The sequence below is a fragment of the Roseibium sp. R5 genome (genome assembly GCF_055755305.1).
This window is the reverse complement of record NZ_CM146910.1, coordinates 2,281,438-2,337,436: the sequence shown is the minus strand read 5'-3', so window position 1 is coordinate 2,337,436 and position 55,999 is coordinate 2,281,438. Positions and strand designations below refer to the sequence as shown.

Here is a 55,999-nt window from a genome sequence, read left to right as displayed (position 1 = left end):
CGAGACGGGCGTGGAATGCCTTGCGGCTCTCAATCACCTTCCGATCGGAAACACTATGGCCGATGAAGCCTGGAAGCGTGGCGGAACAGTCCCGTTGGAACGTGCCAATGACGCGTTCGACAGTTCCTTTTTGCTCGGGGCTGTAGGCTGCTGAAACATCAACCTCAATGCCGAGGTTGTCCAACAATCGCGTGGTGGCCCGCGCCTTGAAGTCGGACCCGTTATCGGTCTTTAGGATCTCCGGAACACCCCAAGCCAAAAGGCTCTTGCGGATCATCAAGCCAACAGCTGCTGCACGCGGTGTTTCGCTGACAAGGATCTTCACGCGCCGCGAATAAAGGTCAATGCATAGGTAGAGGTTGCGGCGACCATCTTTGGTCATAACGTCGGATGGCGAGGCGTCGATTTCCCAAACTTCGTTTAGTCGATCGACACGCTGTCCGCCTGTGGCCACCATGCGGACGGTAGACTTGTATTTGTCCGGATTGGTCATCCGCAACAGCTCGTTGCGGTGCTCATGTTTCCAGCCTTTAAGAGCGTTTTGAAACGTCCTTAAAGGGGGCATTGCTTTCCGGGTTTGCCCTTTGACCGTTGCGACCAGGACAGACGGTCCATACTTGGCGATCGCCGCATTGCGGATATGCTCGGCGCTCAAGAACCCATTCGGGGAGCGGCACCTTGCCGTCGTCAAACAGCTGGCAGAAGAGATGATCAGACCCCGACGCGCCGAGACCGCTGGTCTTGCAGAAACGGTCCGCAACCTTAAGCAGGATCAACCGGGCATCGCGGGTGCTGAGTTCGCGGCGGTTCAATTCGTTGGTGGTTTCAGTCTCGTAGTCTTCGCGCTCAACCCGAACGAAAGTCCCAGCATATTCCAGCCGCTGCGGGAGCGGGAGCAGGTCGATGTGGTATTCAAGCCCGCCGCCGCCTTCGCGGCCCTGCCGCTTGCGCGCAAGCGGGCTGTCGGCCCAGCACTCACGTTCGGCGGCCTTTTGAATGCCGCGTTTGGACGCCGGAAACCCGTCAAGCTTGAGGTCGGCGATCTCCTGCGCTGTCAGCCAGAGTTTCATCGGGACCCCCACGCTTTTGCCTGGAGGGTTCTCTTGAAATTGGAGACCTGTTTTTCGTGATCTTCGATCAGGGCGAGGGTAATGACATTTTCGTATTTCGCGGGAACGACCTTCAGATCGAAGTCATCGGCAAGAAAGCCCAGCAGCTCGGTCTTACCGGTCGCGCTTATGAGCGCAATGAACCGCTCCACTGTGATGTTGTTGTCGAGCTTGGCTTCGCTGGCATAGGCGTCCAGCGTTGCGACGGTGACCTTGTGACCCAGGCGATCGGTCATTGCGGCCGCGATCTCCTCCCGGCTTTTGTCACACTCCTTGAGGGCCTTCGAAACGGCGCGGCTGATCCGGGAGGCGAGCCGGGTGCCCGGGATGGCGTTCGGCTCAAACCCGACGGCTACCTTCGGCGGTGTCCAATCGAGGAACATGTCCGGGGTAAGGGTGTCTTTTGGGGGGCGGCCTCTACGCATCGAGCCAGCCCTCTTTTTTCACAAGAGTGATGATGTCTTTCTTGTGATTGCGGAAGACGGCGAACCGCGCGGCGCGGGGCAGGCTTGGCAGAATGTCACCCACCCGCTTGAGCAGTTTTTCGGTGTCTTTCTCCGGCGGTCTTCCCGACAAAAGCAGTTTTGCGTCGGCAATCGAGCCAGCCTTTGGAAGTTCACCCAGAACAAGGTCCAGGACCTTCGCTTGCGCGTCGTGGTCCAGTTCAGCCAGCGCTTTGAGGTCGGACTGTTTGTCTGCGAAGGCGGTTCCTTTCAACCGTTCGCGGGTGGCGGACGACAGACCCTTGTAGATCTGTACAGCGAGGGCAATTGAGCGCCATGAAAGGCCGGTGCTGTCTTCGGCATTCTGGCAAAATGCAAAAATTGCAACTTGCCTCTTTTCACCGCCCGTATGCTGATTTCCGCGCTTGCCGCCATGCTTTGTCTGCGGGTGCAGCGCCTCATAAATGCGTTTCAATTCAAAAAGAGCTTCACAGCGCTCCAGGGCGTTGAAATCCTTGCGGCCAAGGTTTTCCAGGATCTCATGCAACCGCAGCTCTTCTGCGGGCTGGTCGGTCGTTGGGGTAAGAACCCGGCAGGCGATCTCTTTACGCTTCAAAAGCTTGAACGCTTCGAGGCGGTGTTCACCAGCGACCAGCCGGAAGCGCTCCCCTTCAGAAACAACGTCGATTGGGGTTTTGTGCCCTGCCTCTCGGATCATGTCGGCGAGCGTTGCAGCCCAATCCGGATCCACCGGGCGCAGCCGGGTCTCTGGAACATCGATAAGTGAGATTTTGATTGTTGTGTCGGCCATCGAACATACCCCTTGAAAGCCGTTCAAAAAGACCGGGCGGCAGGAGCGACCTGGTGGTCCGCCCGGTAAGTTGGGGAGGAACGCAGCATCTTGGTCAGAGGCCACGCAAAGCGGCAGCGCCGCATCCCACCACTAAGCCGCAGGTGGCGCGGTTCCCCCGGCGCCCGGATGTGCGGTGGGCGCAAAGGGAATTTCAAAGGGCGTGGAAGCTGGAACAGCATGCCAGCGGGAGCCGACGCCAGCGCGATTGAACTGGTTTGCGATCCGCTGCGCGGTCAGTCGGTTTTCATAGACAAAGGCATCACCTGGAAAGAGGCCGGTTTCCCCAACGATGAGGTCTCCGGTCTCAGTCGTGACGAACGAAAACACGCCGGTGAAGAAATAGAAGATGCCGGATTTGGCAGTTTTCGCCAGGATGTAGCCAGACGCCGGTGTGTGGGCTGGTGTCTGGGCTGGCGGGCTTAGGTGCCAGGACGTGGCCATTTATGCCGCCTCCCTGTCCACGGACGCCGGCCGTTTTGGCCTAGCGGCATAAGTCGCATATTTGCTATCAAGGATTCGGGCGGTCGTCTTTGGATAGCGGCCTGGAAACAGTTTCTCTTTGGGTGTTTCGAGAAAGTCCGCAATGGCTTCCTCGGCCCAGGCAAGCGGGCGTTTCCAGACGTGGGACATGGACTTGGGATCCTTGCCGTTCGCCTCAGCGAGCTTGGCCATTGTCATGTGCTGGCGATGCAGCTCGGCTTTGATGGAAAACGGATCCCAGCCACCTTTGGGAACCTGTTTAGGCTTGGCCATAGCGGGTGCCTTTCGTGAAAACGGTTTGTTGCAGCAAGCCGTTTTCTTTGGGTTTTGTGTGTAACCAGTCGGGCCGATCAGTCGGGCCGATGAGAGAAGGTATATACCCGAATGGGTTTTTTGTAAACTCCCGTACGGGTGTTATTGGTGTTAATATTGGCGAGACCTGAGAAACGGCCTGAAACGCCATTGGCAGAGCGTCTTCGCGCTGTGCGGCGTGCTATTGGCGATCCTGATCGGGACGTGCTTGCTTCAAAGCTGGAGATAAGCCCTAACAGCATGTCCCGTTATGAGCGGGGCGAGCGGGAGCCAACCTTCTCGGTGTTTGAAGCTTTCAATAAGAAGCTTGGGGTAAACCTTAATTGGCTTCTAACCGGGGCTGGAGAGATGTTCGCAGATGCTTCGGCTATTCCGTCGGGGCCGAGGTTTTATACGATTAAGCCAGACGTGTTCCGCGCGGTCGGACGCTTGGTCACTAGCCTCCACAAAGCTGAAGGCATAACCCTCCCGCCAGATGCACTCTTCGACGAGCAGTCAAGCGCGTACAACACCTTAATTGGGAAGGCCGAGGATCCGTCAAACTCGGACGAACTGACCAGTCTGCTGCCCTGGCTGGAAGGTCAGCTTAAAAAGCAGCTGTCAGCTGCCCGAATAGAACCGGGGACCGGTAAACGCGAGGGTTGATAGTAATACAATTATCGATTGCATCATGTGCGCATTTACGTCAGTCAAGTGCAATGGTTAATTGATTTTTCGTGTTGCGCAGTCATGTAGGATAGTTCGATATCGTTTTAGTATTGGTAACAACTACTATGCGCCCTTGTTCGGTGAAAGACGCTAATAATGGCACCTCAGATGATAGCGTTACCAATCGAGTTTTGAGAAGTTAAACTATGCAAGCTATCACCCCACCATCCCATTCTCGCAAAACCATATTAACAGCAGCAGCTTTGCTCAAAGCCCTCGGGCACTCCGGGTTTGATCAATTTTTGATGGAGCTTGGTTTACCAGACAGAAATGTCGGCCTAGGGTCTGGATTAATGGCTAGGTCAAATTCGTTAGCAAAACACGCCCTTGAGCATCCGACAGCCCGAACAGCAGAAGGACAAATGCTCGAAGCCGCGATAGTGGAGAAAGCTTGGGAAATCTATCATTCTGGAGTTCTTCACAATATTAGACCTGAAGACCGGGATGCTTTCCATTTGGCAGCTTCCAGCAATGGTATCGTGGGCGCTGTTACCAATCCTAGTCGACCCGGAGCATCTCAATCAGCTGCGACTGTTAAACCTAAAACATCATCAAATGGATCCTCGGATTCTAAGGCAAATAAACGCGTCTTCATCGTTCATGGCCATGATATTGAAATGCAACAAACAGTAGCGCATTTCGTTACGAAAATTGGTTTGGAACCCGTTATCCTCGCAGACCAAGTGAACGGCGGAAAAACAATTATTGAGAAATTCGAGCACAATGCTGATGTAGGTTACGCAATAATCCTCCTATCGCCAGATGACCCTGTATCATCATCACATCGCGCTAGGCAGAATGTCATCCTTGAATGGGGGTACTTTATTGGTAGGCTTGGTCGCACTCATGTGTGCGCTCTTAAGCGTGGCGTAGTTGAACTACCGTCAGACATTATTGGAATTGTGTGGCAGGTATTTGATGATAACGGAGGATGGAAAAGGTCTCTTGCCAACGAATTGGATGCGGCAGGGCTAAAGATCGACAAAGATGCTGCATTAAAAGGATAGATAGGCTTACCTAAGTTCCCTTTCCCACCAGATCAGCAGGCGTGAACCACACAGATTTGCATAAAGAACCATACGGAACTCTAAAAAACATGCAAACATTGTTGAAGATCTAAATTAGAAATTGGGATTTTTTATGAATGTAGATTTGGAAGATATTGTTTCATCAAATCCGAAAACGATAAACAACTGGGCTGATTTGCTTTGGAAGGCCTTAACATTTCTTAAGCGCAAAGACCTCACTTCAAAGGAAAATAGGTTCAAAATAATATTAAAGATATACGACTGCATTCAGAACCAACATATTGAATATACAGAACTATTTTTAAGTCTTGCAAAGAATGTTGAAAAACATACAGCAAACGCCCAACGTCTCAAAAGGGTTATTGATGAACCTGACCAAGCACCCGCAACCTCGGACCAAATAACCACTGATATTGAAGCAGCAAAAAGGACGTTCTTTAAGAAACGGGAAGAGGGATGGATCGAAAGAAAGCTTATTAAGTTTGAAGTTAATGCGCAACTAGAAGCATGTCGGGATAAATGGGAGCAACAATTTCTGTATTTGTGCCTGTTATATTATGCAAATTTGGATGAGTACGAAATAGCTCAATTCGAAAATCAAATTGTTTTAGAAACTATGATTGAGAGTACGTTAGAGGATAGCGCAGTACACACTTGGAATTCTCCTTCTTATGCATTGGCAGATGAGATTGCAGAAAAAAACGACCCAGATGAAATACTTAAGTGCACCAAATCTGCGGTAGATCGGCTAAACAGGCGTTATTTTGGTATTGTGAAAAGTTACCAAAGGCTCAGATATGAATGGGCAACTTAACTGATTTCATCTGTTTATGGTTCATGCATGGAACCGCCAAAATCAGTATAGACCGTCAGAGTAAGCGGATGTGATTTTGCTCAGTCGACGGTCTTAAACGCATTAATTCGCATAATGTGTGTTGTGGAAAATTTAGTTCCTTGAGTTCCCACCTCTTGATGCTAGCTTGGGAACTCCGACAGCAAAACCAGCAGAAATCCGCTGAAAACACTGTGGTGCGAACTCTCACCAAAGTTTGCGAATTGGTTCCCATCTTGAATTTGCGCGGTCGCTGTTTTCACTAGGTAATTTCATGTGGCGCAAAATGGACCTCCGACCTCCCGTCGTTTTGTGCCAAATGAAGTTGCGCGGCCGTTTTCATGATTGTTCTGCCAAAATGGCTCAATTCCGCCAATTACCAGGTATTCCCACTTAATCCCGGATATTGCCTTAGTGCCAAGTGTTCTTGCGCGTTACACCATCTGTACTGCGTCGGATAAAAATTGCGCTGATGATCACCTCACCCCGTCCAGAAACTCGGCGATGTCTACCCGACCTTTATTTATGCATCTGAAAACCAACCTCGCCCAGATCGAAGCCAAGACAGGCCGCAGTGCAAAGATGATAGCGGTGCTGGGGGACGGGAGAAGGTCGAGGCCGGTTCGAGTGATGACCTGTTTCAGATACTCATATCGGCGCCGAAAACCTACCGAACGATAATCTCCGACAACTTCACCGCAGACGCCACACCGTCGATGACCGGAACTCTGAAGCGCTTCGACAGATCTTTGGCAAGGTCAGCCATTCCGGCGCACCCCAGTGCGATAGCGCCGATATCATCCTCTTCAAGTGCGATCTCTATCTCGCGCTCTATCCGATGACGGGCATCGCTAGCCGGGTCTTCCAGTGCCAGAACAGGCACCTCGGAAGCCCGGACTTTTGTACACCGATTGGCAAGTCCGAGGCGGCGGAGATTGTCCTCCAGGACGGGAACAGAAACGGAAAGAGTTGTTACAACGGAGAATTTCAGCACGCTGATGGAGGCGAGGTGATAAGCAGCCTCACCGATCCCAATCACCGGTACCGGTGATCGTTTTTTCAATTCAAACAAACCGGTGTCGTCAAAACAGGCGATCACAACGGCGGTAATCATCGGATTGGCTTGCAGTGTCCGGTCAAAGAGATCAAACAGTCCTGGCAGTGCAGCGGCGCCATCATCTGGCCCCTGGATGACCTTTGGGCCTTCCGCAGGGTTGACGGCCGTAATTCTGGTTGCCGGGGAAGCGGCCTGACGGGCGGCCACGGCAATCTTTTCCGTCATAGAAACCGTCGTGTTCGGATTGATGACGAGTATATGGTGATGTGTCATCGGGTCACTGCCACTAGACCATGCCCTTACCGGCATCCGATCCGTGCCTGGATCGCCGCCGGTTGATCAGCAACACGACTGTCAAAAAGATCCCGATGATTCCGAAGGAGAACAGCGTTGTCAGCGTTCCCAGCGCGAAGATGACCGGCGTCGTGACGTTCGTCGTCATGCCGTAGATTTCAAGGGGCAGCGTGTTGTAGCTGCCTGCGGTGAGTAGCGTGCGGGCAAATTCGTCATAGGACAGGGTGAAACCGAAAAGCGCCACGCCAATGAGCATCGGGGCGATGATCGGCAACACCACGTAGCGGATGGTCTGCCAGGCAGACGCACCTAGATCCCGCGCAGCTTCCTCATACGATTTGTCGAAGCGATTGAAGACCGCAAACATGATGAGCAGCCCGAACGGCAGGGTCCAGGTGAGTTGAGATCCATATCCGGAGGTCGACCAATGCACAGCCAACCCGGCTTGGGAGAAAATCAGACCAACGCCAAGAGAGATCAGAATGGATGGGATCACCAGGGACGTGATGATCAGATAAAAGAGAACGCCTGAGCCGGTAAAGCGTTTGCGGAATGCCAATCCGCCCATCACCGAGACAATCACCGTCGTCACCATCACCATCAGCCCAAGCGTGATGGACCGGAAGAAGCTGCCCCAGATGTCTCCAACAGCCTGCTGTTCAAACAGATCGCGGAACCAATGGATCGACACGCCGCGCATCGGGAATGTCAGTCCACCGCCAGGACCTTGAAAACTCAGAACACCGATGGTGAGCGTTGGACCATAAAGAAACACCAAGAACAGCGCAAAGAACGTGGCGAGCACATAAAAGGATCGGCTGCGTTTTTCCATGGATCACAGCTCCTTTCGAATATCGACGAAGCGCAGAAGAATGGAGATCACCAAAAGCACCGTGATGAGAAGGATTACTGCGGTTGCAGCGGCTGACGGATACTGCAAAAGCGCGATGTCATTGGAAATCAGACGGCCGACATTGGCCTTCTGGCTGCCGGACATGAACCGGACTGTGATGAAGTCTCCCATCACAAGCGTGATCACGAAAATAGACCCGATCATGATGCCGGGTTTGGTGAGCGGGATAATGACGTTCGTAAGGGTCTGATAACCCGACGCCCCGGCGTCCCGCGCCGCTTCGATCAGGGATATGTCGATCCGCATCATGGTGTTGAAGATCGGCACAACCATGAACAGCGTGTACAGGTGCACGAAGGCCAGGATCACCGAGAAATCTGAAAAAAGCAGCCACTCCAATGGCTCATCGATGACGCCCATAGACATCAAGGTGGAGTTGGCAATCCCGTTCCGCCCCAGAAAGGGGATCCAGGAAATCATGCGGATGATGTTGGACGTCCAAAACGGGATCGTGCATAGCAGAAACAGCACGATCTGCCACGTTAGTGAGCGCACATGAAATGCCAGGAAGTAGGCAACGGTGAAGCCGACTACCAATGTGAAAAACCAGGTAATCAAGGCATATTTGAGGGTGTTCCAGAACACTTGATAGGTGACCGGCGATGTCAGCAGGAACTCGTAATTGTCAAACTGGAACGCCGGATAGATCGAAAACTCGGTCGCCCCCCAAAAGCTGACGACAACAATCATGCAAATCGGAAGCACCAGGAAAAAAAACAAAACGACTGTGAGCGGTAAAGACAGCAGCCAACCAGTCAGATTGTTCGGCAAACGGCTCCACTGAAACGACGGCCTCGCCTGTTTGCCCGCGGCCGCCGCTGTCCGGGAATGAAGAAATAGATGGCTTTGGTCCGTCATGGAGCCTTTGTCCGTTAAACATCACAGGAAGTGCCCGGGGAACCCCGGGCACCGTTTTTGGAAACAGGCTTAGGACGCGATGAACTCGTTCCACTTGCGGACCATGTACTGGTTCTCGTCCATGACCGCATTCCAGCAGGCAACAGCCCCCATGCGGTCGTAGAACGACCCGCCATCGCGAACTGCGCCGGCCTTTTCCATGACCGTTCCAAACGGGTTGGTGATGTCGCCTTCGGCAGCCTTACCTTCAAACCAGAAGCCCCACTCGTCTTCGGACATGAAGTTCTTCGACGTTTCCGGAACTGCTGAGTAATAGCCTTGGCGCATGAGAAAGCCGCCGACCCAGCCATCGAGATACCAGTTGATGTATTCGTAGGCTGCATCGAGCTCGAGACCGCTGAGGCTCTTGGACAGACCGATGCCGCCGCCCCAGCTGCGGTAGCCTTCTTCAAGCGGCTGATAGACACAGGGAATACCCTGTGAGCGAACAGCGGTGATGGCCGGAGACCACATGGACTGGATGACGACTTCACCCGACGCCATAAGGTTGACGCTTTCGTCGAATGTCTTCCAGAAGGCCCGGAACTGACCATTTTTCTTGGCTTCGGTGAAGATACCAAGGGTCAGATCGATCTCTTCCTTGGTCATGTTGCCCTTGTCCGGGTATTTGTATTCCCCCATGGATTCCACAACCATTGCCATGTCCATGATGCCGATCGACGAGATATCGAGGATCGATGCCTTGCCTTTGAATTCCGGATTGAGCAGCTCAGACCAGTTTGAGATCGGCCGGCCAATCAGGTCAGGGCGAATGCCCAGGGTATCGGCGTTGTAGATGGTCGGGATCAGCGTCATCCAGCCGCTTTCGTTGTCGACGAACGTTTTGCCGTCAACACCTTCCACAAAACCGACCGTATGCGGCGCCGTGCCTTGCGCGATCGTGCTTTCGGGTGTCAGTTTCCCGTTTCGGAAAATACCGACAATCTTGTCATAGTTTTTGATTTTCGACGTATCCATCGCCTGGAGGTTGCCGGTCGGCCAGACCTTTTTGCAGATCCAGTATTCAATGTCGGCGATGTCGAAGCTGTCCGGCTGTGTGGCCGCGCGCTGGGTGACGGCATCACTGTCCAGCGCCGTCATTTCCAGAGTAAAACCGAGGTCTTCCTTAACTTTTGCAGCAACCTCGTTGAGGTTGGAAACGCCGGTTCCGAACTGGCGGAGCGTGACGTCCTTGATGTTCTGCGCCCAAATGGTTGGGAACCCTGTGATCGCTCCAGAGCCAAGCGCCGCGCCTGTTGCAGCTGCGCCCCCTTTGAGAATGCTCCGCCGGCTGATACCTTTTTTGTCCAGTCTGTCTGTCATGGTCCTACTCCTGTTACCCCTCTTGGAGTCGTGTTGGCCCTTTGCAAGAAGGGCGTGATCGGCAACCGTCAGGCGGCCAATTGGTGAACATCTTCCGGCTTCCATTTGAGGAAGACGGTTGTCCCGATTTCGATAGGGTCTTGAAAGAACGTTTCTTCGCTGAGAGCGGCCGTGAGATCTCCGGCACCGCCTGCATCGAGGGCCAGATTGACGGTTGATCCGAGATACTCGACATCCACCACGCTGGCTGTGAGGTGATCAGCTTCCTGTGGGGCCGATTTGAGAACCTGTAACCTGTCCACCCTCAGGGCGACGCGTGCATTCTGGTACCGAAGCACGTTGTGGCCACCGATAAACCTGGCGACAAATTCAGTGGTCGGCGTATTGAAGACGGCTCGTGGACTGCCTGCCTGTTCGACCCTGCCGTTGTTCATGACGATAATGTCATCGGCAAGCGCAAGGGCCTCGTCCTGACTGTGAGTGACATGAATAAAGGAAATTCCGAGCTCACGCTGCAGCCGTTTCAGCTCAAGCCGCATCTTGATCCTCAAAAACGGATCAAGCGCTGACAATGGCTCATCGAGCAGAAGAACCGAGGGTTCGGTGATGAGGGCCCGGGCAAGGGCAACCCGCTGCTGCTGACCGCCGGATAACTGAGCCGGCAGGCGCGCCGCATAACCGGCCATATCGACCAGTTCCAGCAACTGGAGGGCCTTCTTGTTGCGCTCTGCCAGACCTACGCCGCGCATCTTTTGGGAAAAACCGACATTGTCGAGGACCGACAAATGCGGGAAAAGCGCATAGTTCTGAAACATCATAGCCGTGCCCCGTTTTGCCGGAGGCAGGTCGGTGACATTCATACCACCAAAGATGATGTCGCCGGCTGAGACCCCTTCATGGCCGGCGATCATGCGCAGCGTTGAAGACTTTCCGCATCCAGAGGGGCCAAGCAGGCACGAGTAGGACCCCGCGGAAAACTTGTGATCGATGGCATCAACCGCAATCGTGGCACCATAGGCCTTGGTGACGGCGGCCAGTTCCAACTCCAGGGATTGTGCCATTTGAGAGAACCTCCTTCACACATTGCGATTGGAGACCTGTCTACGCAAACGGCGTGCCAAGGGTTGATATCAGCGGAATCCTGCGGTTTCTGTCATAGATTGACTGCGAGGGGTTAAAACGGCATCGAACATGTGCACAATTATCAGCCAAATAAAATACGTTATGATTAAATATTGTATACAGTCTGCGATTGCTGTGTCCGACCTGAACAGGTAAGGTCAACCAAATGCCGCACCGGGCAACATAAACATGACGATTTCTGTGACCGCTTCCGATCCATCCAAAACGACCTTGCATGAGGTATTTGCGCTGCCCCCCGGGCGGACACTGGAAATTTGCCTCAACATTCAGGCTGCGATTTTGGAGCACAAGCTGGCTCCTGGCGTAAAACTATCTGAAGATGAGGTCGGCGAAATCTACGGGGCAAGCCGCACTGTCGTCAGGGCGGCCCTGCAAGCCCTGGCGCATTCCGGTCTGATCAGCATGATCAAGAACCGGGGCGCTTACGTTGCTAAACCGACCATACGGGAAGCCCACGAAGTGTTTCAGGCCAGGGCCCTGATCGAGCCTGCAGTTGCGCGCCTTGCCGCCGATGCAATTACGGAAACACAGCTGGCAGATCTGAAAGCACATCTGGACGCGGAACACGCGGCCATCCACGCCGCGGATATGGGTCGTGCGCTGATGTTGTCCGGTTCGTTTCATACGGCAATCGCAGAAATCGCCGATCACCGGATATTCACTGGCATGGTTCGGTCACTGATTTCCCGGTCGTCACTTATCATTGCGCTTTATTGGAAGCGGTCAGACACCGCCTGTGAAAGCCATTCACATCATGCCCTCTTGGACGCATTTGAAAAACGGGACGGGGCCGAGGCCGAACAGGTCCAGAAGAGCCACATCATCGATTTGCACTCTGGTTTGGACCTGCGCGGAGAACAGGTCTTGAACCGATCCTTGCGCGATGCACTCGGGCCGCGCAGTTAGGGAGATGCTGGAGGACCGGTTCGTATATGGAACGCATATGAACTCCAGAGTACTGGCAGAGCGAGGTGAGCAGTCGAAGGAAACACGCGAAGCATATCGCAACCTCCCGCTTCTGGGAGTTCCAAACCGGCAAACATCGCTGAACGTTATGTTTAAGCGTACAGAATCGGGATCGTGTTTTGGGGACACCTCGATCTTTGGCTTGAACAGTCCACGGACAACGGGCAAGGTTTTGGAACGCTCAAGACACAGAATGCTGTGGTCCGTGACATGGATGCTTAGACCGACTGTCGACGAAATCGATGATTGACGGGTAATCTTTGCTCGAAAAGGCGATATCCGTGGACTGAATTCGGTTATTTGATGACTGTTTCAGCTTAGTCGGCTGACGGCATTCGCCAGAACCCGAAGACCGATGATCAGGTCTTCCGCATTGGTGTCTTCGGCAAAATCGTGGCTGATTCCGCCGATCGACGGGACAAACAACATGGCCGCCGGCATCAAGCTGGCCATGTTCGAGGCATCGTGTAAGGCGCCGGACGGCATCTCGCGCCATTTGCCCGAGGCCTGCGCCTCAGCTCCGGCACAAAGGGCCGCGCGTAAGGTCGAATCCATAGGTACCGGCTGCAGTGCCTTAATGGGCACGACCTCCGCCGCCATCCCATATTCTTCAGCGACCGCAGATACAAGATCCCGAATGAGGGCTTCCATCCGGGCAAGCCGATCGTCATCAACATCGCGCCATTGCACGTCAAACATGACTTCGCCTGGCACGATGGAGGGCGCGTTGGGCCGCAAGTTTACCCGTCCAAGCGTCCAGACTGTGCGAGGCGTTACAATGTTTCGAAGACGGTCGTTGAGCGCGGTGTTGAACGCCGACAGTGCTTGGAACGCGTCCTTTCGCTGGTGCATGAGTGTTGTTCCGGCATGGTTTTGCTGACCGGTCAGGGTCACTTGCAGCTGCCGGGACCCGACGATGTCCGTGACAACACCAATCGCCTCCCCTGCCTCGTCCAGCGTGCTGCCCTGTTCGATATGCAATTCGATGAACCCAGTGAATTGCGTGTACGGCACGATTCCGCCGCTAAGACCCGCGATGGCAGACCGTGCCTCGCGGAAGGAAACCCCGTTCACGTCCGTGAAGGTGTCAGCTTCGGCCAGCGGTGTCTTGCCTGAATAAATGCTGGATCCTGTCAGAGCCCCGAAGCGCCCTTCCTCGTCCTGAAAACTCACGACAGAAACGGAAGGACCGCCTGCTTCTTTTGCTGCCCGCGCGACCTCCAAAGCGGCAATGACACCCAAGGCCCCATCCAGCCAACCGCCTTCAGGTTGGGTATCGCTGTGAGACCCCAAAAGAATGGATGGTTCATCAGCCAGGCCAAAAACGTTGCCCGCCGGGTCCACATGCGGTGCAAGACCGGCCGCCGCCAACTGGTCGAACAGCCACGTCCGGGCCGCAACGTCTGGATCCGAAAAAGCCGGGCGCACCACGCCCTTGCCCACACCACTCGCGCCGAAGGATCGTAAGGTGTGAAGATCTTGCAAAAACCTATCTGGCTGAACCTGCATGCTGACCTTTCCAAACTCATAAAAACGAAAGCCTGAGACTTTCCGCATTTCAACAGTCTTTGTCGATGCTGCAACCCAATTGCGCGTCGTTCAAGGCATTTCATTTATGAGTTTGCCGGAAGGCCATACCGTCAAACGGATCCTGGCTTCTGTTTTCCAACTGGTCCATTCAGCTGCGCCGGCTGGTGCTCTCCTAAAGGCTACGGACAAAAGCTACCATTCGCCATAGCAGGGTCGAAACGCATTGCGATCGTTGTAGGGGCGATTACCAGATACTTCCCTCCAGTCTAAACTAACTTGCATAAAAGAACCGCTGTCCGGTGTAGGCCCCAAACCGGTTCTTCGCGTTGCCGAGCCGCAGGTTTTTTCCAGCCATAACGCCCTCGAGTTCATTCACCACGTCGAACATGAACACGGCGGAATAGAGATCGACGAGCATCTCAGCCGTTTTTGTCCTTACACCCTGCTCGAATGCAGGACCTATGGCAAAGGTACGGACAGAACTTCGCTGAAAAGCAGCGTGCAGGCGACAATGACAGCGGTCACGCTCAGGAGCAGAATTGCCCAGCTTTTCAATGAAAACTGGTCATGCTGAGCAACAATGGTCAATACGAGGCCCAGGAGAACCGCTGTTGCGCCAAACCCGAGAAGCGGAAATAAAAAGACGGCGCTCAGCATGACCAAAGGCAACGCTGTTATGCGGACCCATGATCCTTCCACCGCAAACTCGGTCACATGCCTGGTCACGACCAACCTCAAAAGGGCCAGGCCGACAATGACAGCCATTGCCATGGCGATCGTCCGGGGAAACACTGCAGCTTCAGGGTTCAGGCCAGCCGATTGCTGCAGAGCCAGCAGCGCAATACCACCGGCAATCAGAAGCCCAAGCAGATCTCTGAGGATAGCGGGTTTTGGCGCGCGTTCGCGTTCATCTGCCGGCGTCACGGTGCTTTTGGAAACGAGTTGTTTCAAACGCGGCAAGAACGGATAGAAGAAGGTCAGAAGTGTCAGTGCAATGATGGCCATTGACAGCGGCCGCCCAAAGAATTGTCCCCAAAGATTTCCAATCGCGTCGCCGATCGTCCAGCTTTGGACAAAGCCTTGTTCTGCAATCCGGCCAAGAATCAATCCAAGAACGATAGGTGAGACGGAAAACCCACGCTTGCCGGCAACCCAGCCGACAATGCCAAGCACAATCATAATCGCGATATCGGACAAGCTGTTGCGGATCGCGAACGTGCCAATCACCGTCATGAAGGCGACGATTGGAACGAGTGCGGCTTTCGGGGCCCGCACGATGGCACCGTAAGCGAAACGGCCGATCATCAGTCCGACGGGCAACATCAAGACAGTGGCAAGCAAAAGGCCGAAGATGAAGGTGTAAACGATATTGGCACCGTCAGCGAAAAGGCTTGGCCCCGTCCGCACACCTTGAACCAGCAGAGCCCCCAAGATAACCGCATCCGGCGGGGTTCCAGGGATGCCCAGGACCAAGGTCGGAATGAAGCCACCGCCAACAGTGGCATTGTTGGCCGATTCCGTCGCAACGATCCCGCCTGGGTTGCCTTCGCCATAGGGCGGTTTACCCTTGTTGGTGCGCCGTGCCTCTGAATACGCAACCAGGCCCGCGATCGAGCCACCTGCCCCTGGAAGCGCTCCAACCATCGTGCCAATGACCGAGCTGCGCATCACATTGATTTTGTTCTTCAAAAGAAGGCCAAATGCTTCTGGCAAACGGAAGCCACGTGTTTGCTCCGGCGCCTTGAGGTGCCGGTCCGGCGTTGCAACCAAATCGATGAGCACCGGTATGCAATAAAGACCAATCAGGGCCGATACTGTCTCAACTCCGCCCAGAAGCACATTTGACCCAAATGTGAAACGAACCTCAGCACTCGTTTCAGAAATCCCGATCATGGCGAGCAACAGTCCGAAGCAGGCACCGATCACGCCTTTCAGAAAATCCCCTGTCGACAGCGCTGCAATCAGCGACAGTCCAAAGACCGCCAGCCAGAAATACTCCACAGGACCAAATGCCAAGGCGGCTTCTGCCAACGGCGGCGCCAGAAACAAGAGCGCTAAAGCGCCGACGAGCCCGCCGATCACCGACGAGATACATGCGACTGACACGGCGAGATCGCCATCACCCCGTTTGGCCATTGGATAGCCGTCGAAGGTGGTCGCAATTGCCGACGGTGTTCCGGGCGTATTCAACAAGATGGCGGCATAAGCGCCGCCATAGATCGCCCCGGTATAAATCGCCCCCATGAGAATGAGAGCGCTGTCCGCAGACATTGTGAACGTCAGCGGCACAAGCACGGCGACTGCCATGGTTGCAGTCAATCCTGGAATGGAACCAATGATCGTTCCCGCTGCGACACCCAACAGGGCAAGCAGCAGGTTCAGCGGTGACAAAGCACCGACGATAAACTCGAGCATGAATTCCTCCCGGGAGAGACGCGGAACGTCACAGGTGTGAGGATGAAGGCGCAAACAGCGCCTTCATCAATATTATCAATCAATAATGCCAGCCGAACGCGCGGCGTTCAGATACCCTTCGGCTTTATCGGAGATAAAGGCGTCCATATCAGCCCCGTAGCCAACGTCCACGAGCGCAAAGCCGCCATCGAGCATCTGTTTTTGGAAGTCCGGATCTGCGTTGATGGCCTTGATTGCGTCAGACACCTGTGTCCGGACCTCTTCAGAAGCAGAGTTCGGCACGGCGATACCGCGATAGGCACCGGACACCATATCATAGCCCAGCTCGCGAAAGGTCGGCACATCAGGAAACGCCGGGTGGCGGTCTTCCATCGCAACAGCCAGCAAGCGGACCTTGTCCCCCTGCGCAGCACCAACGGTGGTGTACCCCCAAGCCGCCTTCACCTGCTTGCCAAGAAGGGCCGTTACAGAGGCCCCTGTGCCTTTAAACGAGACGTATGTACTCTCCATTCCTGCCATCTCATCAAACTGGACTTGCGCCAGGTGATTGGCTGTCCCTTTGCCTGAACCGGAAAAAATGACCTGCTTCGGGTTGGCCTTGGCATCATCAATCAGGTCCTGAAGCGTCATGTACGGGCTGTCTGCCGTAACCACAATGGCATCCGGCGTGTAGTGGAACATGTAAACTGCAGCCAGGTCTTCTGTTTGAAACCCGACGTCGCCTTGTTTTGGCTTGATGATGATATGGGGAAGGTTGATCCCCATAATGACGGATCCGTCGCCGGCCATGTTGTTCAGTTGCGACCAGCCAACGGCGCCACCGCCACCTGGCTGGTAATTGACAACCATTTGTTCGCCGTAAAGCTTCTCAAAGAAGGGTTGCTGGAAACGCGCGGTTATATCGGATTCTCCACCCGGGCCAAACGGAATGATGTAATCAACACTTCCGCTTGGGAATTCTTCCGCAGATGCAGCGCCGGCGAACACCGCCAGTGTCGCCGCCAATAAGGCAGACTTAAGTTTCATGCTTATTTCCTCCCTGTTGAAATGCATGTATTTTTGATCTTTTTTTTGATCTTAGGCATTCAACATCGCTCTCGTCACGTGTTTTTACGTAAGGAAGCCGGAAAAAATCATGCTCCTTCTTCGGTCAAACCTTTCAATACATTTTCTACAGTCACTTGGCTGACACGCACATTCGCCTGCCTCGTAACACCGGCAATATGCGGTGTCAGAATGAGATTTGGACAGTCCTTGAAGACGTCGGCTGCGGCACCGTCGAGGGGCTCCTGTGCAAATACATCTATTGCGGCACCGGCCAATCGACCGGATCTGATCGCGCTGACGAGCGCAGGCTCATCAACAATTTCACCTCGCGCCGTGTTGATGAGCAACGCACTGGACTTCATCTTTGAGAGCTCGCTCGCACCAATCAGCCCAGCCGTGGCAGGGGTCAACGGAACGTGCAAGGACACGACGTCTGCTCTTGCGAGAAGGTTCTCAAGATCGCAGGATTGGACGTGGGTCCACGCAGGGTCCGTATCGGCGAGGTAAGGATCGAAGGCGATGATGTTCATGCCGAATGCACGCCCAACCTGAGCGACTGCCTGAGCAATTTCACCAAACCCAACGAGGCCGAGCGTCAGCCCCTGGATTTCGCCGCCCGCACCAAGTGCAGTGCGAGGCCAAGTCCCCTCCAGCATTTGCTGATTTGAGGTGAAGGCACCGCGCCGCAAAAACAGCATAGCCCCAAAAACATACTCCACGACTGATTGCGTGTTGGCACCGGTCGCGGGTCTGACACTGACACCCCTTTTGGTGCACTCCTCAAGGTCGATGTTCTCCAGCCCCACGCCCAGCCGACCAATCACACGCAATTTTGGCGCGGCATCCAGGAGGCGAGCGCTGACCTGCGTCCGGTTCCGCACGATCAATGCATCTGCATCAGCAAGTTTCAGAAACAGCCTTTCTTCATCATCAACCAATGACGGATCATAGAACACCTGGAATGCAGGCCCGAATTTCTGAAGGGCGGCTTCATCCATGAACTCTGAAACAACAACTTTTTTTTCCAATTGCGCTTCCCTCCTCATCCCCCGCGTTGGCGACCGACCCATATAAGCCGATACATCCGAGGCGACCAAGGCCAGACCAGCCAGGTCACCCGCATATTCAAGAACAGGGAGATCTCAATTGCGCATCGTCGATATCCGGGAAGTGACCAAGCCAATCTCTTCGCCGATCAGAAATGCTTACATTGATTTCAGCAAAATGACCGCGAGCCTTGTAGCCGTCATCACAGATGTCGAACGGAATGGCAGGCGCGTCGTCGGATACGGTTTCAATTCAAATGGCCGCTATGGACAGGGCGGGCTTATCCGCGAGCGTTTCCGCAACCGCATTCTCGAGGCCGAGCCAAAACAACTCCTCAACCAAGACGGCACCAACTTCGATCCTCATGCCATCTGGGCAACGATGATGCAAAATGAAAAGCCTGGAGGCCATGGAGAACGATCTGTTGCTGTTGGCACGATCGACATGGCGGTTTGGGACGCGGTTGCAAAGATCGAGGAAAAGCCGCTTTTCCGCTTGCTTGCAGATCAAAACCGACATCAAGCCGATCCAAAGGTCTTCGTTTATGCAGCGGGTGGATACTACTACCCCGGAAAGGATGATGCTTCGTTGCGCGCGGAAATGCGCAGCTACGTTGATCGGGGTTATACCGTCGTAAAAATGAAGATCGGCGGTGCATCGATTGACGAAGACCAACGCCGGATCGAATCCGTACTCAACGAGGTTGAAGGCGATGCCAGACTCGCTGTGGACGCGAACGGCCGGTTCGATCTGGAAACGGCGATTACCTATGCCAAGATGCTGCGGCGTTATCCGCTGTTCTGGTTTGAGGAGATCGGCGATCCTTTGGACTACCAGCTTCAAGCGGCAATAGCGGAGTTTTATCCGGCACCGATGGCAACCGGAGAGAACCTGTTCTCCCACCAGGATGCTCGCAACCTGCTGCGGTATGGCGGCATGCGCCCCGATCGGGACTGGCTGCAATTCGATTGCGCGTTGTCCTATGGCCTCGTGGAATATCTTCGCACGCTCGACGTATTGCAGGAGCACGGCTGGTCGCCAGCACGATGCATCCCCCATGGCGGGCATCAGATGTCGCTAAACATCGCGGCAGGGCTGGGTCTTGGCGGCAACGAAAGTTACCCGGATCTCTTTCAACCCTACGGCGGATTTCCAGACGGAGTTGATGTGATTGATGGGCATATCATCATGCCTGAACTGCCCGGCATCGGATTTGAGGGCAAGTCAGATCTGATCACGGTTATGCGGGATCTCGCTGAATGAGCCCATTACCAAGACCCAGATCTTTAATCATTCAAGACAAGCGCTTAAAAAGGCCAAGTTGGGGTTTTGAGTGGGGATAGGGCAAAGTGGAAAAACGGAAACTGGGGGCCAATGGGCCGGAAATAGGCGCAATCGGTTTTGGAGCCATGTCGTTCTCCGACATGTACGGACCAACGAATGAAAGAGAAAGCCACGCCATTCTCGATGCCTGCCGTGACCTTGATGTAACTCACCTGGACACCGCAAATGTCTACGGCATGGGAAAATCGGAAACGGCGATTGGCACTTATCTGAAAGCCAATCCCGGCACGCGGGACGAATTTGTTATCGCAACAAAAGCCAGCATCACCCGCGATCCAGATGGGAACCGGAGTTTCGACAATTCGGCAGAGCACCTGGAAAGTGAACTGGACAAGTCTTTAAAGCGGCTCGGACTGGAGTACGTGGACCTGTTCTATGCCCATCGCCGTGATCCACGCTTCAGCCCGGAAGAAACGGCTGCCAATCTTGGCCGGCTGGTAGAAAAGGGCAAAGCCCGCGCAATCGGCTTGTCGGAAGTGGCACCATCGACCCTGCGGCGCGCGATGAAAGCCTTTCCAATTGCCGCCGTGCAATCGGAGTACTCCCTTTCGACCCGGTTTCCAGACCTTGGACTGGTTCAAACTTGCGCTGAACTCGGGGTGGGCATGGTCGCGTTTTCTCCGGTTGGCCGCTCGCTGTTGACGGACAACCCAATCCCAAGCGACCGCATTCCAGATCTGCCATTTCTCGCCGGAAACCCGCGTTTTATGGAGCCGAACCTTTCAGAAAATCTCAGGATCTTGGAGGGTTTTCAGAACCTCGCAGCTGAGATGGGCACCACAGCGGCGGGTCTAGCCAATGCTTGGCTTTTGACACGCGGACCGCATGTGATCCCGATCCCGGGCACACGATCAGTAGATCACTTGAAGGAATGTATAACCGGGGCATCCCTCGTCCTCTCCGCAGCTGATCTGGACCGTATCGAAACCGTTCTCCCAGTTGGATGGGCCCATGGCGATCGCTATTCAGATGCCCAATGGATCGGACCAGAACGATTTTGTTGAAGAAGGACAGCTTCGGCAAATGCCTGAGGATCTGATGGAGATCAGAGTTACAGCGGTATGGCAGTCGGAGCTTGCCGCCGTCGGCAAAAAAACAAGCTTAGAGTGCTGTTCTGTAGGTACCCTTCTTCGGATACTGTGAGACATGAGACGCCCTAAGAAGCCGCTGCCTTCCAGGTTCTGTAGACATAAGAAGTGGCTGCAAGAGGCCACTACATAAACGGATGTCGCGTCTCCAAAAAAGACCATATTGAGCGGGTCAGTCGATTGGTGTGCTTGTCATTCCGGAACAAAGTGATTTCCAATGGAACAGACCATTCAGGCCGCCCAGTCTGCACCAGTGCTCCGGACCGGATATCCTGTGCGACAAGGGTTTCAGGCAACCAGGCGACCCCCATCCCGTCGCGCGCGCGGATCCTTAATGCACCTGCCATGGCGTTTTCATAAACGACCCGCAAACGGTCCTGGATTTTTTCTTGCTGGAACAGAGACCCAAGATGCTGGCCGATTGGCGCCTCGTCACCAAAGCGTAGAAACGGCAATTCCAAAAGGCCGGAATTCAGATCGAAGAGCGGGGCACCGTCAGGCGTCGGTTTCGACACTGGGATCAACGTGTCCTGACCGATTTTCAGAGTCTCAAGCGGCAGTGCGTTGCTGCGTGCCATTCGGCGGCCAGTGTCACAATAGCGGACGCGCGCACTCTCATAAGCGATTACAAAATCGACATCGCCATTTTGCAGATCCCGCAGGCAGTTTGGCAAATCGTCCGCCCGAAGGCGTGACATGATAGGACCATAGGTTTCCTCAAAACTCTGCAGCCAGGTGGGATAAAACCGCCATCCGATGGAATGCTGGGCGCCGAAAGTCACCACATATTTGTCGGGCAAGGACTGGGCCTCAAGCAACTGACTCCGTTCGTGCTCGACCCGGTCCAGCGCCTGTGTGCCCGCTTCCAGCATCTGCAACCCGGCCGGTGTTAATCGCACGGGCTGTCGGGATCTATCGACCAATGTCACGCCGACCCAGGCTTCAAGCGAACGAATGCGTCGGCTGAATGCTGACTGACTCAGATTACACAGTTGCGCGGCCTGGGAGAAGTTACCGGTCTGGCTCAGTCGAAGAAGGTCCCGGAAAAGATAGAGATCCATACCGGGATCATGCAAAAATTGCATAATGTAATGCAACCATAAAATTGGACGACCACTTTTTATTGCCTCATTCTTGATCGTGAGGAAAAACTAAGCAGGTCGAGCCAATGTCCGTTGCAACAATAAATTTCAAGACCAAGCCACGTATTGATTTTGAGCCGTTTCCACGCATCAGCCTATGCCACCAACCAACGCCGATTGAGGAAATGCCACGCCTAACGGCTCATCTGAATGGGCCCAAACTGTTCATCAAACGAGATGATTGCACCGGACTTGCAACAGGGGGCAACAAAACCCGCAAGCTCGAGTTCTTGATGGGAGATGCTCTCCGTGTAGACGCCGATATGGTCGTTACTCAAGGTGCCGTCCAATCCAATCATGTCCGCCAAACCGCTGCCGCTGCGTGCCGATTGGGCCTGGATTGCCACGTTCTTTTGGAGCGCCGTGTTCCAGACCGGGACACCGCCTACGAGGAGACAGGCAATGTCTTTCTCGACAAGCTGTTTGGCGTCACCTACGAGTTTCGCCCTGACGGCCTTGACATGAACGCGGAAGCGGAGGCTGTCACGGAGCGTCTGCGTGCGGAAGGTCGGCGGCCTTACTTCATCCCCGGTGGAGGATCGAATGCAATCGGCGCTCTGGGTTATGCGAGCTGCGCCCAGGAAATCGCAGACCAGTGCGCTGAAACAGGCCAGACCTTCCAATGGCTGGTCATGGGCACGGGAAGCTCAGGCACACAAGCCGGCCTGGTCGCAGGATTTCACATTCTGGGATACGACCTCCCCGTTATGGGTGTCAGTGTTCGCCAGCCACACGAGCGGCAAGTCACTGCCGTGCATGCCACAACGGAAAAAACACTCGAAAAACTGGGCGGCACCTCCATCGAAAAAGAGAAAATCCTCGTCGACGATGGGTACGTCGGAGAAGGCTACGGCCTGCCAGCAGAAACCACCCTTGAGGCCATTCACCTGACCGCACGTCAGGAAGGAATCCTTCTGGACCCGGTCTATTCGGCCAAGGGCATGGCCGGCCTGATCGGCCTCATCAGACAGGGCTTCTTCTTACCTGATGACAATGTCCTTTTTTTGCACACAGGCGGCTCAACATCCCTGTTTGCCTATGAAGATCAGATACTTGGGAGCATGGGATAACCGGAAAAACCGGAGCCCGACGAACAAAAAGCCGCAATTACCGGCACCTTTCACCAGAGGAGTTGAACATGAACACGAGTTTGAAAAGCATAACGTTGGCCACGGCAATCAGCGTCATGACGCTGCCCGCATTTGCAACCGAGGAAGTAAAGATTGGTGTCCCGAGCTGGACCGGAGCTCAAGCGATCGCGCACCTTTTGGGCGCTGTGGTGGAGATGCGGATTGGCGGTAAGGCTGAAATGGTCCCAGGCAACAATGCGACCATTTTCCAGGCTATGGACCAGGGCAAGGGAGACATTGACGTTCACCCGGATGTCTGGCTGCCAAATCAGGAGAGCTTTACCAAGAAATATGTCGATGAAGCGGGAACGGTGACCCTGTCTTCAAACCCTTACGAAGGCAATCAGGGCTTCTGCGTTTCCAAGGATTTTGGTGAGGCAAACAACATCACGGATATTGCCGACCTTGGCCGCCCAGACGTTGCAGCAATGATGGACAGTGATGGCAACGGCAAGGGAGAAATGTGGATCGGCGCGCCCGGCTGGGCTTCTGCGAATGTGAATGAAGTCAAGGTGCGCGACTATGGCCTGATGGATTTCATCGAGCCAATCCGAGCAGAAGAGAGCGTCAAGACTGCACGGGTCAAGGACTCCATTGCAAAGGGCGAAGGCTATGCTTTCTATTGCTATAAGCCACACGCCATCTGGTACATGTTTGACGTCAAGATGCTGACAGAGCCGGCTTACGACCCGGCGAAATATGTCATGGTTCAACCCTCCGATGACGCGGACTGGTTCAGCAAGTCGAACGTGGCCACCAAAGATGCTTTGAAGAAGGTCCAAATTGCCTGGTCGAACTCCCTGGCGGACAGATCCCCGGCGATAGCCGAGTTTTTTGCAAACTTCTCCTTGAATGCCGACGATGTCAGCAATTTCGCATACGAGATCAGCGGCAAGGGCCGGGAGCCAGCAGAAGTTGCTAAGGAGTGGGTCGAGGCAAACCCGGACCGGGTTGATGAATGGCTGGGTCTTTGAACCGCTAAGCTTGATATTCATGGTGCCGGCTCAGCCGGCACCATCTGCTTTCTAGCATCGCAATTGGCGTCAACAAATCGGGACCTGACCAGATATGAACGGCGACACCGTCATTGAAATCTCCAATGTCTGGAAAATCTTCGGCGCGAACTCGGACGCCGCCCTGTCCGCGGTCCGCGATGAAGGATTATCCAAAGCCGAGGTTTTGGATCGGTGGAACGCGGTTGTGGGTGTCGCGGATGTCAGCCTGTCGGTCAATCGGGGTGAGATTTTCTGCATCATGGGTTTGTCAGGCAGCGGCAAGTCAACCCTGGTTCGGCACTTCAATCGCCTTCTGGAACCGACCGATGGGAAAATACTGATCGAGGGAACAGATGTCGTCGGGCTTGGACCGGCAGACCTGCAGTCGTTCCGTAACAGGAAGATCGGCATGGTTTTTCAAAACTTTGCCCTGATGCCGCACCGCTCGGTGCTCGATAATGTTGCCATGCCGCTTGAAATCCGTGGTGTTCCAAAGAACGAACGGATGCGCCAGGCAGCTTCCTTTCTTGATATCGTTGAGCTCGGCGCCTGGGGCGCAAAGTATGCCCACGAGCTCTCAGGAGGAATGCAACAGCGGGTAGGACTGGCGCGGGCCCTGGCGGCAAATCCCGATGTTCTTCTAATGGATGAGCCGTTCAGTGCTCTGGATCCACTTATCCGGCGGCAACTGCAAGACGAATTCATCCGGCTGAGTAAGATCTTGAAGAAAACGACGGTGTTCATCACCCATGACTTGGATGAAGCCGTGCGCATCGGGGACCGAATTGCGATCATGCGGGACGGCCGCGTCGTGCAAATGGGCACAGCCGAGGACATTGTGATGCATCCGGCCGATGATTATGTGGCCGACTTTGTCGCCGGCATTTCAAGGCTCAAGGTGGTCCGTGCGCACGCCGTAATGCGGCCAATTTCTGAATACGAAACCGACCATGGGCCGGTACCGGAAGGTGCGCCGCGCGTTGATGAGGGAGAAACTCTCAGTACGCTGATCAACATGGCTATCGATACGGGCGATACCATTCTGGTTGAGGACCAAGGCACAGTAGCTGGGGTAATCACACGAGCCGACATTTTGAGGACGGTGATCGAGGGGACGGAGGTATCATGATGGATCAGCTCAACACCTCGATAGAAGATGCCGAAGCCGAAGCGGCCCGGATCTATGATGAAGAACGGCGACAAAACATTGCCAAATTCGTCCGCACCAACCCTGACTATTACATAGAGAATTTCAACCGGATCGGCGCCCGATCCCGCTTCACCCCGACCCAGAACCTCATGGCGGGGCTGTTTGGCCCGGTCTGGTTTGGCGCTCGCGGGCTGTGGTCCTGGGCGCTGCCCTTCCTGATCCTTGAGACAGTGGCGATCGTTCAAATCGCGCGAGGACTGTTCGGAGACCTTGCCGCTGAGGCAATGGCACGGATCGCGTCTATCGAAGGCACGCTGGAACTGCGCCGCAAACAGCTTGCCGCGGCGATTGAAAGCGGATCTGACAAGGTGGAGGTCTATCAGCGCACGGTCGCGTCTCTGGAAGCCAATATCGGCGGCATTCGGGCAGAAGCCCAAGCACTCGCCGACCAGGGCATCTGGATCGCCCTTGCAGGCGTGGTACTTCTCATTCTGGTGAAGGCCGTCGAAGCCGTGGTCGCGAACTCGGCATTGGAGTCGAGATTTTCCGAATGGCTGTCTGACAGTACGATCCGGTCCGGGATGCCCGGCTCGCAGATCGCGTTCAGCGCTGTCTTCATGTTTGTCATAGTGCTGGCGTCTGTCCTGCACTACAGTTTTCCGGATCGCTTTTCACTTTTGTCCGCCTTCCCGACCGACCCGGATATTCGTCTTGTCAGCATTGATGCCGTGGAAAGGTTCTTTGCCTTTTGTGTTGCTAACGGGGAGGCCCTCTTCGACGCCATCACCTATGGAATTCGGTTGCTGCTCGACACCCTTGAACTTGTCTTTGTCAGCACTCCCTGGATTGTTGTTGCCAGCCTGATCATTCTCCTCACATGGCTGACGGCGGGCGTCCGCACAGCCATCTGGTCCGGCGCGTTCCTCGCCTACATGGGTCTCCTCGGATTTTGGGACAAAGCGATGACCACACTGGCCTTGCTCGGCACTGCGGCCTGCCTGTCGATTGCGATCGGTATCCCGCTCGGGATGTTTGCAGCGCGCCGGCCGCGGTTTTATGCCGTGATCCAGCCGATCATGGATTTCATGCAGACGATGCCAGCCTTTGTGTTCATGATCCCGGTAATCGCTTTCTTTGGAACAGGCAAACCGGCAGCCGTCGTCACCACCATGATCTTCGGCGGCACACCAGTTGTGCGTTTGACCGTACTGGGTCTGCGCGGCGTTCCGGAGAGTGTGCGAGAGGCGGCGATCGCCTTTGGCGCCAACAAGTGGTACTTGCTGACGAAAGTGGACCTTCCCTTGGCAAGCCCCTCGATCCGGGCCGGCATCAACCAGACGATCATGCTGTCCTTGGCCATGGTGGTGGTTGCGTCTCTAATCGGCGCCAAGGGTCTTGGTGAAGACGTTCTGGAAGCGTTGCAATACGCAAACGTCGGGCAAGGTATTTTGGCCGGTTTCTCCATCCTGTTTTGCGCCATGATCCTGGACCGCATTGTACAAGGGGCCCGCAAATGATCCCATTGGTTCTTGTCCATGGCTTCATGGGCGGGAGTGATCAATGGGAACCGCAGTCCCCGTTGAAGAACACGGTTCCGTTGATCGCAGTCGATCTTCCCGGTTTCGGCAAAAACGCGCACCGGACCCCAATAAACTCCATCGAGAAATTGGCGCGCTGGGTTCTGGACAAACTTACGGACCAGGGCGTTGAGCGATTTCTACTTCTTGGGCATTCCATGGGAGGCATGGTGGTTCAGGATATGATCCGGCAGGCACCAGATCGCGTGGCGCGGTTGGTGCTTTACAGCACCGGCGCCCTTGGTCTATTGCCGGGCCGGTTTGAGCCGATTGAAACGTCCATGCAACGGGCGAAAGACGACGGCGCCAAAGCAACGGCGCGCCGAATTGCTGCGACCTGGTTCCTGCACCGCGAAAATGCCAAAGCCTATCCCGCGTGCGCAGCAATCGCCGAATGCAGCAGCCCTGACGCAATCCAGGCAGGCCTTGAAGCCATGCGCGATTGGTCCGGAGAAGATTCCCTAAGCTCCATAAGCGCCCCGACATTGATCATCTGGGGTGATCAGGACCGTACCTATCCCTGGCCGCAAATACAGACCCTTTGGCAATCAGTCCCCGAAAGCAGTCTGGCTGTCATTCCCGGCTGCGCGCACGCTGTTCATCTTGAGGAACCCAAAATTTTCAATCACGTCCTGGAGCGTTTCATTTATGAGGGCGACCAAATTGATTGAAACATCGATTGGTTTTGAGCCTGAATTCTCCACTGCCTCGTAAAAAAGCGCCCGCCGCCGTCCGCAGCCCGTCCGATACTTCTTCTTATCATGAACTTGAATGATCAGAATGAACTCGAAGATTACGATCAACGGCACATGCGGAGCCTGGACAAGATACTGAAAACACGACGAGCTTGTGCCAGTTGCCTTTCACTCATATCTACAGGGACAATAGTGACTCCTAGAAAGATCGCCCCGGTCGGTCACCGGGACTTCCTCTACTAAACTGTTCCCCCTAAAGAATCCTCCAAGGCAACCAGTTCTTGCCCGCCGGCCATCATGTCCTGGAGTTCATCCGGGGTAATCTGGCCGCGTTGCGCCGTTCCCAGCGTTTGACCGCGGTTCAGCACCGTGAACCGGTCTCCAACGGCAAGCGCATGGCGGACGTTATGGGTGATGAAAACAACCGCGATGTCCTGCTTGCGCACCTTGTCGATGGTCGCAAGGACATTTGCCGTCTGGCGAACACCCAGCGCTGACGTCGGCTCATCAAGGATCAGGACCTTGGCTCCGAAATGAACTGCGCGCGCGATGGCAACGGTCTGGCGCTCACCGCCGGACAAGGTTCCAACTGCCTGATCCGGACCGCGCAGATTGATGCCCATCTTGCGCATCTCTTCCATGGTGACCCGGTTTGCATAATCATGATCGAAGAGCTTCAACGGACCAAGGCGGCGGATCGGCTCATTGCCCATAAAGAAGTTCCGGCTGACAGACATCAGCGGGATCATCGCAAGGTCCTGATACACCGTCGCGATACCGGCAGAAATCGCATCCCTCGGATCGGAGAAATGCATCGGCCGCCCTTCGAACAGGATTTCTCCCTTGGTCGGCTTGTGGACGCCGGACATGGTTTTGATGAATGTCGACTTGCCGGCACCGTTGTCGCCGAGCAGGCAATGGCATTCGCCCGGATAGATATCGACGGAAACACCGGCCAGCGCGATCACCGAACCGAAATGCTTCTCGATTCCCTGCATTTGAATAATGGGAGCGTGCGTGGACGTCATCTTACCTCTCCCCTGTGATGATGCGGCGGATGTAGGTGTTCAAGATCACGGCAAAGAGCAGAATCACACCAAGAAACACCCTGAAAAGCGAACTCTCTACGCCTGCAAAGAAGAGCCCTTGCTGGACCACGCCAAAAATCAAGGCGCCCAGCGCTGCACCGATCACCGACCCGTACCCGCCGGTGAGGAGTGCGCCACCAATCACGACTGCAATGATGGCCTCAAATTCCTTTAGTAGGCCGCGGTCAGCCCCGGCCGACCCGAATTCCATAACCTGGCAAGTGGCAAAGACAGTGGCGCAAAATGCCGTGAACATAAACATCAGGATTTTGACGCGGTTGACCGGAACGCCCACATAGCGCGCTGCTTGCGCATCGCCGCCCGCTGCAAAGATCCAGTTTCCGAATTGGGTGCGGGTCAAAATAATGTGGCCAACGATGACCAATGCGATCGCCCAGACGATCAGCATTGGGATGCCTTCGACCACCGGCTGCCCAGCGCGCGAGCCGCGCTCAAACACATCGATGATGCCAGCGTCGCCCATCCAAGCGAAGAAACCAGTCAAGATCTTGCCGCCGAACAGGGCTGCGAACCAGTCGCCCTCGGCCGCACGGTCGACCCCGCCGATGATGGTCTTGCGCTCGATGATTTGCGGCAGATAGATGGTGAAGCCGCGTAGGATAAATAGGAATGCAAGTGTTACGATGAAGCTCGGCAGTCCGGTGCGTACCACGATGTACCCGTTCAACGCTCCGATCGCGAGCGCCATGACAAAGGTGGCAAGGATCGCCTGCCAAACAGGCCACTCAAGCGTCACTGTAAAGATGGCGATCATCATGCCGGAAAAGCCAATCATAGACCCGACCGACAGATCAAACTCGCCTGCAATCATCAAAAGACAGGCGCCAACGGCAATGATCATGAATTGCGCGGAAACGGTTGACCAGTTCATCACCCCTTGAGCGCTGAACATGCCGCTGTCGCCGGCAAAAATCAGAAACAAGGCAAATACGATTATCGTGCCGCAAATCCCGCCGAGTTCCGGGCGGATAAGGGCTTTTTGCAAGCTGGATTGCTGCTTTACCCGCTCATCAGCAGTCGCTGCCACGTTGGCCTCGGTCATGTGGCCCTCCCCGGCTCAATTTTTTGATTTGTTATTCGTGAAAAAGGGCGGCGCAACGCGCCACCCTATACCTATGGAAATCAGCGGTATTCGCCGGCAAACTTCTCAACGAGGGTCAGCCCGTCCTTGGTCACGAAACCCGGGCCGGAGTTGATGTTGTTGCCCGGCAGAACGCCATAGCGATGGTAATTGGTCAGAACCACGACCGGCAGGTAAGCCTGCAGGAACGGCTGCTGATCGATCCCCCAGTTGATGACACCGTTTTTGATGCCCTCAACAATGTTCTCACCAAGGTCAAACGTACCGAAGTAGATGTCGCCGGCCATGCCGTTCTCATCCAGCGCCAGCAAGGTTGGATCTGCACTGGTCGGACCAAGCGTCAAAACGGCATCGGTATCCGGGTTAGCATTGAGGTAGGCGAGAACACGGTTCTTGATTTCAGCCGGATCCTGGCCGCTGTCGATCATTTGATCACCCAGCTCCACACCGAGACCATCCGCAAATCCCTGGCAGCGCTCAGTCGAAGACGGCGAGCTGATGTAGTGGTTCACACACAGGAAGCTTGTCACGCCATCTCCCTTGGCGCGCAGGCCCGCTGCATGGCCGGCGTCATATTCCGGCTGACCAACATACATCAAGGCTCCGACTTCGCGGGCCTGGTCCGGTGTACCGGAATTCATGATGATGACATCAATGCCGGATGCCACAGCATCCTTGATTGGCCCGGACAAAACGTCCGGATCGGACAATGTCGTGATGATACCGTTCGGTCCTGAAGCCGCGGCCTGCTCGATAATACGTGCCATGTCCGCAAGGTCACCGGTCGGTGGATTGCGGTATTCGACGTCAACGCCCATCTGATCACCGGCAAGGGCGATGCCGTTCTTGATGGTGTTCCACCAGCTGTCGCTGTCTGGCGCGTGGCTGACGAGAATGTACTTCTCACCTTCGGCTGATGCGACTTGAGCTCCGGCAAGCGGAGCAGCAATGACCGCTGCGGCAAGCAGCAGCGACTTAAGGGTAGATTTCATTCCTTCCTCCCAAGGATTGCCATTTTCATGGTCAAAGAGCGGCTTGAAGCCCTCTCTCATTTTCAGAAAAACATGATCCGACCCATTTTGCAATCGGTTGCAAAATGGAAATCGAAAATTCATACTGATCGCCGAGGCCTGTTGAGGTAAGACACCTAATCTAACTGTTTGGATTGATGGACCGATGACCGTTACCTTGAAAGAAGTTGCCGAACTTGCAGGCGTGTCACGCTCTGCGGTGTCGCGCACCTTCACTGACGGCGCATCTGTTTCAGACAAGACCCGCCGCAAAGTTGAGAAAGCGGCCACAAAGCTTGGCTACACGCCGAATATTCTGGCCCGTGGTCTGACAACCAGACGCACAAAACTGATCGGCCTGGTTTCCAACAACTTTCACAATCCGATCTTTCTGGAAGTTTTCGACCAGTTTACGCGCAAGCTTCAGGGCGTGGGATTGCGGCCGCTTCTGGTAAATCTGTCCGATGAGACCGACCCGGATGCATCCGTGCGCATGCTCCGGCAGTACTCAGTCGACGGCGTGGTTGTTGCCTCGTCCACCCTGCCACCAGGGTTTTCCAAGGCTTTCAAGGATGCCGGAGTGCCGGTGGTGAACAGCTTCGGACGATATTCGACCGCGCCTGAATTCCACGTGGTCGGCATCGACAACGTGGAATGCGGCCGGATGGCGGCGCTGGAACTCGCCAAACGTGGCTACAAGCATGTCGCGTTTCTCGGCGGTCCAGACACGGCAACATCTACGCAGGACAGATTCAAAGGTTTCTCCGAAGAGATTTCCCGGCATCCAGACATGGAAATGACGGTGAGCTACGCGAGGGCCTATTCCTTTGAGGCCGGCCGGGAGGAAATGCAGCGCCTTCTTGATATCCGCCCGCTCGCCGAAGCCTATTTTTGCGGAGATGATGTTCTGTCGATTGGGGTCCTGAGCGCGATTGAGGATGCCGGTCTGAATGTTCCCGGCGATATCGGCATCATTGGCCTGAACGACATGGAAATGGCAGGTTGGCAGAACATCAATCTGACGACGATCCGCCAACCGGTTCAACAAATCATCAATTCCTCTGTGGAACTGATTGTCTCAATGCTCGAAGACCCGGCCAGGTATCCGGAAGCCCGGCTGTTCCCTTGCGAAGTGATCGAACGCGGCACCCTGCGCCCGGTGTCCTAACTGTATAAAACCGGACGCAAGAAACGCAGGCATCGCAGGCTTACCTGAATATGGGCGGGCGCGCTTCCACCCAAACGCCGTCCCGTTTTCCGCTGTCCGCGACCGCAAAAACCGCAGCCATTGAACGCAGGCCATCTTCGGCCCGCGGGTACAGGTCCGCCGCCGGATCCATTGGCCTGCCATCCTTCCGCGCATGAATGGCTTCGGCGAGATCGGTGTAAATGTTGGCAAATGCCAGCGGCATGCCTTCCGCGTGTCCGATTGTGACCCGCGATGTCCGGTCAGCCTCGGGCGACAGCCCCCCTTCCCCCCGCTCAATGATCTCCAAACGCCCGTTGAGCGGCATCCAGTAGAGCTGGTTTGGTTGCTCCTGGGACCACCGCAATCCGCCCTTTTCGCCAAAAATCTGAAGGGTCAGTCCGTGTTGCCGGCCGATCGCGACAGAGGACGTCCAAAGCCGGCCAACCGCTCCTCCGTCCATTCGGAAGTTCACCATGGCATCATCTTCAAGCTCACGGCTGGCAATGCAGGCCACAGTGTCCGCGGACAAGCGCTCGACTTCCTGCCCCGTCACAAACGACGCCATGTGAAGCGCATGAATGCCGCAATCGGCGAATTGCGCCGAAACCCCGGCCTGGGCCGGGTCATACCGCCACCGGACGCGCGGGTTGTCAGCATCGGCCGCGTCAGCGTGGTGCCCGTGTGCAAATTCCGCCTTGACCAGACGGATATTTCCAAGATCGCCGCGCGCGACCATGGCCCTCATGTGCCGGACCAGTGAATAGCCGGTATAGCCATAGTTGACCGCGCAGATGTTCCCGGTTCCTTTGGAAATCCGGACGATTTCTTCGCCCTCCTCGACCGTCATGGTCATCGGCTTTTCGCAAAGGACATGAAACCCGTTCTCAAGGAAAGCCTTAGTGATTTCGAAATGGGTTGCGTTCGGAGTAGCCACTGTGACCAGATCGACCCGATCCTCGCGCCCGTTTTCGCCGTCCAGCATTTCCCGCCAGTTGCCATAAGCACGATCAGCCGCCAAACCCAACCGCTGGCCGTATTCCCGGCCCGCTTCAGGCCGGTGATCCAGTGCACCTGCAACAAAGGAAAACGCGCCATCAAGCCCGGCTCCAAGCCGATGCGCCGGTCCGATCTGGCTGCCTTCACCGCCGCCAATCATGCCCCAATTCAATCGTGCCATTGGTCCTGCCCTCAATTGAAACCGATGGATTCCAGGTACTCACGGTTCGCCCGAGCATCGTTGATTGGCGACACATCGAGCGTCGGGTCGCAATCCTGCTCCACAGTGCACCATCCCTGGAACTCGTTATCGAGAAGGATCTGCCGCACCTTTGGAAAGTCGACATCCCCGTCGCCGAGATTGCAGAAGATGCCCTGCCCGCAGGCATCGTAGAAGCCTGTCCGTTTGGCGACCATATCGGCCTTAACTTTCGGGTCGATGTCCTTGAAGTGCATGTAGGAGATCCGCCCGATGTTGCGTTCCATGAACGCGACAGGGTCAAAGCCGGCATAAGAATGGTGGCCGGTGTCAAAACAAATCTTCAGATACTTCTCATCGACCTCGTCCAACAGCCGTTCAAGTTCCGGCTCGAAGTCCATGAAACCAGCCGCGTGCGCATGAATCCCGACGGTCAGGCCATAGTCTTCGGTGCCGATTTTTGCTGCCTCTGCAATACGGTCCCGATAAGCGGTCCACTCGGAAGCATCCATCTGCTCAGCTTCGTCAGGTCGTCCAGCCGTCGGGGCGCGACGTGGGGAAATGGAGTCGATCAGAACCATATGCTGGGCGCCATGCGCCACCAGCGCCTTGGCCGTCCGGTGCGTTCCATCAAGAACGTTCTCCCAGGCATCCGGATCATGAAACGGCCGGAACACGACGCCGCCAATCAGCTCTAGGTCGTACTGCGCAAGGGCTTCCGAAAGGACTGACGGGTCTTCCGGCATAAACCCGACAGGTCCAAGTTCAATGCCCTTGTATCCCGCTCCAGAGCACTCCTCCAGCACTGCCTTCCAGGCCGGATTGCGTGGATCGTCAGGAAACTCAACGCCCCATGAACACGGCGCATTGCCAATTCTAATGCTCATCTTGCGAGCCTTTCAAACAGTGATCTTAAGTTGTTTCCAAGGGTTGCCAGCTTTTGGTCCGTGAGGATTCCATGGCCGCTTCCACAATGTGTTTAACGGCCAGACCATCCCGGAAGGTTGGCCATACCGATGTGCCCGAGTGGATCGCCTCCAGAAAATCCTTGGCTTCAATAATGATCTGGTCTTGATAGCCCGTGCCGTGCCCAGGACCTTGGCAAAAGGGTTCGTAATCAGGATGCGCAGGGCCCGTTAGGATCTTGCGGAATCCGCGGTCCGCTTCATTCTCATCCATGAGATACAGCCAGAGAGCATTCTGGTCTTCCTGATCGAAACGGATAGCGCCTTTTGTTCCTGTGATTTCGTAGGCGTATCCCATCTTCCGGCCAGTCGCGATCCGGCTGAAGTACATGTGTCCCATCGCTCCATTTTCGAAGCGCGTCATCATCTGACCGTGGTCGTCGTTCGTTACCTTGCCACCAGGACGGTCTTCATGAACCCGTTCGATTTCCGCCATAACACTGCGCACTGGGCCAACCAGCGCAAGCGCAGCGTTGATCATGTGGGGTGCGAGATCGCCCATGGTGCCGTTCGCATCACCCTCTGTGCGCCAGGACGCCGGAGCTTTCGGGTCCGCGTAGAAATCCTCCGTATGCTCACCGCGAAACCATGTGATGTCGCCAATGACACCATCCGCGATAAGCTTGCGGGCGTATTGGCTCGCTGGCGTGCGGATATAGTTGTAGGCGACCATATTCACGCAGCCGCTTTTATCCGCAGCTGCGACCATGGCCTCAGAGTCCTCCAGGCTTGCGCCCATCGGCTTTTCACAGAGGACCGGCTTCTTCAAGGAAAACGCAGCCTCCGCGATGTCCCGGTGGGTGGACTGTGGGGATGCGATGACTATCGCGTCGACCCTTGGATCCTCGACGAGCTCTTGCCAATTGGCGGCAGCGCGGTTGAAACCGAAGGCATCACGATGCTTTTCAGCAGACGCGAGTGAACTTGCACCCACCATTTCAAGCCGCGGCCGCAACGCGGTGTTGAAAACAGCACCGACGGCAGACATGGCAACGGCATGCGCCTTGCCCATGTAGCCTCCGCCGAGGATACCGATCCCGATTTCCGCCATGCCTCACTCCCGTTTCCGGTTTTCGTTTTGCCTCTTTCGAAAAAGATTTGCAACCGGTTGCAAAATTTGTATCTTGAGAACCAACAACGCGCAAGCACCAATCGAATGCCTTGCGAGAAAACACGTTACAGGGAGAGACCTGGATGAGCTCCAAGACGGTTCAGCTCACAACTGCGCAGGCCATTGTCCGCTACCTGGCAAATCAGTTTATCGAAGTCGACGGCAAGGACATACGTATTTGCGGCGGCGGCTTTGGCATTTTCGGCCATGGAAACGTGACCTGCCTCGGTGAGGCCCTTTACAATCATCAGGAAGAGCTGCCCCTTTACCGTGGACAAAACGAGCAGAGCATGGGGTTTGCAGCAGCTGCTTATGCCAAACAGTGGCTGCGCCAGCGGTTCATGTTCTGCACGGCCAGTGCTGGCCCTGGCACGTCGAACCTTCTCAGTTCTGCCGCGCTGGCACATGCCAACCGCTTGCCCATGCTGATGTTGTGCGGTGATGCCTTTCTCACCCGCCTGCCCGACCCGGTCCTTCAGCAGCTTGAGCACTTCAACAACCCGACACTTGGCGTCAATGATGCGTTCAAGGCGGTAACCCGCTATTGGGACCGGATCACGCATCCGGCGCAGGTCATTCAGTCGCTCCCCGCCGCTCTTGCGACGATGCTGGATCCGGGCGACTGCGGCCCCGCGTTTCTCGGCCTTCCCCAGGATGTGCAAGGCTGGACCTATGACTATCCGGAAAGCTTTTTTGAGCGCCGGGTACATCGCATCCGCCGGAGTGCCCCCGACGAGCGGGAGATTGCCGATGCGGCGGCACTGCTGAAAACGGCCAAACGCCCGCTGATCATTGCCGGCGGCGGCGTCCAATACAGTGGCGCGGTCAGCGAACTCACGGCGTTTGCGGAAAAGCATCAGATCCCGGTGGTCGAAACCATTGCTGGCCGCGCCAATCTCCTGGCAACGCATCCCTTGAACGCCGGCCCGATTGGCGTGACAGGATCGAACAGCGCCAACAATCTGGCGGAACAGGCAGATGTCATTCTTGCGGTCGGAACGCGGCTGCAGGATTTCACCACAGGATCCTGGACCGCGTTTTCCCGCGAGGCCCGTTTCATTTCGGTCAACGCAGCCCGCCATGACGCTGGCAAACACATGTCGATCCCCGTTGTCGGCGATGCGAAACTCGGCCTGTTGGCTTTGGGCGAGGCTTGTGCGGACTACAGGACACCTTCGGACTGGACCGAGAGTGCCAGTGAAGAACGGAAGGCCTGGGACGCATACGTTGCTGACAACGTGTCTTATGGCAATCGTCCAAACTCCTATGCCCAGGCAATTGGTGTGGTCAACGAACTCTGCGATCCCCGGGATCGCGTTGTTGCCGCGGCCGGCGGCCTGCCGGCGGAAGTAACGGCCAATTGGAGAACCCTCGACATCGGCACGGTTGATGTCGAATTTGGCTATTCCTGCATGGGATACGAGATTGCCGGTGGCTGGGGCGCACGCATTGCCCAGTCCGAGCGCGAACCGGACAAGGACACGATCGTCTTTACCGGTGACGGCTCTTATCTGCTGATGAACTCGGATATCTACTCATCCGTTTTGACCGGCAAAAAATTGATCGTTCTGGTGCTCGACAACGGCGGGTTTGCGGTAATCAACAAACTGCAAAACAACACCGGCAATGAGAGCTTCAACAATCTCATTGCGGATTGTCCAACCGTTCCAGAACCATTCGCCGTCGACTTTGAGGCCCACGCTGCGTCCATGGGCGCGCACGCGGAAACGGTGTCCAATCCGGGTGAACTTGGGGAGGCCTTCAAGCGGGCCAAGGCAGCCAATAAAACCTACGTCATTTGCATGAAGGTTGATGCCTATGAAGGCTGGACAGCCGAAGGACATACTTGGTGGGAGGTTGGAACCCCGCATGTGACATCGAGCGACAAGGTCCGGGCTGCACATGAGGACTGGGAGTCCACGCGCCCGAAACAGCGCCGGGGGGTCTGATGCTTCTTGAAGCGATTGCCCGGAACAATTTCGTTGTGGTGGGACGCGCCGGGATCGACTTTTTCACCGATGCCGGGGTGCGGGCTGAAGATGCTGAGCGGCTCGGCGTCGGTCTCGGCGGATCAGCCGCCAATATAGGCGCTGGCATCTGCAAGCTTGGCGGCAAGGCTGCACTGGTGACCCGGGTCTCGGACGACAGCGTTGGCAGCTACTGCATCGGCCAGCTGAAGCACTACGGCGTTGATACGGAGCACGTCACGCCTGTTGGCGGTGAATACCGCAATTCGCTTGCTTTCTACGAGTCTGTGGTGGAAGGGCACCGCAATGTCATCTACCGCAATGGTGCAGCCGACTTTCAAATGGATGAGCACGACGTTGCCCGCGTTGACTACGGAAAATATGGCGCGCTGATCACCGCCGGCACTGTCTTTGCGGCCGAGCCTTCGCGAAGCGCGACCTTCAAGGCCTTTGACCTTGCCAAGGCAGCAAATCTGCCGCTGATCTTCGATGTCGATTACCGGCCATACTCCTGGCCGTCGGCGGACGTCGCGGCCGATGTTCTGTCCCGCGCTGCCACACAGTGCGACATGATTGTCGGCAATGACGAGGAATTCGGCTTCATGGCCGGAGACTATGACAAGGGACTGGAGAAAGCCCGGGAACTCGTGCGCACAACAGCCGAGCTGGTAATCTACAAAATGGGCGAAGCTGGAGCGATCACCATCACCCGCGATGGCGAGTTCAGAACGGGCATCTACCCCGTTGAGGCTCTTAAACCCAATGGCGCGGGCGACAGTTTCATGAGCGGCCTCATGACGTCCATCGCAGATGGTTTTGAGCTCAAGGAAGCCATTCTCCGCGGGTCCGCTTGTGCATCCATTGTTGTTGCCAAACCCGGTTGCGCTCCCGCAATGCCAGACAAAACCGAGTTGGAGGCCTTCTTGGCCTCGCATCCCGGCCCGACACAAGAGCAACGGACGTTTTGATGAAAACGCCCAAAGATGCTCGACCACTTTAAGTGCGATCAGTTTCAGGCATGATTTCGATCCCGATTTCTCGCCCGCTGATCCAGTCTGAAAGGACCATTCCATGCATATCGCGCCGCATGACAACCAGAACAAGCCGATCGTGGATATCGACAATCCGACCGTTCCGCTGAACTATTTCAACATCGTCAAGCTCAAGAAGGGCGAGGCGTTCCACTATCAAGTGCCCGGCTATGAAACCTGCATCGTACCTGCCACCGGCACGGTAACCGTTGAGGTCGAGGGCCTCACATTCGACAAGCTCGGCAACCGCGGCGAAGATGTCTGGGACGGGGAGCCTGAGGGCGTCTACATCCCCGTTGGCGCCAAGGTGACCATCATCTGCACCTCCGATGACACGGAGACATTCATCGCTGGCGCAAGGTACGACGAAGTGCTGGAGCCGTTCGATGTGCGCGTCGATGGCATCGACCTTGTCCAGTACGGCTCGGACGACACCAAGACGCACCGCAAGATCAAGCACATCCTTGGACAGAAACAGCACGGCAAGGTGGGTCGTTTGCTGGTCAGCGAACTGTTCACCGTTGGCCAGGGCGGCTGGTCCGGATTTCCAGCCCACAAACACGACACCGACCGTCTGCCGCATGAAACACGGCACGATGAGACCTACAACTTCCGCTTCCGGCCGAAACACGGCTCAGGTGTTCAGATCCTTCAGCGCGAAGAGGGTGTGCCCGGAGAAGCCTATCAGCTGATGGACGGCTCGACCTTCATGATCGACAAGGGCTACCACCCCTGCGCCGTCATGCCCGGGTACGAGATGTACTATTTCACAATCCTGGGCGGTCTCAGCCAGCGTTCACTGGTGCAGTATTTCCAGCCGACCCATGCCTATCAGGTCGAGACGATCCCCGGGATCAAGGACATGGTGGCCAAATTCAAATGACACTGGCAACACTTAGCCAAGTCCTTCAACCGGCCTTGAAAGACGGTTATGCCGTCGCCGGTCTGGTGACGCTCGGCTGGGAAGATATGCGCGCCTATGTGGCCGCCGCCGAAGAAGAAGGTGTTCCGGTGATCCTGCAGGCAGGCCCCTCCTGCCGCAAGCACACACCTCTTCCCGTTTTGGGGGCGATGTTCCGGCATCTTGCGGAAGGGGCCACCGTTCCCGTGGTGGCGCATCTTGATCACGGGTATACATTCGAGGAATGCCAGGAAGCGCTCGACAGTGGCTTCACATCACTGATGTATGATGGCTCACGCAAACCGCTTTCCCAGAACATTGACGAAACCGCGCGGATCGCAGAGCTTGCGCATTCCGCTGGGATATCGTGCGAAGGGGAAATCGGCTTTGTCGGATATGCGCAAGGGGATGCCTCTGAAGGCACGGACCCAGTGGATGCCGAAAAATTCGCGGCAGAAAGCGGCGTGGATGCCATGGCGATCTCGGTCGGCAATGTTCACCTTCAGGAAAACAAGGAAGGTGGACTGGATGAGGCCCGCATCAGCGCGATCCAGGCGCGAACCGCAGTCCCGCTGGTCATCCATGGGGGCTCCGGTGTCCCTGTCGAACAGCGACAAAAGCTCGCCAGAAATACAAACATCTGCAAATTCAATATCGGAACCGAGCTGCGCAAGGCCTTCGGAACTGCGTTGCGGGACGCGGTCAATCGGGATCCCGACCGGTTTGACCGGGTGACGATCTTATCAGAAACACATGATCCGATGGTCGCAGCGACCCGCACTGTTCTCAAGGCCTTCGGTGGCCCATCCAAGAACGAGCCCAAGGAATAAGAAATGGTGAGATTTGGTTTGCTCGGATGCGGGCGCATCGGTCAGGTGCACGCCCGCGCCATTCAGGCGTCTGCGGACGCGAAGCTGGTGGCGGTGGCAGACGCATTCGATGCGCCCGCACAAGCGCTTGTGTCAACAACCGGCGCAGAGGTGCGGGAGGCCGCGGCCATCATCGAAGGTGATGACATTGACGCCGTCATCATCGGCACGCCAACGACGACCCACTACGACCTGATCCATCAGGCGGCACGAGCGAAGAAAGCGATCTTCTGCGAAAAACCGGTCGACCTGTCCTCTGATCGGGTGCGGGACTGCGTTGAGGTGGTCAACGAAAACAGCGTCATGTTCCTGACGGCCTTCAATCGCCGGTTCGACCCCAACTTTGCAAACTTGCAAAGCCGGATTGCCGGTGGTGACATTGGGGATGTCGAGCTGGTCACCATTTTGTCCCGCGATCCCTCCCCGCCGCCGATCGACTACATCAGAACATCTGGCGGCCTGTTCCGGGACATGATGATCCATGACCTCGACATGGCCCGGTTTATCCTTGGCGAAGAGCCCGTCACGGTCTTCGCGGTTGGCTCCTCCCTGGTCGATCCGGAAATTGGCAAGGCGGGTGATGTGGACACCGCGGCAGTGACGCTAACAACAGAAAGCGGAAAGATCTGCCAGATTTCAAACTCGCGGCGGGCGGCATACGGCTATGATCAGCGGCTGGAAGTGCACGGTTCAAAAGGCATGCTGAGGGCAGAAAACATCCTGGAAAACACGGTCGAGATGGCCACCCAAACTGGCTTTGCAAGAGCTCCTGCCCAGCATTTCTTTCTGGAGCGCTATGAAGCAGCTTATCTGGCGGAAGTCACCCACTTCATTGACTGTCTGAACAACGGAACAAAGCCATCACCCAGCATTGAGGACGGTCTGCGCGCGCAAGTTTTGGCAGATGCGGCGGCTAAATCACTCGAAACCGGCAGACCGGTGTCAGTTTGACGATCGTTTGCCTGCTGCGGCTCTCCTCTCACCTGTTTATGGCCAGTTTGTTCCGTCATCTCATGACAAACGGATTGGCCATTGGTTCGCCGGAGGTGTTGATCCAGACGGTCTTTGTACGGGTGTAGTCCAAGACGGCCTCAATGCCCGCTTCGCGTCCGTATCCGGATTGATTGAACCCACCGAACGGGGCGATTGGCGAAATCGCTCTATAGGTGTTGATCCAGCAGATCCCCGCCCGCAGTCTGGATGACACGCGATGCGCGCGGGCAACGTCTCGCGTAAAGATTCCAGAGGCAAGGCCATACGGCGTGTCATTTGCAAGCGCGATAGCCTCGTCTTCCGTGTCGAACGGCAAAAGCGACATGACCGGCCCGAACATTTCCACCTTCAGTGTTTCGATGTCCGGGTTCGGGCAGGCCACCAGCGTCGGTGCCATGTAATTGCCCGAGCGCTCAAGCGGCGCACCGCCAAGGCGGATTTCGGCACCTTGTTCGATCGCCTTGTTCAGTGTGACCTTGATCTTTTCAATCTGCGCATTTGTGCAAAGCGGGCCAACATGTGTTGCGGCCTCGAGAGGATCACCAACCGAGATGTGGGCTGCCTTTTCCGTGATCTTGTCGATCAGTGCTTCAAACACAGTCCGTTGCACCAGCGCACGGGATCCGGCCACACAGCTTTGACCCGATGCACCAAAATTTCCGGCAATCAAGCCGTTTGCGGCGCCATCAAGATCCGCATCGTCAAACACCAGAACCGGAGACTTGCCGCCGAGTTCCAGACTGGTGACCGCAAAATTCTCAGCTGAATTTCGCACAACATGCCGGGCTGTTTCCGGTCCGCCGGTAAAGGCAATCCGGTCGACATCCGGGTGCCGGGTCAACGGAATGGCACAGTTTTCAGCATCTCCCGTAATGACCGAGACGACCCCCGGCGGAAATCCGGCCTGATCGATCAGTGAGGCAAATTCAAGCATGGGTATGGGCGCGATTTCCGAAGCCTTCAAAACCACGGTGCAGCCCGCTGCAAGAGCCGGCCCGAGTTTGGTTGCCGTCAGAAACATCTGGGCGTTCCAGGGGACGACAGCAGCAACGACCCCAACCGGCTCCCGTTTGGTGAACACGTGCATGTCCGGTTTGTCGATTGGAAGCACAGATCCTTCAATCTTGTCCGCGAGCCCGGCATAGTACCGATAATAATCGCCGACATATTTTGTCTGCGAGAGGGTTTCGGCGAGCAGCTTTCCGCTGTCGGTTGTTTCCAGTCTCCCGAGGTCTTCCGCGTGGGCCTCAACCAATTCCGCCAGCCTGAACAGCAACTTGCCGCGCTGTGTCTGGGTGAGGTCACGCCATGCAGGGTCCTCCAAAGCTCTCCGGGCAGCTGCAACGGCCCGGTTCACATCCCTTGTATCCGCGCAGGCGAACGAGGCCCACGGGTCACCCGTCGCCGGATTTTCACTATGCAGGATTTGACCACCAGAGCCCTCACAGCGCCCGCCATCCATATAAAGCTGATAGTGCTGCATGTTGTCTCCTAACCGAACGCTGGCATGACGTCATCAATGAACCGCCGCAGTGAGGCTTGCTTTCGTTCAAAACTCATGCCGCTGTCGATCCAGAACGAATACTCATCATATCCCAGATCTTCATAGCGTTTGATGCGGTCGATGACGTCCTGAGCCGTACCGATTGTCAAATCCCGAGCCATGTTCTCCGGGGCCATCATCTTGTTGGCGGCCAATTCATCTTCAGACAGGTTTTCAATCAACCCTTGGGAAACGGCACGTTTGTTCTGAAACCAGGCGCCGAAATAGCAGTAGAATCGGGAGAGTTCCCTAGCAGCCAGAACTGCATCCTCAGAATCGGACGCCACATAACTGTGGTGCAACAACATGATCTTGGGCCTTGGACCATCATGACTTGCGCACGCATCATTGAACCGGCCCATCAGGGTTTCGATCTCTTCCATGCCCTGCCAAAGCGGTGTCACCTGAATATTGAAGCCTTGATGCACACCGAACTCATGGCTGTTCGGGTCCCTGGCAGCAATCCAGATCGGTGGGCCGTTTTCCTGCAGGGGCTTGGGCGCAGACGTGGTTGGAGGGAACGCATAGTAGCCGCCGTCATGCGCGCAATCGCCTTGCCACAACGGACGAAGCAGAGGCGCCGTCTCCCGCATACGTTGACCTGCCTCCCAAGGATCGAGGCCCGGCATCAAACGCTCATATTCATAGGAATAAGCACCTCGAGCAATTCCAAGCTCGATCCGGCCGCCGGTCATCAAGTCGGCCGCTGCGGCCTCGCCAGCCAGTTTGATCGGGTGCCAAAACGGCGCAATCACGGTTCCGGTTCCAAGGCGTGCATTCTTCGTATGATGCGCCAGGTCCACGAGTGTCAAAAACGGGTTGGGCGCAATCGTGAATTCCATCCCATGGTGCTCACCGGTCCAGATGGCGCGCATACCGCCCTCATCCGCCAGTTTGCAGAGAGACACAAATTCCTCATAGAGGATCTCATGCGGCTGTTGCGGCGTAAGCCGCTCCATGTGAGCAAACAGGGAAAATTCCATGTTCAGACTCCCTCCGAAAGCGTGTGAATTTCTCCGGTCATGGTGTCCCCGAGATAACAGTTGAGATTGCCTGTTGCGCATTCCCGGGCATAACGGGCCATCATGCTGGCAACCGGCGGACTGGCATACGTCAGAGCAGCCAACTCTTCGGGAGGCACTGCAGTCAGTTTCGTGTCTGGAGCAACATGGGTTGCCTGCGCCAGCAGATAGGCAAAATGCACCGATGCATCCGCATCATCAAAAACGGAGTAGACAGCGCCAAAACTTGCTGAAACGCCGTCGTCTTGAAGTGTGGCCTGAAGGGCTTTGCGAAGGCCGGTCTTGTCCGGAACGGAACATTCCGGCAGCCGGTACCCGTCTGGGGTCTTCTCAAGCAAGACCCGCCCCTCATGGCGAACAATCGCCCCGGCGATATTCACTCTTGCGGCAGGGTCGCACGCGCTGCGCTCCCGGGCGAGACTGAAAAACTGACCATCGGCGTATCCAAGCCCTTGACCGGGCTTTTGCGCAAAACCGATGACCTCACCAATCAGGATCACATGGTCACCGGCGGGAACCGTTTGGTGGGTCTTGCATGAAAAACGCGCCAATGCGCCGACCGGAAAGGGTATGCCGTCGGCATCAAAGTCATGCGGTGTTTTGGCAAAACGGTCTCCCTTGTATCCGGCAAAGGTGTTTGCGACGTCCGTCTGGCCTTCCTCAAGAATGCTGACTCCAAACTGCTCGCACTCCGCAAATGCGTCGTAACTTGAAAGGAACTTGCCAGGGCAAACAAGCAGCAATGGCGGGTCCAGCGACACGGATGTGAAGGAGTTCGCGGTGAACCCGACAGGCGTTCCGTCAGCCCTGCGGGTGGTCACCACCGTAACCCCGGTCATGAAACGGCCAAAGGCGCCGCGCAGCTCTTTCGGGTCGATCGGTTTCATGAATGGCACTCCGTTGCAAAAGCCATCAAAGCCCGGGTCACCTCCTCATGGTGCGTCATCGGCATCATGTGGGCCGCGGCTTCGATCACGTGTGCCTGCCCATTGGGGGTTAAGGCGGCCATGGCCTGTGACATCGCGGGGGTGGAATTTGGCTCAAGGCTACCGGTCATGAAAAATGCCGGACACTTGAGAGACATGAATGCCTGATCAGACGGTCCATCCTCACTCGCGAACACATCATATGCAGTCCTGTAACCGTGAAGATCAGCAGCTCGCAGCCAGGCCTCGCAAGCGCTGCGGGCTTCCGATGGCTCTGTCCCGAACCAGCGTTCAAGTGTCGGTTCCGCATTTGGACCTGTTTCAGACCTCAAACTTTCCGCACGTTCCAGAACTGCCTGTTTGGCCGCATCAGAGCGCCGGTAGATGGCATTCAGCGCGGCGACACCTGCGACCAACTCCGGATAACGCGCAGCCATGTCGAGAGCGATCATGGCCCCCATGGAATGTCCTGCCACCACAGTCGGCCCGTCCAACAATTGGGCAACCGCATCCGAATAGTCCGGCAAGTCGGCTGGTCCTTCCAGGTGGCCACTATGGCCGTGGCCTGGCATATCCGGTGCTATCACCTGAAAACGGGACGCAAGATCAGGCACTTGGGCCGCCCAGGCATCGGCCTGCAAACCGACACCGTGGAGAAGAAGGACACGAGGCCCTTCGCCTTCCTGGATGCAGGCCAGTCCGCCCTGATCAGACCGCGGCCGGGTTGTCCAGATCACGGCCCATCTCCTTCAGATCCTGATACCGGTCACCGATCCGGTGGAACGGACGGCCAGACGTCGCCCCCCCAAGCGCGACCACAACCTCATCGGCGCGCGGAGCGTCGGGAATAGAAAACTGGATTGTCAGATAGTGGGACCGCCTTCCCGCATCGTTCTTGTCCATGAGCGGGATCATGATGGGAGCGTTTGCCGGTCCGCGGGTGTTGCTGAAAGCGAGATAGGATTTGGCGCCGACTGCTTCCCGATAAAAATTGCCGAACCTCAGCGTATGGATCAGCCCGGATGCATGTTCAATTTCTCCGTCAAGGCCGACAACGGCCGCCTTTCCGTAGGCCTCGATTGCTTCTCCGCTGCCGCCGAGCTTCAGGGTCCGGTCGGTGAGCAATTCACCTAGGACAGGGCCAAACGCCAAAATCTCCGGTTTCAGATCCTCAACAAACCGGCCGGCCCACGGGTTCTTGACCACCGCGGCAGCCGCGAACACGTGCCATGGTCGTTCGGTTGCCCTGAACCCCTCGATCAGGATCTCTTCTTCATAAGCAACGATTTTCCGGATTTCCGGCTGCATCCAAGGCCCTCCCGTCCACACTCTCAGTGGTGAGCCGGAAGTATCCTGATGCTTGACAATCGGCACAAACGAATGATTTTGAGGCTTAGGTATTAGCTTGACTTATGGATATGTTATACATGGCCACTGCACTGCCTCCGCTGAACTGGTTTCGCGCATTTGAAGCCGCAGCCCGGCACCTTAGTTTTACGGCGGCGGCGGATGAAATCGGCATGACCCAATCCGCTGTCAGTCAACAGATCAAGGCGCTGGAAACCAAGTTGGGTGTGCCGTTGTTCGAGAGGAAAGCCAGGGGTTTGGCACTGACCGATGATGGTCGGCGGCTGCTTCCCCAAGTCGATGCGGCTTTAGACACGCTAACGGCCGCCACACAATCTTTCATTCCCGATCAACCGAAGAAGCTTTTGACAGTTTCCGTTTCCGTTAGTGTGCTGCAATGGGTGATCGGCCCAACGCTCCCAACCTTTCGCGAAGTACATCCCGAAATCGCGCTGCGGTTTATCGGGGCCATCTGGCCCGATGAATTCAGCCGATCGCTTGCGGATGTCATCATCAGTTTCGGCTCACGAAAACAGGCAGGACCCAATGCCGCACTGCTTGGCAGCGACAAACTGATTGCACTCGCACCCAGCCAGATGGTCACACCATGGGACACGAGCCCGGTCATCGACGCAGTCGGGATTTCAGGCGGTTGGTCCAAGTGGAGGACGGCAACGGGCATCAGCTGTGCTGACCCGTCCATTTATGTGGATTCCTACGGCGCCGCTCTGGATCTTTCCAGCAACGGAAACGGCATATGCCTCGTAAACGAAACCCTCGCCCGGCACGCTATTCAATCCGGGTCTGTTGTCCCAGTCAGCCCAATCACCATCGATGCCAAGGAAGCCTATTTCGTTGAAACAAACCCCGCATCACATGATGCAGAAACATTCAGGAAATGGCTCGAAAGCATCGTCTGCGGCGGCGAGTAGTCTTGGTGGCTCAATCGCAAACCCAACAAGCAATCCAACCGGAGTTGGTCCGAGACGAGAGCTGAAAGAAAATCAACACCTTTGCCTTGACGTTCAAAGCTGGAAGAGACGGTGCTTTTTCAAGAGATCGATCAGGACTTCTCGGGCGTGACGCCGGTGGAGGCGGTGCTGTTCACGGGCGTTTGCAGCGTCACCCGTCCGGATCGCATCATAGACAGCCCTGTGGTCCTGGTTGGATTTGATCGGGAGTGGCCGGATGTAGAGCGTCATCGCCCGCGCCCGGCGCACCTGGTTCGCCATCATAGAAACGATGTTCTGTACGCGTGAATTCCCTCCCAAACGCACCAGTTCTGTATGGAAAGCGTCATCCGCTTCGGCCCAGGCATCACGATCCTCATCGCTCAAAGCCTTGTCCATCGCCTCAATCGACGCTTTCAGGTCAGCCAGATCCGCCTTGGAGTAGTGCTTCCTTGCAGCTTCTTCCGCCGCCAGGCTCTCCAGTTCCGTCAAAACCGCATAGATCTCCTCCATGTCTGTCAGGGACAAGGTCGCAATCCGCACGCCCTTTCTCGGACGCACCTCCAACAGTCCCTGTTGCGCGAGCATCAAGGTGGCTTCCCGAACCGGCGTCCGTGACATCCCCAAACGGCCTGCCAATTCACTTTCCAGGTGATCGGATCCGGCAGCGAGTTCGCCGTCGAAAATCAATTGACGGATCTTCTCCATGGCCTGAGTGGTGATGGTTTTCGGTTTCGATGGGTCAAGCATATGCAACGTCTCGGATTTTTCGGCCCTGGCGATCAGCCTCGTAGATCATCTTTTCGAGCGCAATCACCTTTAGGTAGTCTCTCGCCTCGTTTTCAAGTGGTTTTCCGTCGAGCACCCCGTCAACGACATGGGTGATCAGGTTCTTGACGCAATCCCCACCAAATCCTTGCCAAGGCTGCGGTTGAAGAAGAACCGTTTCCTTCAAATTGCCAAACGGGCGGAGTGTCACACTGCCATCTCCTGACAGGGTCAGTGTTCCGGCTGTGCCCTCAAGGCTGGCTTCGCCGAGCGTTGTCCGGCAGTTGTCAGCCGCGTGATCCAGCAAGCGGTTGCCATCAAACAATGCCCGCACACCGCCCGGATAGTCGAATACGAAAAATCCGGCATCTTCTCCCTTGATGACGGGATTGAGCCGCCGCAAGTCCGCATAAACCGCCTCCGGTTCGCCAAGCAGATATCGAAAAGTGTCGACCCAGTGGACGCCGGTCTCATGGATCAAAAGCTGAGGCATGTCCTGGAAATATGGCTGCCGGTCCAGATAGGCGCGCGGGCCTTGTCCATCTCCTGTCCGAAGACGGAAGGTCAATTGCAAGACCTCTCCAAGCACCCCGCTTTCCAAAGCGTGTTTGAACGTCCTGTACCACGGCTGAAACCGAAAATTCTCGTGAATGACGAGAGTTACCCCGGCCTTTTCTGCAAGCCGGGTTGCCTCCTCAGCCTCTTCAAGTGACGTGCAAAATGGTTTTTGGCAGATAATTGCACGCACGCGCTGTGTAATTCCTGCCTTGATGGCTGCCATGTGGGTGGGAGGCGGTGTGATGATATCCAGAAGGTCCGGGCACGTCATTTTCAACATCACAGCGAGATCCTTAAACGCTGCAAGCCCCGTTTCCTTGGCCTTCTCCAAGTCCTGATCACACGCGCCGACAAGAGCCACGCGGCCTGTGCGACGCCAGGCATCGTAGTGAAATTGCGCGAAGTACCCAGCGCCCAGGCAAGCGACCCGTAGGGTCTGCGTCTCTTTTTTCTTTTGGTTCATTATCAATCCACTCCGCCCAGCGCGACAGAAACGTTGACACCTGAATGCGTCACCTCCGCCACACCGTATTTTTGATAGTCGACACGAGTGAAGTTGACAAGGGATTGCATTGCGTATACGCAAATGAATGTGCAAACCAATACGGCTTGAGGAGAGCCGCGGGAGGAGACCGAAATGTTGGAAAAGAAATTCTTAAGCCGGCTACTGGCAGGCGTTGCAGTAGCGGCTATCGGACTGAGCAGCGCACATGCGGCGGAAAAGCTGCGTTTCAGCCACACTGACAACCCTGGTGGATCTCGTCAGGCCGCTGCAGAACTGTTTGCCGAGAAAGTCGCGGAATACACCGACGGCCGTTACGAAGTGCAGATTTACCCGTCCGGGCAGCTCGCAAACGACCCAAAAGCAATCGAGCTCCTCCAGCTCGGCGGCATTGATTTTACGGTGTCAGCGACCGGCAGTTACGCAACCCATCTGCCCAGCCTGAACCTTACGGCCATGCCGTTCCTTGTCGACACGTACGAACAAGGCTGGGAGCTCTATGACAACTCAGAGTGGCTTCAAGGCGAGTTCCAAAAACTCCCGGAAAAGGGCTTCCGCGTTTTGTCGACATGGGAAGCCGGCTTCCGCAGCTTCACGACGAACGAACCCCTGACATCACCGAAAGATGCCGAATCCATGAAAATGCGGGTCTTTCCGAACGACATGATCCGTTGGTCCATGGAAGCCATCGGTTTCCAGACAGTCGTGATGCCGATCACCGATGTTTACCTCGCGATCCAGCAGGGCATTGTGAACGGCCAGGAAAACCCGGTGGACACCATCAAATCGCTGCGGTTCTACGAAGTGGCGCCAAACATCACCTTGACCCGTCACGTTTACAGCCCGCTTCCGCTGACCGTTGCCGAAAAGACCTGGCGATCCTTCTCTGAAGAAGATCAGGCAGCGGTCCTTAAAGCTGCCACGGAATCTGCCGCTTTCAGCCGGCAACTCGTTCAAAGCTCGGTCGACAGCCAATTGACCGAAATGCAGGAAGCAGGTGCCACCGTGAACGTACCGGAAATCGGCCCGTTCCGTGAGGCAGTACAATCGGTTTATGCCAAGGCCAAGGACGTCTACGGCGCAGAAGCCGTTGACAACATTCTTGGCGATGCAGCAGCCATCCGCGAAGCCCTTCCCGCCCAAAACTGATCAAGCCTTTGGGTGTCAACTGGCCGGAACTTAAAGCACACGATGCTTCGGTTCCGGCGCTCTCTTGAAAGACTTTGCCTTGGACTACCGAGATCATTATCCGGCTGTGCTGCGCTGGCTCAGCCATATGGTGGACTTTTGCCTGGCGCTTGCCGGTTTTGCCATCGTCACCCTGGTCTTTTGCAACGCCTCTTTGCGCGGGTTTGCAGGCTTCGACCTTGCCTGGTCGTTGGAAGTGACAAGCTTTCTGCTGCTTTGGAGCACCTTTATCGGATGCGCCGCGGCGATTGCGCGTGGGGCGCACATGCGGGTTACCGAAATCGTCGAAAACCTGTTGCCGGTGCATATGCAACGGGTTTTGTCGATCGGGATCGATGTGATCATCACCTGCCTCCTGATCAGCCTGATCTACACCGGCTACAACATCTCCATCCATACATGGGCGCAAAAAACAACAGTGCTCTACTGGCCGGTCGGTCTGCTCTACGCATCCATGCCGGTCGGCATGTCGCTGACGTTGATCTTCCACCTCTTCAACATGGTGTTCGACATCCGGAATCCGGTCGTGCCCCACTCCACCCATTCTGATGGCGGCGAGGCCTTGCTATGATCCTGTTGTTTGTCGTCGCGGTTTTTCTGAGCACCGTGTTTCTTGGAATTCCCCTTGTCTGGGCCATCCTGATTACGGCAGTCCTGCCAATAATCGTATTCGATCTCGGATACCCGCTTCAGGCGCTGTTCCTGAACTTCATTGGCGGCGTGGAACCGAACCATTTCCTGGCAATCCCTCTCTTCATTGTTGCGGGCGAAATGATGAGCCGCGGCGGTGTCGGGCTCAGGATCATTGGATTTGCAAGAGCTGCCTTCGGGTTCATGGCGGGCGGCCTCGGCATGGTGGTTGTCGGTGCTTCAATGATCTTTGGCGGCATTTCAGGTTCTGCCATTGCAGATTCAGCCGCCATCGGTTCGGTAATGATCAAGAACATGTCCAGAGAGGGCTACGACAAAGCGTTCGCTGCCGGTCTCGTCGCGGCGGCTGGAACAATCGGTATCATCATTCCGCCGTCCATCCCGATGCTCATTTACGGCTTTGTCGGAAATGTCTCGGTCGCAGACCTTTTCATTGGGGGCATGGTGCCTGGCATTCTGTTCGGCGCCTTCTTCATGGGCGTGTGCTATTATGTTGGAAAATCAACCAATTGCGACCCCGGCGGCCGGACAACAACCTTCAAGGAACTAACATCCTCTTTCATAGGGACAGCCCCTGCCCTGTTCATGCCCGTGTTGATCCTGGGGGGCATTTTCACCGGTTGGGTTACGCCGACTGAATCTGCAGCGCTCGCCGTGATCTACGGTCTTTTGGTGACAACAGTCGTCTATCGCGATTTCAACATCAAGGACCTGCCGCGCCTTCTGATCGACTCCTTTGTCACCAGCTCTGTAGTCATGGTTGTTATCGGAGCCACCACAGTACTCGGCTGGTTGATTACTTTGGAGCAGATGCCTCAGATCCTGGTTGGCTTCGTACAGGAGTTCTCAACCGGCCCATGGATGTTCCTGCTTCTTGTGAACATCGTTCTGCTTGTCCTTGGACTTGTCCTCGATCCTGTCCCGGCAATCTTGCTGACCGCCCCTCTATTCCTGCCGACCGCCAAGATCTTTGGGGTTGATCCGGTGCATCTTGGAGTGATCATGACCTGTAACGTGGCAGTCGGGCTTTTCACTCCGCCGGTCGGGGCAACGCTCTATGTCGCATCCCGCATCTCCGGCGTGGGGGTCCTGTCGATCGCACGCCGCATGCTTCACCTTTACCTGGCAGCGATTTTTGCGCTTCTGCTCGTCACCTATTTCCCGATATTCACTATGGGTATGGTTGGGTTGTTCAGGTAATTGCAAGGACCAATCGATGTTTGTTGTGACAGTCACATTTCAGATCAAACCGGATCGGTTCGAGGCGTTCTTGCCGTTGATGGTCCAAAATGCGCAGGCCTCACTCACAACAGAGGATGGATGCCGGCAGTTTGATGTCTGCACCGATGAAAACCGGCCCGAAGAGGTTTTTCTTTACGAGGTCTACGATGATGAAGCGGCATTCAAGACACACCTAAGAACGCCGCACTTCCTGAAGTTTGACGCGGATGTGGCAGAGATGATCTCGGAGAAGACAGTCAAGACTTACAAGGGGGTCGTTCAATGACCCCATGGGAAGTCTACGCCGTCAAATATGCCGAGCGAAACTCCAGGACACGCCGGGACAGTTTCCTGTTTGACGACAATCACGATCAGCCGCATGACATGGACTATTTCGTCTGGGTTCTGCGCCGGGGTGATGAGCTCATTCTGGTTGATACCGGATATGATCATGAAGAAGCCGACCGGCGGGGACGGCCTGTTCAAAAAGATCCACGGGAAGCCCTCCTACCCCTCGGCATCTCACCGGATAAAGTCACGACCATCATCGTAACGCACCTTCACTATGACCATGCTGGCGGCCTGAAACACTTTCCAAACGCGACCATCCATCTGCAAGCGGCAGAAATGGCATACGCAACCGGTCCCTGCATGTGCCATCCGGTTTTGAAGGCCCCCTTCACCGGCGAACATGTCTGTGAAGCTGTCCTCAGACTTTATTCAGGCCGGGTGACGTTTCACGAAGGCGATGGTGAAGTCGCCGAAGGGGTAACTGTTCACCGGATTGGCGGCCACAGCAAAGGCTTACAAGCGGTCCGGGTGCTAACCAGTGCCGGTTGGTTGTGTCTGGCATCGGATGCGGCGCACTACTATGAAAACTTTCTCAGTGAAAAACCATTTCCAATCGTCGTAGACCTGCAGGAAATGCTCAACGGTTTCAGGCGTATCCGTACGCTGGCGAGCGACGATCGACTGGTTATCCCGGGCCACGATCCTTTGGTCCGCAAACGCTTCCCCGTTTTTGGCGCAGACCACATTTTGCGCCTCGACCAGGGACCATCTGAGGAGGCCGGAAAATGAAACTCGGCGTCATCGCAGATGATTTCACAGGGGCGTCTGATATCGCACTGATGCTGTCTGAGGCCGGCATGCAAACGGTGCAATTTGTCGGTGTACCGGCTTTAAACAATCTATCCGGCTCTGGCATCAACTGTGATGCTGGCGTCATCAGCCTGAAATCCCGGACGGAGCCCGCCGAAGATGCAATCAGGCACTCGCTGGCCGCATCGGACTGGCTGATCTCGCAAGGATGTGAGCAAATCGTTTTCAAGGTTTGCTCGACGTTTGACTCAACGGATGAAGGCAACATTGGCCCTGTGACCCAGGCTCTCGCCGAGCGCCTTGGAGAACAAACTGTCCTTGTATGCCCGGCTTTTCCAGAAAATGGACGCACGGTCTATCAGGGGCATTTGTTCGTGGGAGACACGCTCCTGAGTGAAAGCGGAATGCAAAACCACCCTCTCACCCCCATGCGTGATCCGGACATCCGACGGGTTCTTTCCAGGCAAACGACTTGGCCCGTTTCGCATATTCCTCATAAGACCGTTCAGCTGGGAGCAGCATCTATTCTTGACGCAGCCAAGACCGAAACGGGCTCGATGGCAATCGTCGATGCAATCACCGATGAGGATCTCATTGCGATCGGAAAAGCCGCAGCGGGCCGCCGTCTTGTTACCGGAGGGTCCGGGATCGTAATCGGTCTGCCGGCGAATTTTGGCGTCACTCCACATCATCAGGCATGGACTGGAACAAACGGTAAAGCGGTGGTTTTGTCCGGATCCTGTTCGTCGGCAACACGTGGCCAAGTGAAACACTACAAGCAAAAAGCCCCCAGCCGTGAAATCATGGTTGAGGATGTGATCGGGGGTTGGTTATCGATGGAAGAGTTGGTTGAATGGACCATCAGCCAAGACGAGCCGCCACTTCTTTATTCTTCGGCAGACCCTGAAACTGTCAGTCAGGTCCAGCAGCGGTTCGGTCGCGACAAGAGTGCATCTGCCATAGAAAACCTGTTTTCCGGTCTTGCTGCAGCTCTTGTGGACGCTGGTGTTGAACGCATCGTGGTCGCAGGTGGGGAAACGTCAGGCGCTGTCGTATCCGGGATCAAGGCATCCACTCTTGAAATCGGCCCTCGGATCGCCCCTGGCGTCCCGGCTTTGAGAGTCGCGGGCCAGCCGCTGGCCCTCGCCCTCAAATCCGGCAACTTTGGCGGACCTGACTTTTTCGAAGACGCCCTCCACGTTCTGGGTGCAGGCTCATGAGCGCTCTCTCCAAAGCACGTGAGCAGATCGCCGTAATGGCCAAATCACTTTATGACCGAGGCCTAACCCACGGATCGACCGGCAACCTCTCTATGCGTCTGGATGACGGCACTTATCTGGTCACGCCGACAGGCTCATCCATGGGCTTTCTGGATCCGGCCTGCATCAGCCATCTGTCGGAGACTTGGGCGTTGCTGTCCGGAGATGCGCCCACAAAGGAAATGCCGTTGCATACGGCATTTTATGAAACCCGAGGGGCGACCGGTGCCGTTGTGCATCTACATTCATGCCATTCAGTGGCCTTGTCCTTGCTGCCGGAAATTGATCAGGACAATGTCCTGCCTCCCCTCACAGCTTACGGGATCATGCTGCTCGGCAAAGTGAAACTGTTGCCGTTTTTTGTCCCCGGCGACCCAGCCATGGGCAACGCCGTTCGCGGGCTGGCTGGCAAACGATCAGCCGTTATTCTTGCCAATCATGGCCCTTGCGTTGCGGCGAAGGACCTTGAGGCTGCCGTCTACGCCATGGAAGAGTTGGAAGCGACAGCAAAGCTGGCCCTGTTACTACGAGGGACATCTCCCACACTTCTGGACCCGGAACAGATATCGCAAATCGTCACCCGTTTTGATGTTGATTGGACGTAAGGAACCGTACTCATGAAAATTGCGCTTATCAAAGGGGACGGGATCGGCATCGACGTCGCGGACGCTGCAATGGCTGTGCTCGAGGCTGCACTTCAAAAAACCGGACAAGCGAAACCCGAGTTGGACGAAATTCAAGCCGGTGCAGCGTATTTCCAGGAAACTGGCCTGGATATAGAGGCAAACGGAGAAGACAGGGCTGAAGCTGCGGATGCCATCTTCCTGGGAGCCATTGGATTGCCATCCATTCGGCACGCGGATGGAACGGAAATCTCTCCGCATTTAAGGCTGCGTGACCGCTTTGGTCTATATGCCGGTGTACGCCCGGTCAAAGCCTATCCCAATGCCCCGCAACGGCTTGCCGATCCAAGGGCAGTGGGAATCGATCTCATCATCTTGCGCGAGTCCACCGAAGGTCTGTTTTATTCTGCGGCAGCACACAAACGCTCGCTCGTTGTGAACGACGACGAAGTCCAGGACATTCTACGGATTACCCGGAAAACCACCACGAAACTGCACCGCTTTGCTTTCGATCTTGCCCGCAAACGCCAGAAGAAAGGCTTTCAAGGCCGCCTCACTTGCGTCGACAAGGCGAATGTTTTTACCTCGCTCGCCTTTTTTCGCCAGATCTTCGATGAAGTGAAAACAGACTATCCGGATGTTCCGGTCGGCTACAATTATGTGGACGCCCAGGCCTTGGATCTGGTGCGCAAGCCCTGGGACTTTGATGTGCTGGTGACCGAAAACATGTTTGGTGACATTCTTTCCGACCTCGCCGGCGGGCTTGTTGGCGGAATGGGAATGGCCGCCTGTGCGGAGATCGGCGACCATACAGGATTGTTCCAGCCGGCCCATGGCAGCGCGCCGGACATCATGGGACAAGACAAGGCCAATCCCCTCGCAGCAATCCTGAGCGTTGCTTTGATGCTCGATTACCTCGCCGAAAAACTGGGCAATCCCCACCTTTCAAACGCAGCCGATCTCATAAACCACGCAGTTGACGATGGGTTCCGCAACAACCGTTTGCGTCCCATTGAGTTCGGCGGCGACATGGGAACCCGCGCGATCACACAGGTTGTTACCGATACCGTGTCCGAAAGCCGCCAGATCGCCGCGCAATAATCAGCCGCGGTGATCATAAGCTTGCTATCTACGAATGGGTTTCGGGGTTTATCATATGAATTGGGGCGCCAGCCGCGTAGGCGTTGACCTGATCGAAAATATCCGAAAATTGCAAATCGAACTCGTCTTCGGTGACATAACCGATATGCGGTGTCGGCAACACGTTTGGATGGGTCAAAAGCACGTAATCCCGATCGCGTAGCGGCTCCTGGTCGAAGACATCAACGGCTGCAAAAATCCGCCCACGGACGACTTCTGCTTCAAGAATACCCGGGGCAATGAGGCCGGATCGTGACGTAT

Annotated in this window: 57 protein-coding genes (2 of these 57 running past the window's edge); 26 read left to right on the top strand and 31 right to left on the bottom strand. The window is 55.8% G+C overall.

Annotated elements, in window-relative coordinates:
- The 6 genes from AC0J4F_RS10820 to AC0J4F_RS10795 all read right to left on the bottom strand — a co-directional run.
- Positions 1-493, bottom strand: partial view of a transposase gene (locus AC0J4F_RS10820; protein WP_473026230.1) — the beginning only. 899 nt of this gene lie to the left of the window's left edge; only the first 493 of its 1,392 coding nucleotides appear in the window; its start codon is at positions 491-493; its stop codon lies off the left edge, out of view.
- Positions 494-530: 37 nt separating this feature from the next.
- Positions 531-1,070, bottom strand: a complete 540-nt coding sequence (locus AC0J4F_RS10815; protein ID WP_473026229.1) for a DNA-binding protein — start codon at positions 1,068-1,070, stop codon at positions 531-533.
- Positions 1,067-1,534, bottom strand: a complete 468-nt coding sequence (locus AC0J4F_RS10810) for a hypothetical protein (RefSeq protein WP_473024663.1) — start codon at positions 1,532-1,534, stop codon at positions 1,067-1,069. Before AC0J4F_RS10810 ends, AC0J4F_RS10815 begins: the two co-directional genes overlap by 4 nt.
- Positions 1,527-2,363 carry a ParB N-terminal domain-containing protein gene (locus tag AC0J4F_RS10805; RefSeq protein ID WP_473024662.1) on the bottom strand — a complete coding sequence of 279 codons (837 nt, stop codon included), beginning with the start codon at positions 2,361-2,363 and terminating at the stop codon, positions 1,527-1,529. The genes AC0J4F_RS10810 and AC0J4F_RS10805 overlap by 8 nt, the downstream gene beginning before the upstream one ends.
- A 132-nt stretch (positions 2,364-2,495) precedes the next feature.
- Entirely contained in the window at positions 2,496-2,846 is a 351-nt protein-coding gene (locus AC0J4F_RS10800; protein WP_473026228.1) for a hypothetical protein, read from the bottom strand.
- Positions 2,847-3,158, bottom strand: coding sequence for a helix-turn-helix domain-containing protein (locus AC0J4F_RS10795; protein ID WP_473024660.1), 312 nt, complete (start codon positions 3,156-3,158; stop codon positions 2,847-2,849). It abuts the gene before it with no gap.
- A gap of 138 nt (positions 3,159-3,296) precedes the next feature.
- Here AC0J4F_RS10795 and AC0J4F_RS10790 point away from each other — a divergent pair, with 138 nt between their 5' ends.
- From AC0J4F_RS10790 to AC0J4F_RS10780, 3 genes are all read left to right on the top strand, one after another.
- Positions 3,297-3,842 (top strand): helix-turn-helix domain-containing protein, encoded by a 546-nt coding sequence (locus AC0J4F_RS10790; protein WP_473026227.1) that lies wholly within the window; start codon positions 3,297-3,299, stop codon positions 3,840-3,842.
- Between the two features lie 209 nt (positions 3,843-4,051).
- Positions 4,052-4,912, top strand: a complete 861-nt coding sequence (locus AC0J4F_RS10785; RefSeq protein ID WP_473026226.1) for a TIR domain-containing protein — start codon at positions 4,052-4,054, stop codon at positions 4,910-4,912.
- 133 nt (positions 4,913-5,045) lie between these two features.
- Positions 5,046-5,747, top strand: a complete 702-nt coding sequence (locus AC0J4F_RS10780) for a hypothetical protein (protein ID WP_473026225.1) — start codon at positions 5,046-5,048, stop codon at positions 5,745-5,747.
- A 685-nt stretch (positions 5,748-6,432) separates the two neighbouring features.
- Here the strand turns inward: AC0J4F_RS10780 and AC0J4F_RS10775 are convergent.
- The 5 genes from AC0J4F_RS10775 to AC0J4F_RS10755 all read right to left on the bottom strand — a co-directional run bounded on the left by AC0J4F_RS10775 (position 6,433) and on the right by AC0J4F_RS10755 (position 11,310).
- Complete coding sequence (locus AC0J4F_RS10775) at positions 6,433-7,095, bottom strand: aspartate/glutamate racemase family protein (RefSeq protein WP_473026224.1); 663 nt, start codon at positions 7,093-7,095, stop codon at positions 6,433-6,435.
- Between the two features lie 13 nt (positions 7,096-7,108).
- A complete protein-coding gene (locus AC0J4F_RS10770) occupies positions 7,109-7,948 on the bottom strand; it encodes an ABC transporter permease (RefSeq protein ID WP_473026223.1) in 840 nt (279 codons plus the stop codon).
- A gap of 3 nt (positions 7,949-7,951) precedes the next feature.
- Positions 7,952-8,887 (bottom strand): ABC transporter permease, encoded by a 936-nt coding sequence (locus AC0J4F_RS10765; RefSeq protein WP_473026222.1) that lies wholly within the window; start codon positions 8,885-8,887, stop codon positions 7,952-7,954.
- Between the two features lie 69 nt (positions 8,888-8,956).
- On the bottom strand, positions 8,957-10,249 hold the full coding sequence (locus AC0J4F_RS10760; RefSeq protein ID WP_008196699.1) for an ABC transporter substrate-binding protein: 1,293 nt from the start codon (positions 10,247-10,249) through the stop codon (positions 8,957-8,959).
- 68 nt (positions 10,250-10,317) lie between these two features.
- Entirely contained in the window at positions 10,318-11,310 is a 993-nt protein-coding gene (locus tag AC0J4F_RS10755; RefSeq protein ID WP_473026221.1) for an ABC transporter ATP-binding protein, read from the bottom strand.
- Between the two features lie 250 nt (positions 11,311-11,560).
- Between AC0J4F_RS10755 and AC0J4F_RS10750 the strand changes: the two genes are divergently transcribed.
- Positions 11,561-12,298, top strand: a complete 738-nt coding sequence (locus AC0J4F_RS10750; RefSeq protein WP_133953307.1) for a GntR family transcriptional regulator — start codon at positions 11,561-11,563, stop codon at positions 12,296-12,298.
- Positions 12,299-12,670: 372 nt separating this feature from the next.
- On the opposite strand, the gene AC0J4F_RS10745 is transcribed toward AC0J4F_RS10750, so the two are convergent.
- The 5 genes from AC0J4F_RS10745 to AC0J4F_RS10725 form a co-directional block, all read right to left on the bottom strand.
- The gene (locus tag AC0J4F_RS10745) at positions 12,671-13,867 is read right to left on the bottom strand and encodes a hydantoinase/carbamoylase family amidase (protein ID WP_473026220.1); all 1,197 of its coding nucleotides are present in this window, start codon (positions 13,865-13,867) and stop codon (positions 12,671-12,673) included.
- 292 nt (positions 13,868-14,159) lie between these two features.
- Positions 14,160-14,306 carry a hypothetical protein gene (locus AC0J4F_RS10740; RefSeq protein WP_166672885.1) on the bottom strand — a complete coding sequence of 49 codons (147 nt, stop codon included), beginning with the start codon at positions 14,304-14,306 and terminating at the stop codon, positions 14,160-14,162.
- Positions 14,307-14,347: 41 nt separating this feature from the next.
- Positions 14,348-16,303, bottom strand: coding sequence for a tripartite tricarboxylate transporter permease (locus tag AC0J4F_RS10735; RefSeq protein ID WP_473026219.1), 1,956 nt, complete (start codon positions 16,301-16,303; stop codon positions 14,348-14,350).
- A 75-nt stretch (positions 16,304-16,378) separates the two neighbouring features.
- Entirely contained in the window at positions 16,379-17,329 is a 951-nt protein-coding gene (locus AC0J4F_RS10730) for a Bug family tripartite tricarboxylate transporter substrate binding protein (RefSeq protein ID WP_473026218.1), read from the bottom strand.
- A 107-nt stretch (positions 17,330-17,436) separates the two neighbouring features.
- Entirely contained in the window at positions 17,437-18,348 is a 912-nt protein-coding gene (locus AC0J4F_RS10725; RefSeq protein ID WP_473026422.1) for a hydroxyacid dehydrogenase, read from the bottom strand.
- A gap of 148 nt (positions 18,349-18,496) precedes the next feature.
- On the opposite strand from AC0J4F_RS10725, the gene AC0J4F_RS10720 reads away from it, so the two are divergent.
- Positions 18,497-19,660 (top strand): mandelate racemase/muconate lactonizing enzyme family protein, encoded by a 1,164-nt coding sequence (locus AC0J4F_RS10720; protein WP_473026217.1) that lies wholly within the window; start codon positions 18,497-18,499, stop codon positions 19,658-19,660.
- 86 nt (positions 19,661-19,746) lie between these two features.
- On the top strand, positions 19,747-20,745 hold the full coding sequence (locus tag AC0J4F_RS10715) for an aldo/keto reductase (RefSeq protein WP_473026216.1): 999 nt from the start codon (positions 19,747-19,749) through the stop codon (positions 20,743-20,745).
- A gap of 209 nt (positions 20,746-20,954) precedes the next feature.
- Here the strand turns inward: AC0J4F_RS10715 and AC0J4F_RS10710 are convergent, their stop codons facing one another.
- Positions 20,955-21,890 (bottom strand): LysR family transcriptional regulator, encoded by a 936-nt coding sequence (locus tag AC0J4F_RS10710; RefSeq protein ID WP_473026215.1) that lies wholly within the window; start codon positions 21,888-21,890, stop codon positions 20,955-20,957.
- Between the two features lie 107 nt (positions 21,891-21,997).
- Between AC0J4F_RS10710 and cuyA the strand changes: the two genes are divergently transcribed.
- From cuyA to AC0J4F_RS10685, 5 genes are all read left to right on the top strand, one after another.
- Positions 21,998-23,041 carry a D-cysteate sulfo-lyase gene (cuyA, locus tag AC0J4F_RS10705; RefSeq protein ID WP_473026214.1) on the top strand — a complete coding sequence of 348 codons (1,044 nt, stop codon included), beginning with the start codon at positions 21,998-22,000 and terminating at the stop codon, positions 23,039-23,041.
- A 68-nt stretch (positions 23,042-23,109) separates the two neighbouring features.
- The gene (locus AC0J4F_RS10700) at positions 23,110-24,075 is read left to right on the top strand and encodes an ABC transporter substrate-binding protein (protein WP_473026213.1); all 966 of its coding nucleotides are present in this window, start codon (positions 23,110-23,112) and stop codon (positions 24,073-24,075) included.
- Between the two features lie 94 nt (positions 24,076-24,169).
- Positions 24,170-25,225, top strand: a complete 1,056-nt coding sequence (locus AC0J4F_RS10695) for a quaternary amine ABC transporter ATP-binding protein (protein ID WP_473026212.1) — start codon at positions 24,170-24,172, stop codon at positions 25,223-25,225.
- On the top strand, positions 25,222-26,763 hold the full coding sequence (locus AC0J4F_RS10690; RefSeq protein ID WP_473026211.1) for an ABC transporter permease subunit: 1,542 nt from the start codon (positions 25,222-25,224) through the stop codon (positions 26,761-26,763). Before AC0J4F_RS10695 ends, AC0J4F_RS10690 begins: the two co-directional genes overlap by 4 nt.
- Positions 26,760-27,494 (top strand): alpha/beta fold hydrolase, encoded by a 735-nt coding sequence (locus AC0J4F_RS10685; protein ID WP_473026210.1) that lies wholly within the window; start codon positions 26,760-26,762, stop codon positions 27,492-27,494. Before AC0J4F_RS10690 ends, AC0J4F_RS10685 begins: the two co-directional genes overlap by 4 nt.
- 263 nt (positions 27,495-27,757) lie before the next feature.
- Here the strand turns inward: AC0J4F_RS10685 and AC0J4F_RS10680 are convergent, their stop codons facing one another.
- The 3 genes from AC0J4F_RS10680 to AC0J4F_RS10670 form a co-directional block, all read right to left on the bottom strand.
- Entirely contained in the window at positions 27,758-28,546 is a 789-nt protein-coding gene (locus tag AC0J4F_RS10680) for an ATP-binding cassette domain-containing protein (protein ID WP_040450925.1), read from the bottom strand.
- Between the two features lies 1 nt (position 28,547).
- A complete protein-coding gene (locus AC0J4F_RS10675; RefSeq protein ID WP_133953285.1) occupies positions 28,548-29,669 on the bottom strand; it encodes an ABC transporter permease in 1,122 nt (373 codons plus the stop codon).
- 80 nt (positions 29,670-29,749) lie between these two features.
- On the bottom strand, positions 29,750-30,700 hold the full coding sequence (locus AC0J4F_RS10670) for a sugar ABC transporter substrate-binding protein (RefSeq protein ID WP_473026209.1): 951 nt from the start codon (positions 30,698-30,700) through the stop codon (positions 29,750-29,752).
- Between the two features lie 184 nt (positions 30,701-30,884).
- On the opposite strand from AC0J4F_RS10670, the gene AC0J4F_RS10665 reads away from it, so the two are divergent.
- Positions 30,885-31,886, top strand: a complete 1,002-nt coding sequence (locus AC0J4F_RS10665; protein WP_473026208.1) for a LacI family DNA-binding transcriptional regulator — start codon at positions 30,885-30,887, stop codon at positions 31,884-31,886.
- 40 nt (positions 31,887-31,926) lie between these two features.
- On the opposite strand, the gene AC0J4F_RS10660 is transcribed toward AC0J4F_RS10665, so the two are convergent.
- Genes AC0J4F_RS10660 through AC0J4F_RS10650 form a run of 3 tightly spaced genes read right to left on the bottom strand, consistent with a single transcriptional unit; the run spans position 31,927 to position 35,118 of the window.
- Positions 31,927-33,084, bottom strand: a complete 1,158-nt coding sequence (locus tag AC0J4F_RS10660) for a Gfo/Idh/MocA family protein (RefSeq protein ID WP_473026207.1) — start codon at positions 33,082-33,084, stop codon at positions 31,927-31,929.
- 11 nt (positions 33,085-33,095) lie between these two features.
- Positions 33,096-33,989: a sugar phosphate isomerase/epimerase family protein gene (locus AC0J4F_RS10655; RefSeq protein WP_133953277.1), complete on the bottom strand. Its 894-nt coding sequence runs from the start codon at positions 33,987-33,989 to the stop codon at positions 33,096-33,098.
- A gap of 25 nt (positions 33,990-34,014) precedes the next feature.
- Entirely contained in the window at positions 34,015-35,118 is a 1,104-nt protein-coding gene (locus tag AC0J4F_RS10650; RefSeq protein ID WP_473026206.1) for a Gfo/Idh/MocA family protein, read from the bottom strand.
- Positions 35,119-35,261: 143 nt separating this feature from the next.
- On the opposite strand from AC0J4F_RS10650, the gene iolD reads away from it, so the two are divergent.
- The 5 genes from iolD (at position 35,262) to iolG (ending at position 40,897) form a co-directional block, all read left to right on the top strand.
- Positions 35,262-37,127 (top strand): 3D-(3,5/4)-trihydroxycyclohexane-1,2-dione acylhydrolase (decyclizing), encoded by a 1,866-nt coding sequence (gene iolD, locus AC0J4F_RS10645; RefSeq protein ID WP_473026205.1) that lies wholly within the window; start codon positions 35,262-35,264, stop codon positions 37,125-37,127.
- Positions 37,127-38,113: a 5-dehydro-2-deoxygluconokinase gene (iolC, locus tag AC0J4F_RS10640; protein WP_473026204.1), complete on the top strand. Its 987-nt coding sequence runs from the start codon at positions 37,127-37,129 to the stop codon at positions 38,111-38,113. The genes iolD and iolC overlap by 1 nt, the downstream gene beginning before the upstream one ends.
- A 103-nt stretch (positions 38,114-38,216) precedes the next feature.
- Positions 38,217-39,059: a 5-deoxy-glucuronate isomerase gene (locus AC0J4F_RS10635; protein ID WP_133953269.1), complete on the top strand. Its 843-nt coding sequence runs from the start codon at positions 38,217-38,219 to the stop codon at positions 39,057-39,059.
- The gene (locus AC0J4F_RS10630) at positions 39,056-39,907 is read left to right on the top strand and encodes a class II fructose-bisphosphate aldolase (RefSeq protein ID WP_133953267.1); all 852 of its coding nucleotides are present in this window, start codon (positions 39,056-39,058) and stop codon (positions 39,905-39,907) included. Before AC0J4F_RS10635 ends, AC0J4F_RS10630 begins: the two co-directional genes overlap by 4 nt.
- A gap of 3 nt (positions 39,908-39,910) precedes the next feature.
- On the top strand, positions 39,911-40,897 hold the full coding sequence (gene iolG, locus AC0J4F_RS10625) for an inositol 2-dehydrogenase (RefSeq protein ID WP_133953265.1): 987 nt from the start codon (positions 39,911-39,913) through the stop codon (positions 40,895-40,897).
- Positions 40,898-40,952: 55 nt separating this feature from the next.
- Here the strand turns inward: iolG and AC0J4F_RS10620 are convergent, their stop codons facing one another.
- Genes AC0J4F_RS10620 through AC0J4F_RS10600 form a run of 5 tightly spaced genes read right to left on the bottom strand, consistent with a single transcriptional unit; the run spans position 40,953 to position 45,738 of the window.
- A complete protein-coding gene (locus AC0J4F_RS10620; protein WP_473026203.1) occupies positions 40,953-42,422 on the bottom strand; it encodes an aldehyde dehydrogenase in 1,470 nt (489 codons plus the stop codon).
- An 8-nt stretch (positions 42,423-42,430) separates the two neighbouring features.
- Positions 42,431-43,465, bottom strand: coding sequence for an LLM class flavin-dependent oxidoreductase (locus AC0J4F_RS10615; protein WP_133953261.1), 1,035 nt, complete (start codon positions 43,463-43,465; stop codon positions 42,431-42,433).
- A 2-nt stretch (positions 43,466-43,467) separates the two neighbouring features.
- Positions 43,468-44,391 carry a flavin reductase family protein gene (locus AC0J4F_RS10610; protein ID WP_209002797.1) on the bottom strand — a complete coding sequence of 308 codons (924 nt, stop codon included), beginning with the start codon at positions 44,389-44,391 and terminating at the stop codon, positions 43,468-43,470.
- Positions 44,388-45,167 carry an alpha/beta hydrolase gene (locus AC0J4F_RS10605; RefSeq protein WP_133953257.1) on the bottom strand — a complete coding sequence of 260 codons (780 nt, stop codon included), beginning with the start codon at positions 45,165-45,167 and terminating at the stop codon, positions 44,388-44,390. Before AC0J4F_RS10605 ends, AC0J4F_RS10610 begins: the two co-directional genes overlap by 4 nt.
- Positions 45,139-45,738 (bottom strand): amino acid synthesis family protein, encoded by a 600-nt coding sequence (locus AC0J4F_RS10600; RefSeq protein WP_133953255.1) that lies wholly within the window; start codon positions 45,736-45,738, stop codon positions 45,139-45,141. Before AC0J4F_RS10600 ends, AC0J4F_RS10605 begins: the two co-directional genes overlap by 29 nt.
- Before the next feature lie 119 nt (positions 45,739-45,857).
- Between AC0J4F_RS10600 and AC0J4F_RS10595 the strand changes: the two genes are divergently transcribed.
- Positions 45,858-46,709 (top strand): LysR family transcriptional regulator, encoded by an 852-nt coding sequence (locus AC0J4F_RS10595; RefSeq protein ID WP_473026202.1) that lies wholly within the window; start codon positions 45,858-45,860, stop codon positions 46,707-46,709.
- A 93-nt stretch (positions 46,710-46,802) separates the two neighbouring features.
- Here AC0J4F_RS10595 and AC0J4F_RS10590 read toward each other — a convergent pair whose 3' ends face one another.
- Both AC0J4F_RS10590 and AC0J4F_RS10585 read right to left on the bottom strand, forming a co-directional pair.
- Complete coding sequence (locus tag AC0J4F_RS10590) at positions 46,803-47,477, bottom strand: GntR family transcriptional regulator (protein WP_133953251.1); 675 nt, start codon at positions 47,475-47,477, stop codon at positions 46,803-46,805.
- A complete protein-coding gene (locus tag AC0J4F_RS10585) occupies positions 47,470-48,516 on the bottom strand; it encodes a Gfo/Idh/MocA family protein (protein ID WP_473026201.1) in 1,047 nt (348 codons plus the stop codon). The genes AC0J4F_RS10590 and AC0J4F_RS10585 overlap by 8 nt, the downstream gene beginning before the upstream one ends.
- 174 nt (positions 48,517-48,690) lie before the next feature.
- On the opposite strand from AC0J4F_RS10585, the gene AC0J4F_RS10580 reads away from it, so the two are divergent.
- From AC0J4F_RS10580 to AC0J4F_RS10545, 8 genes are all read left to right on the top strand, one after another.
- Entirely contained in the window at positions 48,691-49,704 is a 1,014-nt protein-coding gene (locus AC0J4F_RS10580) for a TRAP transporter substrate-binding protein (RefSeq protein ID WP_473026200.1), read from the top strand.
- A gap of 64 nt (positions 49,705-49,768) precedes the next feature.
- Positions 49,769-50,314, top strand: a complete 546-nt coding sequence (locus AC0J4F_RS10575; protein WP_209002795.1) for a TRAP transporter small permease — start codon at positions 49,769-49,771, stop codon at positions 50,312-50,314.
- Positions 50,311-51,594, top strand: coding sequence for a TRAP transporter large permease (locus AC0J4F_RS10570; RefSeq protein WP_133953245.1), 1,284 nt, complete (start codon positions 50,311-50,313; stop codon positions 51,592-51,594). Before AC0J4F_RS10575 ends, AC0J4F_RS10570 begins: the two co-directional genes overlap by 4 nt.
- A gap of 16 nt (positions 51,595-51,610) precedes the next feature.
- A complete protein-coding gene (locus tag AC0J4F_RS10565) occupies positions 51,611-51,901 on the top strand; it encodes a putative quinol monooxygenase (protein ID WP_473026199.1) in 291 nt (96 codons plus the stop codon).
- Positions 51,898-52,695: an N-acyl homoserine lactonase family protein gene (locus AC0J4F_RS10560; RefSeq protein ID WP_133953241.1), complete on the top strand. Its 798-nt coding sequence runs from the start codon at positions 51,898-51,900 to the stop codon at positions 52,693-52,695. Before AC0J4F_RS10565 ends, AC0J4F_RS10560 begins: the two co-directional genes overlap by 4 nt.
- Positions 52,692-53,936 carry a 3-oxo-tetronate kinase gene (otnK, locus tag AC0J4F_RS10555; protein WP_473026198.1) on the top strand — a complete coding sequence of 415 codons (1,245 nt, stop codon included), beginning with the start codon at positions 52,692-52,694 and terminating at the stop codon, positions 53,934-53,936. The genes AC0J4F_RS10560 and otnK overlap by 4 nt, the downstream gene beginning before the upstream one ends.
- Positions 53,933-54,580 (top strand): 3-oxo-tetronate 4-phosphate decarboxylase, encoded by a 648-nt coding sequence (gene otnC / locus AC0J4F_RS10550; protein WP_473026197.1) that lies wholly within the window; start codon positions 53,933-53,935, stop codon positions 54,578-54,580. The genes otnK and otnC overlap by 4 nt, the downstream gene beginning before the upstream one ends.
- 12 nt (positions 54,581-54,592) lie before the next feature.
- A complete protein-coding gene (locus tag AC0J4F_RS10545; RefSeq protein ID WP_473026196.1) occupies positions 54,593-55,699 on the top strand; it encodes an isocitrate/isopropylmalate dehydrogenase family protein in 1,107 nt (368 codons plus the stop codon).
- A gap of 28 nt (positions 55,700-55,727) precedes the next feature.
- Here AC0J4F_RS10545 and AC0J4F_RS10540 read toward each other — a convergent pair whose 3' ends face one another.
- Positions 55,728-55,999, bottom strand: partial view of a D-2-hydroxyacid dehydrogenase family protein gene (locus AC0J4F_RS10540; RefSeq protein WP_473026195.1) — the end only. It continues 697 nt past the right edge of the window; 272 of the gene's 969 nt are visible here — the last part of the coding sequence; its start codon lies off the right edge, out of view; its stop codon occupies positions 55,728-55,730.

Coding starts and splice junctions, on each gene's coding strand:
- AC0J4F_RS10815 (WP_473026229.1), bottom strand. CDS start 1,070: ATGAAACTCTGGCTGACAGCGCAGGAGATCGCCGACCTCAAGCTTGAC.
- AC0J4F_RS10810 (WP_473024663.1), bottom strand. CDS start 1,534: ATGCGTAGAGGCCGCCCCCCAAAAGACACCCTTACCCCGGACATGTTC.
- AC0J4F_RS10805 (WP_473024662.1), bottom strand. CDS start 2,363: ATGGCCGACACAACAATCAAAATCTCACTTATCGATGTTCCAGAGACC.
- AC0J4F_RS10800 (WP_473026228.1), bottom strand. CDS start 2,846: ATGGCCACGTCCTGGCACCTAAGCCCGCCAGCCCAGACACCAGCCCAC.
- AC0J4F_RS10795 (WP_473024660.1), bottom strand. CDS start 3,158: ATGGCCAAGCCTAAACAGGTTCCCAAAGGTGGCTGGGATCCGTTTTCC.
- AC0J4F_RS10785 (WP_473026226.1), top strand. CDS start 4,052: ATGCAAGCTATCACCCCACCATCCCATTCTCGCAAAACCATATTAACA.
- AC0J4F_RS10780 (WP_473026225.1), top strand. CDS start 5,046: ATGAATGTAGATTTGGAAGATATTGTTTCATCAAATCCGAAAACGATA.
- AC0J4F_RS10775 (WP_473026224.1), bottom strand. CDS start 7,095: ATGACACATCACCATATACTCGTCATCAATCCGAACACGACGGTTTCT.
- AC0J4F_RS10770 (WP_473026223.1), bottom strand. CDS start 7,948: ATGGAAAAACGCAGCCGATCCTTTTATGTGCTCGCCACGTTCTTTGCG.
- AC0J4F_RS10765 (WP_473026222.1), bottom strand. CDS start 8,887: ATGACGGACCAAAGCCATCTATTTCTTCATTCCCGGACAGCGGCGGCC.
- AC0J4F_RS10760 (WP_008196699.1), bottom strand. CDS start 10,249: ATGACAGACAGACTGGACAAAAAAGGTATCAGCCGGCGGAGCATTCTC.
- AC0J4F_RS10755 (WP_473026221.1), bottom strand. CDS start 11,310: ATGGCACAATCCCTGGAGTTGGAACTGGCCGCCGTCACCAAGGCCTAT.
- AC0J4F_RS10750 (WP_133953307.1), top strand. CDS start 11,561: ATGACGATTTCTGTGACCGCTTCCGATCCATCCAAAACGACCTTGCAT.
- AC0J4F_RS10745 (WP_473026220.1), bottom strand. CDS start 13,867: ATGCAGGTTCAGCCAGATAGGTTTTTGCAAGATCTTCACACCTTACGA.
- AC0J4F_RS10740 (WP_166672885.1), bottom strand. CDS start 14,306: ATGCTCGTCGATCTCTATTCCGCCGTGTTCATGTTCGACGTGGTGAAT.
- AC0J4F_RS10735 (WP_473026219.1), bottom strand. CDS start 16,303: ATGCTCGAGTTTATCGTCGGTGCTTTGTCACCGCTGAACCTGCTGCTT.
- AC0J4F_RS10730 (WP_473026218.1), bottom strand. CDS start 17,329: ATGAAACTTAAGTCTGCCTTATTGGCGGCGACACTGGCGGTGTTCGCC.
- AC0J4F_RS10725 (WP_473026422.1), bottom strand. CDS start 18,348: ATGGATGAAGCCGCCCTTCAGAAATTCGGGCCTGCATTCCAGGTGTTC.
- AC0J4F_RS10710 (WP_473026215.1), bottom strand. CDS start 21,890: ATGGATCTCTATCTTTTCCGGGACCTTCTTCGACTGAGCCAGACCGGT.
- cuyA (WP_473026214.1), top strand. CDS start 21,998: ATGTCCGTTGCAACAATAAATTTCAAGACCAAGCCACGTATTGATTTT.
- AC0J4F_RS10700 (WP_473026213.1), top strand. CDS start 23,110: ATGAACACGAGTTTGAAAAGCATAACGTTGGCCACGGCAATCAGCGTC.
- AC0J4F_RS10695 (WP_473026212.1), top strand. CDS start 24,170: ATGAACGGCGACACCGTCATTGAAATCTCCAATGTCTGGAAAATCTTC.
- AC0J4F_RS10690 (WP_473026211.1), top strand. CDS start 25,222: ATGATGGATCAGCTCAACACCTCGATAGAAGATGCCGAAGCCGAAGCG.
- AC0J4F_RS10685 (WP_473026210.1), top strand. CDS start 26,760: ATGATCCCATTGGTTCTTGTCCATGGCTTCATGGGCGGGAGTGATCAA.
- AC0J4F_RS10680 (WP_040450925.1), bottom strand. CDS start 28,546: ATGACGTCCACGCACGCTCCCATTATTCAAATGCAGGGAATCGAGAAG.
- AC0J4F_RS10675 (WP_133953285.1), bottom strand. CDS start 29,669: ATGACCGAGGCCAACGTGGCAGCGACTGCTGATGAGCGGGTAAAGCAG.
- AC0J4F_RS10670 (WP_473026209.1), bottom strand. CDS start 30,700: ATGAAATCTACCCTTAAGTCGCTGCTGCTTGCCGCAGCGGTCATTGCT.
- AC0J4F_RS10665 (WP_473026208.1), top strand. CDS start 30,885: ATGACCGTTACCTTGAAAGAAGTTGCCGAACTTGCAGGCGTGTCACGC.
- AC0J4F_RS10660 (WP_473026207.1), bottom strand. CDS start 33,084: ATGGCACGATTGAATTGGGGCATGATTGGCGGCGGTGAAGGCAGCCAG.
- AC0J4F_RS10655 (WP_133953277.1), bottom strand. CDS start 33,989: ATGAGCATTAGAATTGGCAATGCGCCGTGTTCATGGGGCGTTGAGTTT.
- AC0J4F_RS10650 (WP_473026206.1), bottom strand. CDS start 35,118: ATGGCGGAAATCGGGATCGGTATCCTCGGCGGAGGCTACATGGGCAAG.
- iolD (WP_473026205.1), top strand. CDS start 35,262: ATGAGCTCCAAGACGGTTCAGCTCACAACTGCGCAGGCCATTGTCCGC.
- iolC (WP_473026204.1), top strand. CDS start 37,127: ATGCTTCTTGAAGCGATTGCCCGGAACAATTTCGTTGTGGTGGGACGC.
- AC0J4F_RS10635 (WP_133953269.1), top strand. CDS start 38,217: ATGCATATCGCGCCGCATGACAACCAGAACAAGCCGATCGTGGATATC.
- AC0J4F_RS10630 (WP_133953267.1), top strand. CDS start 39,056: ATGACACTGGCAACACTTAGCCAAGTCCTTCAACCGGCCTTGAAAGAC.
- iolG (WP_133953265.1), top strand. CDS start 39,911: ATGGTGAGATTTGGTTTGCTCGGATGCGGGCGCATCGGTCAGGTGCAC.
- AC0J4F_RS10620 (WP_473026203.1), bottom strand. CDS start 42,422: ATGCAGCACTATCAGCTTTATATGGATGGCGGGCGCTGTGAGGGCTCT.
- AC0J4F_RS10615 (WP_133953261.1), bottom strand. CDS start 43,465: ATGGAATTTTCCCTGTTTGCTCACATGGAGCGGCTTACGCCGCAACAG.
- AC0J4F_RS10610 (WP_209002797.1), bottom strand. CDS start 44,391: ATGAAACCGATCGACCCGAAAGAGCTGCGCGGCGCCTTTGGCCGTTTC.
- AC0J4F_RS10600 (WP_133953255.1), bottom strand. CDS start 45,738: ATGCAGCCGGAAATCCGGAAAATCGTTGCTTATGAAGAAGAGATCCTG.
- AC0J4F_RS10595 (WP_473026202.1), top strand. CDS start 45,858: ATGGCCACTGCACTGCCTCCGCTGAACTGGTTTCGCGCATTTGAAGCC.
- AC0J4F_RS10590 (WP_133953251.1), bottom strand. CDS start 47,477: ATGCTTGACCCATCGAAACCGAAAACCATCACCACTCAGGCCATGGAG.
- AC0J4F_RS10585 (WP_473026201.1), bottom strand. CDS start 48,516: ATGAACCAAAAGAAAAAAGAGACGCAGACCCTACGGGTCGCTTGCCTG.
- AC0J4F_RS10580 (WP_473026200.1), top strand. CDS start 48,691: ATGTTGGAAAAGAAATTCTTAAGCCGGCTACTGGCAGGCGTTGCAGTA.
- AC0J4F_RS10570 (WP_133953245.1), top strand. CDS start 50,311: ATGATCCTGTTGTTTGTCGTCGCGGTTTTTCTGAGCACCGTGTTTCTT.
- AC0J4F_RS10565 (WP_473026199.1), top strand. CDS start 51,611: ATGTTTGTTGTGACAGTCACATTTCAGATCAAACCGGATCGGTTCGAG.
- AC0J4F_RS10560 (WP_133953241.1), top strand. CDS start 51,898: ATGACCCCATGGGAAGTCTACGCCGTCAAATATGCCGAGCGAAACTCC.
- otnK (WP_473026198.1), top strand. CDS start 52,692: ATGAAACTCGGCGTCATCGCAGATGATTTCACAGGGGCGTCTGATATC.
- otnC (WP_473026197.1), top strand. CDS start 53,933: ATGAGCGCTCTCTCCAAAGCACGTGAGCAGATCGCCGTAATGGCCAAA.
- AC0J4F_RS10545 (WP_473026196.1), top strand. CDS start 54,593: ATGAAAATTGCGCTTATCAAAGGGGACGGGATCGGCATCGACGTCGCG.